Here is a 56,174-nt window from a genome sequence, read left to right on the forward strand (position 1 = left end):
ACAAGCGCACAACTACGTATGCATGGCTACGTAGAATTACGTAGACGCCAGCGGATGCGCGCTGGGCCGACGCGCGCGGCGACATCGCGCGCGCTCGGCCCGGCCCGGCACGTTGCGTACCGGGCGCGGAGGGTTAGTGCTTCTCGTCGACCTTGCGCGGCTTCGGCGGCGACGGCACCTTCGTGTACTGGAATGCCGGCGTGGCCTTCAGCGCGGCCTTCGTCGCGCCCGGCAGATAGATGTTGCCGTTGCGCACGTCGAGCGATGCGATCGGCACCGCGACGTCATGCGCGGCAACGCCGAGGAAGCCGCCGGCCGACACGATTGCCGCCGACACCGAGCCGTCCGGTGCGACGATCAGGTCGCGCACCGTGCCGACCTTCTGGTTCGCGTCGTTGTACACGGTCTTGCCGAGCACGCTTTTCTTCACGCTCCAGCCTTCGAGCAGCGCCTGCGATTGCTCGACGGTGACGCTGAGCGGCTGCGAGCCGGCGATCTGCGCGTGGGCGCTGACGCTGGACGCGAGGACGGTTGCTGCGATGAGGATTTTATAGAACTTCATGCGTATTGCACTCCGGTTCGGTTGTTGTTGATTCCGGGAGCAAAGCGACGCGGGATAACGGCCGATCGGTGAGTACCGCGCGCTTCGTCGGACGCGTGACGGCCACACTCGCCGCCGCCGCGGGTGTGCATGACGAGCCGGCATGACCGGCCCGCAGCGTGCAACACGCGTTCATGGTAGCGGCATTCGCCCGATCGTGCGTTGAGCGTGCGACGCCGATGCGCATCGCGCTCGATGAAGATCAAAAGATCGTGCGCGGCGGCGTGGCGGAATCGCTGCTGCAGCGTCGAATTTGCGCGACGCTGCCTTCGTCGATGCGCTTTCCGCGGCACGAACGGCTCGGCGTCGCTGCGGACGCCGGGCTTGCGAAACGCCGATTCCTCGTGCGCGCTGGACGTCCTCGGGCTGCGGCAGAACTTCGCCGCGAGGTCCGATACGGACAGGTCACGCGTTGCGCGACGCGCCGCGGCGCTGCCGCACGGCTTGCGCGAGCACGTCGAGCACCGGCTCCGTCTGCGTCCAGCTCAGGCACGCATCGGTGATCGACACGCCGTACTTCAGCGGCACGCCCGGCTTCAGGTCCTGCCGCCCCGCCTCGAGATGGCTCTCGACCATCACGCCGACGATCCGGTGCTCGCCCTGCGCCAGCTGCCGTGCGAGATCCTGCGCGACGTCAATCTGCCGCTCGTGCGACTTGTTCGAATTCGCATGCGAACAATCGACCATCACCTGCTCGCGCAACCCCGCCGCGCGCAGCACCGCGCAGCTCGCTTCGACATGCGCGGCGTCGTAATTCGGGCCGTTCTTGCCGCCGCGCAGGATCACGTGCGCGTCGTCGTTGCCGCGCGTCTCGAAGATCGCGGCCATGCCCATTTTCGTCATCCCCATGAACGCATGGCTCGCGCGCGCGGCGACGATCGCGTCCGACGCAACCTGCACGCCGCCGTCGGTGCCGTTCTTGAACCCGATCGGGCAGCTCAGGCCCGACGCGAGCTGCCGGTGGCTCTGGCTCTCGGTCGTGCGCGCGCCGATCGCGCCCCACGCGATCAGGTCGGCGATGTACTGCGGGCTCAGCAGGTCGAGGAATTCGGTCGCGGCCGGCAGGCCAAGCGCGTTCACGTCGAGCAGCAGCTGCCGCGCGGCGCGCAGCCCTTCGTTGATGCGGAAGCTGCCGTCGAGCCGCGGATCGTTGATGTAGCCCTTCCAGCCGACCGTCGTGCGCGGCTTCTCGAAATAGACGCGCAACGTGATCAGCAGGTCGTCCTTCAGCGCGTCGGCGGCGATCTTCAGGCGGCGCGCGTAGTCGAGCGCCTGGTCGTGGTCGTGGATCGAGCACGGGCCGACGACGAGCAGCAGCCGGTCGTCGCGGCCGTGCAGGATATCGCCGATCGCCTTGCGGGTGTCCTCGACGAGCGTCTGCGTGGCGGGCGGCACTGGCAGCTCGTCCTGCAGCAGCGCCGGGGAGATCAGCGGACGGACGGCGCCGATGCGGACGTCGTCGATGCGCGTGGTGTCCTGCGTCGCGTCGGCGGTGCCTACCTCGCGATCGTGTGAAGGATTGTCGAGGTTTTTCATGGTGATCTCCGGGGGACTTCGGGTAGAAATGGCAGGCTCGATTATCTCACCCGGCTGTCGCGGCAGCGGCCGGCGCCGGGTCGCACGCCGGCCCGATCCGGCGCGTGCCGTCCGCTTCGCTCAGGACGCGTCGGCCGCCCGATCGACTTCGATCCCCAGTTCGGCGGCCATCCGCTCGACGAGCGCCTGCAGCCGTGCCACCTCATCCGCGAGACGCTTCTGCTCGGCCTTCAGCGCCTCGAACTCGGACGGCGGAACGGAATCGGCCCCGCCTGCATCCTGCGCCGCGAAGTCGCTCACGCTCACCTCGCCGCACATCAGGTGCATCCAGCGGTTCTCCCGCGCGCCGGCCGCGCGCGGCAGCTTCACGACGAGCGGCGGCTCGCGCGTCGCCAGCTCTTCCAGGAACGCCTCGACCGACGAGATGTCCGCGAAGCCGTGCAGGCGCGCGGTGTTCAGGCGCAGCTCCGCGGCGGTCTGCGGGCCGCGCAGCAGCAGGATCGTCAGCAGCGCGATCGCCTGGCTCGGGACGCCGAGCACGCGGTTCATGTTGTGCTCGAAACGCGGCACGCGGCTGCTGCTGCCCTCCATCACGATGCTCAGGTGCTTCAGCCCGTCGATCGCGGTCGTCACCTCGGCCTCGGTGACGTTCATCACCGGCGAGCGCGCGGTCTTCTGGTTGCAGCCCGCCGTCAGCGCATTGAGCGACAGCGGGTACGTATCCGGCACCGTGTGCTGTTTCTCGACCAGCACGCCAAGAATGCGCGCTTCGAGCTGCGTCAGTTCGCGCAGGGCGCGGGGCGTGGGCAGGTCCGGCGTGGTGTTCATGATGGCGTCGCAACGTGCAGCGGGTGAAGGGAATCGGTGGCTCGCCGGTCCGGCGGCGCGGACGGGCGAGCCATATGATAGCTCGCGCGGTGACGCGCGGCGCGCGTGCGGGGCACGGCGCGCCGACTTGCCGCAGCGGGGGCGTGCGGGCGGTATGGCGGGTGGGGGATGGTGGGATGTTCGTTGCTGTGGATTCTGGCTGCGGGCGGCGCCGTGCCCTTGTGCCCTTGTGCCCTTGTGCCCTTGTGCCCTGGCGTCGCTGCGTCTCTGCACTCCGGCGTATTCGCCCTTGCGCCCTTGCGCCCTTGCGCCCTTGCGCCCTTGCGCCCTTGCGCCCTTGCGCCCTTGCGCCCTTGCGCCTTTGCGCCTTTGCGCCTTGCGCCTTGCGCCTTGCGCCTTGCGCCTTTGCGCGTTGGCGTTGGCGTTGGCGTTGGCGTTGGCGTCGGCGTCGGCGTCGGCGTTGGCGTTGGCGTTGGCGCATTGGCGCGTTCGTGCGTTCGTGCGTCGGTGCGTTTGCCCGTTTGCCCGTTTGCCCGTTTGCCCGTTTGCGCGACGCGGACGCCGGCGCTACGATACGCGTCACGCGTCGCGACGCTGCGCGATCCGCTCGCGCATTCGCGCCGGCGCATCGGCGCATCGCCTGCCGTGCCGCCGCGCCTCCGCTCCGCACGTTCGCGCCCCTGTTCGCTCCCTCATCCGCACACTCGCTCACCCCCATGAATGCAACCGCTTGCGCACCCAGCGTGCGCGCCATCGTCACCGGCCACACGCGCGGCCTCGGCGCCGCGCTCGCCGCGCAACTGCTGGCGCGCGGCATCGCCGTGCTCGGCCTGTCGCGCAGCCGCCATCCGTCGCTCGCCGCAACAGCCAGCGATCGCCTTGTCGAGACCGAGCTCGACCTGTCCGACGCCGCGGCCGTGGCGGCCTGGCTCACCGGCGGCGCGCTGCGCAGCTTCGTCGACGGCGCATCCACCGTGCTGCTGTTCAACAACGCCGGCACCGTCGAGCCGATCGGCCCGCTCGACGCGCAGGACCCGGCGGCCATCGCGCGCGCGGTCAGCCTGAACGTCGCGACGCCGCTGATGCTGTCGGCCGCGCTCGTGCAAGCCGCAGCGGCGCCGACCGAATGCCGCGTGCTGCACGTGTCGAGCGGCGCGGCGCGCAACGCGTACGCGGGCTGGAGCATCTACTGCGCGACCAAGGCCGCGCTCGACCATCACGCGCGCGCGGTCGCGCTGGATGCGACGCGCGGGCTGCGCATCTGCAGCGTCGCGCCGGGCGTCGTCGATACCGGCATGCAGGCGACGATCCGCGCGACCAGCGAAGCCGATCGCTTCCCGCAGCGCGAGAAGTTCGACCAGTTGAAAGCGAGCGGCGCGCTCGCGACGCCGGACGCGGCCGCGCGGCAACTGATCGACTACGCGCTCAGCGATGCGTTCGGCGCCGAGCCGACGGCCGACGTCCGCAACCTGCCTGCCGGCTGAGCCGATCACCGTCACGCGCCGGTGAGCGCACGGCAATGGGAGCGGCCGCCGGCCACGACGCGCATCGCCCCAAAAGCATCGCGGCCGGCGTCGCGCCGAAGAAGATGCTGCCGTTCATCGTCCGTCCGCCGCACGATTTCGCCGCGTCGACGTTCCGCGAGCATGACGGCGAGGAATTCCTGTTCGTGCACAAGGGGCGCATCGAGATCGAGTTCCCGAACGAGACGGTGCAGCTCAAGGCGGGCGACTCGGTCTACTTCAACGCGCTGATTCCGCACCGCACGCGAAGCCTCGGCACGACGCAGGCGGAGATTCTGGTCATCGTGAGTCACGAAGACTAGAATCGTCGCTTCTCCACGCCCAAGGATTCCCGATGGTCAAGAAGGCCGCCGCGCCGTTCCAGCAGATCAAGACGCTCGTGCGCCGGAACATCGAATCCGGCGACTGGCGTCCCGGGGATCGCATCCCGTCCGAGCTCGATCTCGCCGCGCAATTCGGCGTCGCGCGCATGACGGTGAACCGCGCGCTGCGCGAGCTGACCGACGAAGGCGCGCTGAAGCGCGTGGCGGGCGTCGGCACCTTCGTCGCCGAGAACAAGCCGCAATCGAACCTGCTGATGATCGCGCACATCCGCGACGAGATCCGCGCGCGCGGCCACGCATACCGCTGCCGCGTGCTCAGCCGCGCAAGCGAGCCGGCATCGTTCGACGTCGCGGCCGCGTTCGGCCTGCCGGTGAACACGCCGGTGTTTCACGTCGTCTGCGTGCACGAGGAGAACGGCCGGCCGATCCAGCTCGAGGATCGCTACGTGAATCCCGCCGCCGCGCCGGGCTTCATCGACCAGGATTTCCAGAGCGAGCCGCCGTCCGAATATCTGTACAACAACGTATCGCATCACGAACTGGAGATCGAGCACGTCGTCGATGCATCGCTGCCGACGCACGAGCAGGCGCAGCTGCTCGACATGCGCACCGGCGAGCCGTGCCTGACGCTCACGCGCCGCACGTGGACCAACGGCCTGCCCGTCACGTTCGTGCACTTCCTGCATCCGGGCAATCGCTACCGGCTCGGCTCGCGCTTCAAGCCGGGCGCCGGCCGACACCAGACCTGAAGCGGTCACCGCGCCGAGCAACTTATGCCTGGCCGCTAACGCGCGGTTTCCGGGGCGTTCAGTGTCGACCGATCCGTCGTATCCCGCTACATCGACGCACCGCGCGCTTCCGCCAGAGGCGGCCGCCGAGCGCGCCCATCCAGCGCACGCGCCAGCGCTGCGTTGAACTGCGTAATGGCGTGCAGCCTCCACATCAATCGCGGTTGCCGACACGCACCGGCCATGTTAAAAATCGCCCACCGATAGTTGAAAATGAAATGCGGCGATCCAAACAAGTGCAGAAATGAATAGACCGCTGTTCGACCTGGACCTGCTGCGCGCGCTCGTGATGGTCGCCGATTGCGGCAGCTTCACGACCGCGTCCGCGCGGCTGCATTCGACCCAGTCGACCGTCAGCCAGAAAGTGCGGCGCCTGGAGGACATCGCCGGGCACCGGCTGCTCGATCGCGGCGCGCGCGACGTGCGCCCGACCGACGCGGGCGTGACCGTGCTCAGCTATGCGCGCCGGATGCTCGCGCTCAACGACGAGATGCTCGAAGCGCTGTCGGGCGCGACCGTCGCGGTGACGATCCGGCTCGGCGTGCCCGACGATTTCGCGGCGGGCAGCACGACGCACGCGCTCGCGGCATTCAAGCGCCGGCATCCGCAGGTCAAGCTCGAAGTCACCTGCGGGCTGAGCCGCGACGTCAGCGCCGCATACGACCGCGGCGACCTCGATCTCGTGCTGATCAAGCAGCGGCGCGACAGCCGCGAAGCGGTCGTGCGCTGGCCGGAGAAGCTGAAGTGGATCGACAGCGCGAAGCATCCGTCGATCGATCTCGACCCGGTGCCGATCGTCGCGTTTCCGCCGCGGGGGCTGTACCGGGACGACATGATCAAGGCGATCGAGGAGCGCGGCCGCCGCTGGCGGATCAGCTTCACGACGTCGAGCCTGAGCGGCATCCAGGCCGCCGTCGCCGACGGGCTCGGCATCAGCGTGCTGCCCGCGCGCGCGGTCACGGCGGAGCACGTCGCGCTGAGCGCGAAGCAGGGCTTCGCGCCGATCGAGAACATGGACATCGCGATCCTGCACCGCCCCACCGCCGATCCGATGGTCAGGGAACTGACGAAAGCGCTGGCGACGATGCTCGAGCACGAGCAGCACTAAGCGCGTGCGGCGGCATTGCGCTCAGAGCAGCACGCCGCCGCGCGCGACGATCTTCCCCGACGACACCACCAGCCGGCGCACGGGCCGCGCGACTACGGCTTCCGCGAACGTCGCCACATCGACGAGCACGACGTCGGCGCGCTTGCCGGCCTCCAGGCCGTAGTCGACGAAGCCGCAGCCGCGCGCGCCGCCGTCGGTCACGCAATCGAGCGCGGTCTCGAGCGCGTCGTCGCGGCGGTAATCGTTGCGCATGGCGATCAGCATCGCGCGCTCGAGCATGTCGGGCGATCCGTACGGCGACCACGTATCGCGTATCCCGTCGTTGCCGCCGACGACGGTCACGCCCGCCGCGCGGCAGGCGGCCAGCGGCGGCACCGCGACCGACGCCGGCGCGGTCGTGACCAGCGCGACGCCGAGCGCGGCCATCCGCGCGAGCAGCGCGTCGCGCGCGCGTTCATCGATCTCGCCGAGGCAGAACCCGTGGCTGATCGTCACCTTCCCCTGCATCCCGAGCGCGGCCGTGCGCTGCAGGATCAGGTCGAGCTTCGGCTCAGCAGCCAGGCCAATGCCCTCGAGGTATGCATGCATGTACGCTTCGAGCGTGTGATGACACGACATCGTGAGCGCCTTGCCGCGTTTTTCGTACAGATGCACCTACAGCCAGCGCTGTTGCACATAGACGTCGTCGACCCGCATCGTGAGCGCTGCGCCGATCTGCGTGAACGAAAACACCATCAACGCGATCCGTGCGCGGTCACGCAGCCCGACCGGCATCCTCACATCGATACTGTCGAGCAGTTACTCCGCTTCAGTCGCGTCGAGCACTGGCATCTTGCCCTGCTTTGTGGTGTAGGTCGGGCCCTTCACCGGCGCGGCGGAATGTACGGTCCATCTTGGCCGGTGACGAGCCCGTCGAACATGTGACAGATCGCTGCCATGCGCTGCTTGACGGTTGCGATCGACGATGCTTTGTGCGCGGGCGAAATCGCACGTTGAATGGCGGATGAGCGCCTCCGATGTGACAACGTCGATCAAACATTGCGTCATATACCACCATCGCCAAATATTCTCCGATCATTTTCTGCCCGCCGATATGGATCACATCCCTTGCACGTGGCAGGTAGCCAATTATTCAAAGACAACTTATTGAGACTGCGGACATCTTTTCTGAGAGACAACACCAGCCCATCGGCCGACGACAACAACCACCCCTCCGTACCGGCATCCGTCAAACCAACTGTACCGGTACCGTACAGAAAACTGTCGCTAGACTGCCTCCATCCCCGCCTCACCGATGGAGAGTCACGCAATGGAATTCCTCACCTTGAGCGCGCTGCCCGCCGGCATGCTGTTCGCGCTCGTCACGTCGATCACGCCCGGCCCGAACAACACGATGCTGCTCGCGTCGGGCGTCAATTTCGGCTTCCGCCGCACGATGCCGCATCTGTTCGGCATCAGTATCGGCGTCGCGATCCTGATGCTGTGCGTCGGCTTCGGTCTCGGCGAGGCGTTCAAGCGCGTCCCCGCGCTGTACACGATCCTCGAGATCGCGAGCGTCGCGTACCTGCTGTATCTCGCGTGGCGGATCGGCACGTCCGGCGAAGTCAGCGCGCACGGCGGCAAGGCGCGGCCGATGACGTTCGTCGAAGCCGCCGCGTTCCAGTGGGTCAATCCGAAGGCATGGATGATGGTGCTAACAGCCGCGACGACGGTCCGGCTGTCAGCCGACTACGGGATGAACGCCGCGTGGATGGCCGTCGTGTTCATCCTGATCGGCTTTCCGTGCATCTGCCTGTGGGCGGCGTTCGGCCAGGGCTTGCGACATTTCCTGTCGAACCCGCGCGCGCTGCGCGTCTTCAACGTCACGATGGCCGTGTTGTTGATTCTGTCCCTGTATCCGCTCGTCGCGCACCTGCTGCCGCAATAAGCGGCAACGAGCGCGCTCGTTGAGATTCACGGCTCGCTGGCGTACGCTTGGATTCCGGGCGTGCAAAACCGCTGCGCCGGTAGAGCCGCTGCTGTCGGGAGACAACGGATGAAACCAACGCTGAGAGCAGGCGAGCACATCGAAGGAATGCACTGGGTCGCCGAATATCACCAGGAGACCCATCACATCCGGATTCTGCGCGAGGACATCGAGGTCGGCACGTATAGCGCGCCGCCGAGCCTGTTCGGCGAGGAGGACGACGTGGGCGCCCCCAACCTCGCCGATCATCGCAGCCGGGATGCCGCGCTGCTCGCGTATCTGCGCAACTTCGTCAAGGAACACGACGCGGAAGAATAGCGGCGCTGCCCGGCGCTACCACCGCTACCACCCGGCAGTGCCCCGGCTTCCTCGATCAATGTCCGAGCGGCTCCGCGTTGCCCGACGACGGCGCAGCCTCATACGGCCGCGCGGTCTGCTTGATCAGCAGCGCGACGCAGGACAGCACGCCTGCAACGGCGATCGTCGCGAACACGCCTGCGAACGTGAAGTGGCGGCGCGTCAGCTCGGCGACGAGAAACGAGCCGGCAATCCCGCCGAAGCGCCCGACGCCGAGCATCCACGCGACGCCGGTGCCGCGCCCCTCGGTCGGATAGAACGCCGCCGCCAGCGCGGGCATCGACGATTGCGCGGTGTTCATCAGCACGCCGGCGACGAACACGATCAGCACGAGCAGCCCGACGTTGCCGACCGCCTGCCCGATCGCATACACGCTGACGGCCGTCAGCGCATAGCACACGGCAATCACGCGGTTCGCATTGAAGCGGTCCATCAGCACGCCGCACAACACGGCGCCGACGCCGCCCAGCGGGAACAGCGCCGAGATCAGCGTTGCGCTTTTCGGGGTCAGGCCGGCCTCCTTCAGCAGGATCGGCATCCAGTTGATCGACGCGTAGAAGATCACGAGGCCCATGAAGTAGGCCAGCCACAGCATCACGGAGCCGACGACGTACGAGCGCGACAGCACGACGCCGATGCCCTTGCTGCCCGTCTGCGGCGCCGTCTCCGTCATCACGAACGAGGCGGCGTTCAGCGCGTCGCGCGAAATGCGCGCCAGCGTCGCGCGGATGCGGTCGACGGGCTGGCTGTTCGCGACCATGAAGCGGACCGATTCCGGCATCTTGACGAGCAGCAGGACGCCGAGCAGCAACGGCGTCACGCCGCCCAGCATCAGCACGCTGCGCCAGCCGAAATGCGGAATCATCCACGCGGCGAGGAAACCGCCGAACGCGGCGCCGAGCGGAAAGCCGCAGAACATCAGGTTGATCACGGTCGCGCGGCGCTTGTCCGGGCAGAACTCGCCCATCATCGTGACGGCGTTCGGCATCGCCGCGCCCAGGCCGACGCCGGTCACGAAACGCAGGACCGTCAGCTGTTCGATGCCCGACGAGAACGCGGAAACGAGACACGCCGCGCCGAACAGGAACACCGAGCCGAGCAGCAGCGCGCGGCGCCCGAGACGGTCGGACAGCGGGCCCGACACGAGCGCGCCGCACGCGAGGCCGAACAGCGCGGCGCTGAGCACGGGCGCGAGATCGGGCTTGGTGAGATGCCATTCGGTCAGCAGCGACGGCGCAATGAAGCCGATCGCGGCGGTGTCGAAACCGTCCAGCAGGACGATCACGAAACACATGAGGAAGACGAGCCACTGAAAGCCGCCGAACGGCTGCTCGTTGATGAAGGTCTGTACGTTGACGACCGGGGTGCGATTCATCGCCTGTCTCCTGATATATAAGCGGCGCGGCTCATCGGCCGCGCCCTCCTTTGTTTGCGCACCGGATTCGATGCGCTGCGTGCCGATGCACTGTCGGCACGTTTGTTGTCAGCCCGTTCATGCGGGCTTCGTCGTCGGCGTCCGGCAGGCCGTCAACCCGCCCCGTCCTGCTCCTTGAAGATCCTGTCCGCGAGATGGAACGCCGAGTTCGCCGCCGGCACGCCGCAGTAGATCGCGGTCTGCAGCAGCACTTCCTTGATCTCGTCGCGCGTCACGCCGTTGTTGCGCGCCGCGCGCAGATGCAGCGCAAGTTCCTCGCCGCGGTTCAGCGCGACCATCATCGCGATCGTCAGCAGGCTGCGCGTGTGGCGCGGCAGCCCGTCGCGCGTCCAGATCTCACCCCATGCATAGCGCGTGATCAGGTTCTGGAATTCCTCGGTTACCTCGGTGCGGCTCTCGATCGAACGGTCGACGTGCGCGTCGCCGAGCACCGCGCGGCGCACCGTCATCCCCGCTTCGTAACGTTGCTGGTCATCCATCGCGGGCTCCTCAGGCAGTCAGGAAATCGAGCAGCGCGCGGTTGAAGCCGTCCGTGCACTCGATGTTCGAGATGTGCGCGGCGTCGAATTCGACGTGCTTCGCGCCGGGAATCGCGGCCGCGAGCGCGCGGCCCTGGTCGGGCGGCGTCGACAGGTCATGCGTGCCCGTCACGACGAGCACCGGCAGCGCGATGCCCTTCACTTCGTCGCGCAGGTCGGCTGCGTTCAGCGCGTCGCAGTTCGCCGCATAGCCGTCCTTGTCGGTATGCACGAACGTGTCGCGGATCGCGTCGATCAGGCGCGGCTCGCGCTCGACGAACGCATTCGTGAACCAGCGCGGCAGCACCGCGTCGGCAAGCGCGGCCATCCCTTCGGTGCGCGCCTTCTGCGCGCGCGGCGCCCACACTTCCGGCGAGCCGATCTTCGCGGCGGTGTTCGCGAGCACCGCGCGGCCGATTCGCGACGGGAAGCGCGCGGCGAGCGCCGCGCCCGTCAGGCCGCCCATCGAGATCCCGCAGAAGTGCGCGCGGGCGATGCCGACGTGATCGAGCAGGCCGATCACGTCGCCCGCGAGCTGGTCGATCGTGTACGAGCCGGCCGGGGCGGCCGAATGGCCGTGGCCGCGCGTGTCGTAGCGCAGGATGTTGAAGTGCTGCGCGAGCGGGCGGATCTGCGGCGCCCACATCTGCAGGTCGGCGCCGAGCGAGTTCGAGAAGACGAGCCACGGCGCGTCGTCGCGCGCGGCGCGATCGATCCGGTAATGCAGTTGCACGCCGTTGACAGTGGCGAAAGGCAAGGGTTCTCCTTGAGGGTTCGGGCCCGCATACGCGGCGAGCACGGCATCGACATAGGCATGCGCCTCGCCGACGTAATGGGCGGGATCGAGCAGGCTTTTGCGAGCGCGTCGCGCGACAGATGGGCGGACACGGCAGGATCGGCGGCGAGCACGTCGAACAGCGTCGCGCCGGTGCGCACCGCTTCCTTCGACGCGTGCTCGACGAGATGGTGCGCATCGAGCCGGCCGATCCGGTCGCCGAGCGCGAGCATCACCGCCTCGCCGAGAATCAGGCCGCGCGTCAGGTCGAGGTTGGCGGCGAGGCGTTCGGTATTGACGTCGAGACCCGCGACGATCTGTGCGATCTGCGCGAGCGCGCCGCCGGTCAGGCGCGCGAGGTCGGGCAGCGCGTCCCATTCGGCCTGCCAGCCGCCGAGCGCGCGCTCGTGCTCCTGGACCATCCCCGCGAACACCGTCGCGACGAGGCCCGGCGCGCGCACCGCGGCGGTCAGCACCGCCGCGCAGCCGACCGGGTTGCGCTTGTGCGGCATCGTCGACGAGCCGCCCTTGCCGGCCGCGGCCGGTTCGCCGAGCTCGCCGACTTCGGTCTGCATCTGCAACGACACGTCGCGCGCGATCTTGCCGAGCGTGCCGATGAGCATGCCGAAGCATGCGGCCGCCTCGGCGATGCGGTCGCGCTGCGTGTGCCACGGCACGGCCGGCAACGCGAGGTCCAGATCATCTGCAAGGGCCGCCGTTACGCCGCGCGCATGCTCGCGCAAGCTCGCGAGCGTGCCCGCCGCGCCGCCGAACTGCAGCACCAGCGCACGCGCGCGCAATTCGGCGAAGCGCGCGCGATGGCGCAGCAGCGCGTCGAGCCATTGCGCGAATTTCAGGCCGAGCGTGATCGGCAGCGCCTGCTGCAGCCACGTGCGGCCGATCATCGGCGTCGCGCGATGCCGGTGCGCGTGTTCCGCCAGCGACGCACAAGCCGCGTCGAGCATCGGTTCGAGCATGTCGAGCGTGTCGCGCAATTGCAAGACGGTCGCGGTATCGATGATGTCCTGGCTCGTCGCGCCCCAATGCACGAACTTCGCGGCTTCGGGATCGTCGGCCTTCACGCGCGCGGTCAGTTGCTTGACGAGCGGAATCGCGAGGTTGCCGCCGAGCGCGGCGTCGCGCGCGAGCGCGTCGGCGTCGAGCTGGTCGGCTTGGCATGCGCGCTCGATCGGCGCGACGGCGGCGGCGGGAATCACCTGGCGCACGGCGAGCGCGCGCGCGAGCGCCGCCTCGACGTCGAGCATGCGCTGGACGGTCGCACGGGGCGACCAGATCCGGTTGAGCGGCTCGGTGCCGCAGATGAGGGAGGTCAGGCGGGCGCTGTCTTCGAGCATGGCGTCAGGGATGGGAAGCGGCGTGCGCCTATTGTCCACCGAAGCACGCCGGCGTGCGCTTGAGTGCACATGCCGGCTGCTTCGGGTTCAGGCCGCAGCCTTCTGCGTCGCGTCGATCAGCGGCACGCCGGTCAGCTTCTGCAGCTCGTCGAACGACAGATCGGTGAAGATCTCCGTCACCGCGAGGCCGTCGCGCGTCACGTCGAGCACGGCGAGGTCCGTATAGACGCGGCTCACGCAGTTGATGCCCGTGACCGGATACGAGCATTGCGCGACGATCTTGCTCTCGCCCTGCTTCGTCAGGTGCTCCATCATCACGAACACCTGCTTCGCGCCGATCGCGAGGTCCATCGCTCCGCCGACGGCCGGAATCGCATCGGGCGCGCCGGTGTGCCAGTTCGCGAGGTCGCCCGTCGCGGACACCTGGAACGCGCCGAGCACGCAATAGTCGAGATGGCCGCCGCGCATCATCGCGAACGAATCGGCGTGGTGGAAATACGCGCCGCCCGTGAGCAGCGTCACGTGCTGCTTGCCCGCGTTGATCAGCTCGTCGTCTTCGTCGCCGGGCGCGGGCGCCGGGCCCATGCCGAGCAGGCCGTTCTCGCTGTGCAGGAAGATTTCCTTGTTCGGATCGAGGTGGTTGCCCACCAGCGTCGGCACGCCGATGCCGAGGTTCACGTACGCGCCTTCGGGAATGTCCTGGGCGACGCGCTTGGCCATTTCATCGCGGGTCAGTCGTTTCATGTCGGTTTTCCTCGAGTCAGGCAGCTTGGGACACCACGGCGCGTTCGGCAGCCAGCTCGGCCGCATGCGCGGCCTGCGGCACCTCGACGATTCGCTGCACGAAAATGCCCGGCGTCACGATGTGCTCCGGGTTCAGCCCGCCGAGCTGCACGACTTCCGACACCTGGACGATCGACACCTTCGCCGCGCTGGCCATGATCGGCCCGAAGTTGCGCGCGGTCTTGCGGTATACGAGGTTGCCCCAGCGGTCGCCCTTGTACGCCTTCACGAGCGCGAAATCCGCGTGGATCGGCTTCTCGAGCACGTAGAGCCTGCCGTCGATCTCGCGCGTTTCCTTGCCTTCGGCAAGCTTCGTGCCGTAGCCGGTCGGCGTGAAGAAGCCGCCGATGCCCGCGCCCGCCGCGCGGATGCGCTCGGCGAGGTTGCCCTGCGGCACCAGCTCGAGCTCGATCTCGCCCGCGCGGTACAGCGCGTCGAACACCTGCGAATCGCTCTGGCGCGGGAACGAGCAGATGATCTTGCGCACCCGCTTCGCCTTCAGCAGCGCCGCGAGGCCGGTTTCGCCGTTGCCCGCGTTGTTGTTGACGATCGTCAGATCGCGCGCGCCTTGCTCGATCAGCGCGTCGATCAGCTCGGACGGCATGCCGGCCGTGCCGAAGCCGCCGATCATGATCGTCGCGCCGTCGTGAACGTCGGCGACCGCCGACTGAAGCGATTCGAAAATCTTGTTGACCATGTCTCTTCCTGATACGTACCCGCGGCACGAGGCGCGGCCTGTCGAGGGGACACGCGCGTCTCGCGTGCCGCGCCGGGCCCGTGTCCGGGCCCGACTTTGTTCGCTAATCGAACCATGATTCGATTAGCGAACCACGGCCGATCATAGGGTCGTGCACAGCGCGTTGTCAAGGCGGGATGCCTCGGGGGTCTCGTCGTCGAACGGCAGCCCGACGTAGTTCTCCGCGAGCGCCTGGGCGGCGGCCCGGGAACGCGTCACGTACTTGAGTTCGGCGAGCTTCAGGCGATTGACGAACGGCGTGTCGTCCTCGGACGGGTGCAGCATGTTCGTCATGAAGTAGGAGAAATGCTCGGCGCGCCAAATGCGGTCGAGGCAGGTTGCCGAATACGCGTCGAGCAGCGCCGCGCCGCCATCCCGGTAGCGCGCGCCGAGCGCGCGGGCCAGCGCGCGGACGTCGGCGACCGCGAGGTTCATCCCCTTCGCTCCGGTCGGCGGCACGATGTGCGCGGCGTCGCCGGCGAGGAAGAGGCGGCCGTACTGCATCGTCTCCGACACGAAGCTGCGCATCGGCGTCACGCTTTTCTGCGTGATCCGGCCCTCGGACGGCGTCCAGCCCGTGTCGTTCGAGAAGCGCGTGTGCAGCTCGTCCCAGATCCGCGCGTCGGACCATTCGTCGACGTTCTCGTCCGGCCGGCATTGCAGGTAGAGGCGCGTGACGGCGGGCGAGCGCATCGAGAACAGCGCGAAGCCGCGCTCGTGATGCGCATAGACGAGCTCGTCGAGCGACGGCGCCGCGTCCGCGAGAATGCCGAGCCACGCATACGGGTACACGCGCTCGAACGTACGCTGCCGTTCGGCGGGAATGGCCTGCCGCGCGATGCCGTGGAAGCCGTCGCAGCCGGCGATGTAGTCGCAGTCGATGCGGTCCGCGCGGCCGTCCGCATGCTTGAAGGTGACGTACGGCTTGTCGCCGTCGACGTCGTGCAGCGCGACGTCGCTCACCTCGAAGTGCATTGCATGGCCGTGCTCGACGCCGGCCGCGATCAGGTCGCGCACCACTTCGTGCTGGCTGTAGACGGTGATCGCGCGCCCGCCGGTCAGCCCGGTCAGGTCGATGCGGTGACGCTGGCCGCCGAACAGCAGCTCGATGCCGTGATGCTCGAGCCCTTCGCGGCGCATCCGGCTGCCGAGGCCGGCCGCATTCAGCGTGTCGACCGTGCCCTGCTCGAGCACGCCGGCGCGGATCCGGTTCTCGCAGTATTCGCGCGACCGCGCCTCGACGAGCACGGAATCGACGCCTTGCAGGCGCAGCAGATGGGAAAGCAGAAGGCCGGACGGGCCGGCGCCGATGATTGCGACCTGGGTGCGCATTGTTCGTCTCCTGTGTCGACCCGAGTTGGCGCTTCAGCGCTTACTCGGGTCTCATGCAAAGCAACATTGATTCGAATAGTGAAACGAATTTCAGCGCTTTCCCGACTATGCGGCAACGCGATTAAGGAGATAACTTGTATACGCCTCGCAAATAGTGGTGCTCTGATGGATGCGCTCGATCTGAACCTGATTCCCTACCTCGTCGCGCTCGACGACACCCGCAACGTGAGCCGCGCCGGCGACCAGCTCGGCGTCAGCCAGCCGCGCGTGAGCGCGGCGCTCGGCCGCCTGCGCGAATATTTCGGCGATCCGCTGTTCGTGCGCACGTCGCGCGGCATGGAGCCGACGCCGCGCGCGCTGGCGCTGCTGCCCGCCGCGCGCGACGCGCTCGCGCAGATCGAGCGCGGCCTCGTCGCGCCGCACGACTTCGATCCGGCGACGAGCACGCATACGTTCTCGATCGCGCTGTCGGACGTCGGCGAGATCGTGTTCCTGCCGAAGCTGCTGCAGGCGTTCGCAACGCGCGCGCCGCATGCGAACCTGCGCTCGGCGTCGCTGTCGCATGACGAAGTCGGGCGCGGCCTCGAAGCCGGTTCGCTCGATCTCGCGGTCGGCTACTTCCCCGATCTGGACGGCAACAACTTCTTCCAGCAGCGGCTCTTCACGCACCGCTTCGTGTGCCTGATGCGGCGCGGCCATCCGCTCGAACAGGCGCGGCCGTTCACGGTCGAGCAGTACCTCGCGTGCGGGCATGCGGTGGTGCGAGCGGAGGGACGCAGCCAGGAAGTGCTCGAGAAATATCTCGCGAAACAGCGGATGCATCGGCGCGCGGTGCTCGAGACGCCGCACTTCATGAGCCTGCCGTTCATCCTGAGCCGCACCGACCTGATCGCGACGGTGCCGCACGCGATCGGCTACGCATATGCGGCCGAGCACGCGTTCATCACGCCCGTCGAGCCGCCGCTCGCGCTGCCGCACTTCGACCTGAAGCAGCACTGGCATCGCAAGTTTCACAACGACCCGCGCACCGCGTGGCTGCGCGGCATCGTCGCGTCGCTGTTCAACGACGAGCAGGACGAGTGGCCGAAGTGAGCCGGCCGCGCGGTTGCCGCGCGACACACGACCGTCGAAAGCATGAAACAATGCTCCCCATCTCGCCGCCGCCGCAGGCGGCCATACTCGATGGAGCGAATACATGGGTAAGAAATCCTCGCGGCCCGAACCGGCCGCGTCCCGGCCGAGCCGTTCGGAGGCCGAGGCAGCCGTCCGCGTGCTGCTGCGCTGGGCCGGCGACGATCCGGCGCGCGAAGGCCTCGTCGACACGCCGGCGCGCGTCGTGCGCGCGTACGAGGAGTTCTTCTCCGGCTATGCGATCGAACCGCGCGACATCCTCGCGCGCACGTTCAGCGAGGTCGACGGCTACGACGAGATGATCGTGCTGAAGGACATCCGCTTCGAAAGCTACTGCGAGCATCACATGGTGCCGATCATCGGCCGCGCGCACGTCGCGTACCTGCCGAATCACCGCGTCGTCGGCATCTCGAAGCTCGCGCGGCTCGTCGACGCATTCGCGAAGCGTCTGCAGATCCAGGAAAAGATGACCGTGCAGATCGCCGACACGCTGTTCGACGTGCTGCAGCCGAAAGGCGTCGGCGTGATTCTCGAAGCCGCGCACCAGTGCATCTCGACGCGCGGCATCCACAAGCCGGGCGTCGAGATGGTCACGTCGCGCATGCTCGGCACGTTCCGCACCGATCCGTCGACGCGGCGCGAATTCCTGTCGATCGTCGCGAATCCTTCTTCCGTGAACCTGACGAATACGTAAATGGAGCCTACGAAGCAGACGGCGGATGCGCCGGTGGTGCTCGTGACCGGCGCGGCGCGCCGGGCGGGGCGCGCATTCGCCGAGTATTTCGCCGCGCAAGGCTACCGCACCGCGATCCACTTCGACCGCTCGGCCGACGCCGCGCACGCGGCTGCCGACGCGATCGCCGAACGCGGGACGGACGCCGTGGCGCTGCAGGCGGACCTGTCGGACGCCGCGCAGGTGGCCGCGCTGATCGACGCGGTCTATGCGCGCTTCGGCCGCCTCGACGTGCTGGTCAACAACGCGTCGGTGTTCTGGCAGGACCACTTCCCGAGCTTCGACCTCGCCGCGCTCGACCAGGCGTGGGCCGTCAATTGCCGCGCGCCGATCCTGCTCACGCGCGCGTTCTACGAGCGGGCGCGCGCGGCGGGCGCGCAGGGCGTCGTCGTGAACGTGGTCGACCAGAAGATCAAGGAGAACTTTCATCGCGACCACTTCAGCTACACGGTCGCGAAGGCGGCGCTCGGCAACCTGACGCAGATGCTCGCGCTGTCGGCCGCGCCGGTGCTGCGCGTGAACGCGGTGTTTCCGGGCCTGATGCTGCCGAGCGACGACCAGACCCAGGCGGACTTCGAACACGCGAGCCGCGCGTCGACGCCGCTCGCGCGCATCGCGGGGCCGGGCGACGTCGCGCGCGCGATCCTGCTGCTGACCGGAGCCGCATACAACGGCGTGGATTTCGTCGTCGACGCGGGACAGAACCTGATCCGCGTCGATCAGGATGTGCTGTACAAGCACCGTTCGCCGTCAGGCAAGCGCTGACGCGCGCGCCGCCGTTACGGCTTCTCCGTGCGGTCGCCCTCGCGCGCCTTGCTCTGCGCGACGCTCGTGCCGGGCGGCACGCTGTGCGTGAGCCACACGTTGCCGCCGATCACCGAGCCGCGGCCGATCGTCACGCGGCCGAGAATCGTCGCGCCCGCGTAGATCACCACGTCGTCCTCGACGATCGGGTGCCGGGCATTGCCCTTGACGAGCGTGCCGTCGCCGTCGGCCGGGAAGCTCTTCGCGCCGAGCGTGACGGCCTGGTACACGCGCACGCGCTCGCCGATGATCGCCGTCTCGCCGATCACAACGCCGGTGCCGTGGTCGATGAAGAAGCTCGGCCCGATCTGCGCGCCCGGGTGGATGTCGATGCCGGTGGCCGAATGCGCGATTTCATTGATGAAACGGGCGAGCAGCGGCACGCCGAGGCGATGCAGCGCATGCGCGAGCCGGTGATGCATCATCGCCAGCACGCCCGGGTAGCACAGCAGGATTTCCGTGATGTGCTGCGCGGCCGGATCGCCCGCATACGCGGCCTGGATGTCGCTGACGAGCAGCGCGCGAATCGCCGGCAGCTGCTTGCCGAACTTGCGCGCGATGTCGAACGCGCGTTCGTCGAGTTCCGCGGCCGGCGTATCCGCATGCTCGGGCAGGAACGGCAGCGCGCGGCGGATCTGCTCGGACAGCACGCGCAGCGTGCTCTCCAGCGTATGGCCGACGTAATAGTCGACGGTCTCGTCGGTCAGGTCCGGCGCGCCGTAATGCGTCGGGAACATCGACGCGCGCAGGCCGGTCACGATCTTGCAGATCGCATCGCGGGACGGGAGTTCACGGATGCCGCGCGGATGGCGCGTGCGATGCAGTTCCTCGCGCGACTCGCGCAAACCGGCGACGATCTCTTCGAGGCCCCACTGACGGGCAGGCGATTTCGACATATGCAAAAAGCAGGCAGCCGGCGCTGCGCGCGCGGCCGCAAATAAAAGTGACGGGTCTGCCAAGATTACCGCGTTTTTCAGCCGGGGGCCGGTGTCAGATCGTGACGCTGCTCGCGTCGATCCAGCGCACCGCCCAGTCGCGCGCGTGCGCGATCGCGGCGTCTGCGTCGTTGAACTGGAGCTCCGAAGGAAAGAATCGATTGGCGACGAGCTCCCCGTCGCTCGATCGCGAGATCACGACATAGGGTTTGAACGAACCGTCGCCTGCGCGCGCGGGCGCGCAGTTCAACAGGTAACCGCGATGCGTGAAGGCAGTAGTCGCTTGCATGAGTCCGCCACCTCAAGTCCCTTGCATTCTTTTGTTCACGATCCGTCCGTAAGGGTGTTGCGGCGCCCTGGTCGGGGCGGAAGCGGCCATCCTGCGCCCCTGTCGCCGCTTCATCGGAAAAGAATCATACTCTGTAGAGGAGGCATCTTCTAGCTGAAATAAATCATGACAAATCAGCGCGCGCCGCACGGCTGCGGCGACCGCACGCGCGCCTTTTCCCGTCGCGTCCGGAACGGGACTTGCTTCGATTCGACACACTTCGCCGCGAGAAAAGCGTCGGCGCGAGCGCCCTTCCCGCACCGTCCGGCATCGAATTCAACGACGTCGACACGCCCGGCGGCGCCATCGGCAAGCCCCTCGCGTTTCAATCGAACGTTCGAAACGCTGCCTGTCGCCGCACACGCCCATCCAGCGCCGTGCCGACACATCCGGCAATATCGGCATCGTCCGTGAAGGACACCCCGCCCGCGCCGGTTTCGATGCACCGGAATTGATCGACGTCATATCCGCGCGAGATTATTGCGATTCAATGAACGCTGCGTACTCATGGGCGCGCGCCGCCCGGCACGACGCTGCAGAATCACGGCCGTTGGTTTACGCTGCCCCGCAGCCGTGCACGGTCGGCTCGGCCATCCGGCCGGCTTTCGTCGTTCAACCCGCATCTCGGAGAAACCATGTACAAGCGTATTCTGGTTGCCGTCGACGGCAGCGATACCTCCCGCCACGCGTTCGATGCCGCGCTTGCGCTCGCGCAAGCACACGGCGCGCAGCTGCAGCCGTATTACGTCGTCGAGAACGCCGCGATCTACTACAACGTGCCCGGCTACGATCCTTCCGTGCTGCGCGACCAGTTGCTCGCCCAGGGCAACGCGCTCGCGGCGGAGTTCTCGAAGCAGATGGAGGCGGCCGGCGTGAAGGGCGCCACGCGGATCAACGAGGCATCGTCGCTGAACGACGTGTCGGCGCTGATCCTCGAAGGCGCGACCGCATTCGGCGCCGACCTGCTGGTGCTCGGCACGCATGGCCGTCGCGGCTTCCGCCGGCTCGTGCTCGGCAGCATCGCCGAGCAATGCGTGCGGCACGCGTCGCTGCCCGTGCTGCTGATTCCCGCCGCCGCGCACGCGGACGAACAGCACAGCTGAACGATGCGCGCCCACCGCGTGCGACGTCCGTGGCAGGTGCGCGCCATCGCGACGTTTTGTCACCCGACCGCCACCAACTTGCGGTGGGACAATGATTCCGTCGATTCAACGCCGGAGAAACCGATCATGTTGACGCCCGTCGCCACACGCCACGCCGCCACGACTCACACCGCCAGCTGGGCACCGCGCCAGGCTGCGCACTGCTCGTCGTGCGCGATGCGGCACCTGTGCATGCCGCAGGGCCTGGCGCCCGAAGCGCTCAGCCGCCTCGAGACGGTCATCTGCGCCGCGCGCGCGGTCAAGCGCGGCGAAGCGCTGTTCCGCGAAGGCGACGCCTTCGACAATCTGTACGCGGTGCGCTCGGGTTCGCTGAAGACCGTCGCGACGCGTCACGACGGCCGCGAGCAAGTCACCGGCCTGCATCTCGCGGGCGAGGCGCTCGGCCTCGACGGCATCTGCGACGACACGCACCCGCGCACCGCGGTCGCGCTCGAAGACAGCTCCGTCTGCGTGATTCCGTACAGCGCGCTCAAGTCGCTGTGCTCCGAAGCCGGCTCGATGCAGCTGCGCATGCACAAGCTGATGAGCGAGCAGATCGTGCGCGAAACGTCGCAGACGATGCTGCTCGGTTCGCTGAACGCCGAGGAGCGGGTCGCCGCGTTCCTGCTCGACGTGTCGTCGCGCTACCTGAAGCGCGGCTATTCGCCGACGGAATTCAACCTGCGGATGACCCGCGAGGACATCGGCAGCTACCTCGGCATGACGCTCGAAACGGTCAGCCGCACGCTGTCGAAATTCCAGAAGCGCGGCCTGATCGAAATGCACGGCCGCCTCGTGCACATCGTCGACTTCGACGGCCTGCGCCACGTGTGACCCGGAACCCGGCCGCGCGCACCGCGTGCGGCCGACCGCAACGCGCGACGCGTCACCGCTCGCGCATCAATCGAGAAACAGCGCGGCCCGCGCCTTGAGCGCCGCGCTGAAATCGTCGAGCCAGCCGATCGACAGGCGCCAGCTCTGCCAGTACAGCTCGATGTCGACGGTGCGCCCCGCCGACATCTCGACGAGCTCCCCCGCCGCCAGCTGGCGCTCGATCATCCGGTCCGGACACATCCCCCATCCCAGCCCCGTTTCGCACGCGCGCAGATAGCCCGCGACGTGCGGTATCCAGTGCTGCGGCGGATCGAGGTCCGCGCGCGTCACGCGCCGGATGAAGCGCGCCTGCAACCCGTCCTTCGGATTGAACATCACGCACGGCGCGCGGCGCAGCGCGTCGCGATTGATCCCCGCGCCGAAATAGCGCGCATGGAACGCCGGCGAACACACGGCGTGATAGCGGATGCGCCCGAGCCGCGTCGAGCGGCAGCCCTGGATCGGCTCGGCCTGCGCGGTCACCGCGCCCTGCACGCTGCCGTCGCGGATGCGCGCCGCGGTGTGGTCCTGATCGTCGATCACGAGATCGAGCAGCGTCTCGCGCTGCGCGCAGAACGGCGCCACCGCGTCGATGAACCACGTCGCGACGCTGTCGTCGTTGACCGCGACGCGCAACGTCGGCCAGTCGGCCGCGAGCGCGCCCGGCAGCGCGGGCATCCGCCCGGACAGCTCCGCCTCGAGCAGCTGCACGCGCTCGGTATGGCGGCACAGCAGCGCGCCGGAGGTGGTCGCGACGCACGGCTGCCCGCGCTTCACGAGCACGCTGCCGACGCGCTCCTCGAGCAGTTTCACGCGCTGCGACACCGCCGACGGCGTGACGTTCAGCTCCTTCGCCGCCCGTTCGAACGAACCGTGCCGGATCACCGCTGCGAGCGCGTCGAGCAATGCATAGTCGAGCATCAGATTTCCTTAATCACCATTAGCTGATTTAGCTTTTCTTAGCCGGTCAGCCCTCGCAGACTAGCGTCACCCGATTCTTTCGTCTACTGCTGCCCCCATCATGAACTGGCTCGCTTTTTCCCATGGCGCGGCGCTGTGCGCGTCGCTCATCGTCACCATCGGCGCGCAGAACGCGTTCGTGCTCCGTCAGGGCATCATGCGCTCGCACATCGGCAAGATCGTGCTGCTGTGCGCGCTGTCCGACATGATCCTGATCGGCGCGGGCGTCGGCGGCGCGTCGGTGCTCGTCGAACGCTATCCGACGTTCGTCCATGCGGTGCTGTACGTCGGCCTCGCCTATCTCGCGTGGTTCGGCCTCAACGCGTTGCGGCGCGCGTTCAAGCCGGGGCACGCGACGCTCGACGTGCGCGGCGACGGCGTCGCGCCGCCGCAGCAGAGCGGGCTCGCGGTCGTGCTGATGACGCTCGCGTTCACGTGGCTCAACCCGCACGTCTATCTCGACACGTTCCTGCTGATCGGCACGGCCGGCGCGCGCGAGCCGGAAGGCGCGCGGCTCGCGTTCGCGGTCGGCGCGATGGCGACCAGCGTCGTGTGGTTCCTCGGCCTGGGGTACGGTGCGCGGCTGCTCGCGCCGTGGTTCCGCAAGGCGGTTGCGTGGCGCGTGCTCGACGGCGCGATCGGCAGCATGGTGCTGTTTCTGGCGGCCGTGCAACTGCGATAGCGAATGCTCGATCGGCCGCTGCGCGCCGGTGGCGGCTTGCCGGTTTTCGTATCGCCTCGGCCGGGCGCGGCGGCTGGCGTATCTGCCGCAGCAGCAAGTATTGCGTCCATCGTGGACGGATCCTCCGCCATTCACCGCCATTTCTCCGTGTCGACGGCGCTGCACGCGCTGCACGTTCCGAGCCGATCAGCGAGAATGTTCGTGCGCCCCGCGACACCGACGCAGGCAGTTCGATCGTTCGCCATCGCGTCGGATTCGGTCCGGGCCCATCCCGCAGATTCCGGAGAACAGCATGGCACTACGCACCCTCGGCACGTCTGACATTCAGGTTTCCCCGCTCGCCTTCGGCGGCAACGTATTCGGCTGGACCGTCGACGAGAACGCATCGTTTGCGCTGCTCGATGCACTCGCCGACACCGGCATCACCTTCATCGACACCGCCGACGTCTATTCGGCCTGGGCGCCCTGCAACCGCGGCGGCGAATCGGAGACGATCATCGGCAAGTGGCTGAGGCGCCGCGGCCGTCGCGACGACGTCGTGATCTCGACCAAGGTCGGCCTGCTCGAAGCGCGCGCGGGCCTGTCGCGCGACAACATCCTGAAGGCCGTCGACGAGTCGCTGCGCCGTTTGCAGACCGACTACATCGATCTTTATTTCTCGCACGCGGACCTCCCGGATTCCGCGCCGCTCGACGAAACGCTCGGCGCGTACCGGACGCTCGTCGATGCAGGCAAGGTGCGGATCATCGGCGCATCGAACTACAGCGGCGCGCGCCTGCGCGAAGCGGCCGAGATCAGCCGCCGCGACGGCCTGCCCGCGTATCAGGTCGTGCAGCCCGAATACAACCTCTACGATCGCGCCGAGTACGAACGCGACATCGAGCCGGTCGCAACGGAGCTGAAGCTCGGTGTCGTCAATTACTACGCGCTCGCGAGCGGCTTCCTGTCCGGCAAGTATCGCAGCGAGGCGGATCTGAAGAAGAGCGTGCGCGGCGATCGCGTCGCCGGTTATCTCGATGCGCGCGGCCTGCGCATCCTCGCGGCGCTCGACGAGGTGTCGGCGAAGCACAGCACCGAGCCGGCCGCGATCGCGCTCGCGTGGCAGATCGCGCGGCCGGGCATCACCGCGCCGATCGCGAGCGCGACGTCGCTCGCGCAACTCGCGCTGCTCGGCGAAGCGATGCGCGTGACGCTCGACGACGACGATATCCGCAAGATCGACGAGGCCAGCGCGGTTTGATATCGCGCGCCGCATGCCCGCGTACCGGAACGCATCCGCCATGCGCTACGGCAGGCGCGCGCCGCCCCGGCTGAATCCGTAAAACGGCGCGGCCAGATCCTCCACAAACTGCGAGCGGCGTTCGACGCCGCTCCTGTCACGCACCGCATCGGTATCGAACCGGCCGCCGCCTTTTCGTCGCAAGCCTGCATTTTTCCGCTCGGCTCGGTCGCCACCCGCGCCGGTTGTGCGGCTTCGCGCCCTCGCCTCGCCCGCCATCGTGCAAATCGACCGCACGCCGGGCGAATTCGAAAGCCCTCGCGCACGCGAACGGGCAACATCGGCTCATGCATTCACCGCTCGCCCACGCCGGCTCGCATCGGCGTCCGTTCTGCCCGGAGAGTTGACATGAAGCCGATCGACATCAGGTCCATGAAGCCTTGGCGCGCGGTCGCGCTGGCCGCCGTGGCGGCCGTGGCCGCCGCGCTCACCCACGTCGCCGGATTGCCGACGTTCGACGACGCCGTGCTTTCCGTCGGCGCCGACATGCAGTTGCCGCTGGAACGCATCGCAAGCGATGCGCCGGACGCATCCGCACCGGCCGAAAGCGCAGCGTATCGCCCGGCAGCGCGCTCCGCCGCGGCGCATGCGGCGCAGCTGACCGGTTCGAGCGATGCGCTGCCCCCGCGCGCGACACATCGCGCGTCGCATTCCGCGCCGGCCGACCGGCCCGCGGCCGGCGCTTCGAAAAACTGGATCTGAACCCGCACCGCACGACGCACGCCGACGCACGCCGACACGCACCGCAACGTGCGAATCCGCAACGCGCAAGGCAACGACTCAATCGCGCCGAACGCGAAGCGACGACGATCGAAGCTACCGAAACGAGGAATCTGACATGGCTCGCAACAAAGTCGTACGCATCTACAGCGAACCCGCCGGCGGATGGGGTGCGCTCAAGGCAACCGGCGAAGCGCTCGCGGTGCAGGGCATCGCCGTGTCGGGCGCGAAGACGCTGCTGCAGATGAACCAGCCCGACGGCTTCGACTGCCCGGGCTGCGCGTGGCCCGACAAGGAGCACAAGTCCACGTTCCAGTTCTGCGAGAACGGCGCGAAGGCCGTGGCCTGGGAAGCCACGGCGAAGCGCTGCACGCCGGCGTTCTTCGCCGCGCACAGCGTGGCGGAACTCGAAACCTGGGACGACTACGACCTCGAAATGGCCGGGCGCCTCACGCACCCGATGGTCTACGAGCGCGCATCGGACCGCTACGTGCCCATCGAGTGGGACGCGGCGTTCGCGCTGATCGGCAAGCACCTGAATGCGCTCGACCATCCCGACCAGGCCGACTTCTACACGTCGGGCCGCGCTTCCAACGAAGCGGCATTCCTCTATCAGCTGTTCGCGCGCGAGCTCGGCACCAACAACTTCCCCGACTGCTCGAACATGTGCCACGAGCCGACCAGCGTCGGCCTGCCGCAATCGATCGGCGTCGGCAAAGGCACCGTGCTGCTCGAAGACTTCGAGCACGCGGACGCCATCTTCATCTTCGGACAAAACCCCGGCACGAACAGCCCGCGCATGATGAGCGACCTGCATGCGGCGTCGCGGCGCGGCGCGAAGATCGTCTCGTTCAATCCGCTGCGCGAGCGCGCGCTCGAACGCTTCGCCGCGCCGCAAGACCCGCTCGAAATGGCGACGCTCGGCTCCACGCCCATCAGCACGTTCCTCTATCAGGTGCGCGTGGGCGGCGACGTGGCCGTGCTCAAGGGCATGATGAAAGCGCTCGTCGAAGCGGACGATGCCGCGCTCGCCGCAGGCGCGCCGCGCATCCTCGACACCACCTTCATCGCCGGCCACACCGTCGGCATCGACGCGTTGCTGGCCGACCTGCGCGCCACGTCGTGGGACGCGATAGAACGCCACGCCGGGCTCTCGCACGCCGACATCGCGAACGCCGCGCAGGTCTACATGCAGGCGCGCAACGTGATTCTGGTCTACGGCATGGGGCTCACGCAGCATCGGCGCGGCACGGAGAACGTGCAGCAGATCGCGAATCTGGCGCTGTTGCGCGGCAATATCGGCCGTCCGGGCGCGGGCATCTGCCCGCTGCGCGGCCACTCGAACGTACAGGGCAACCGCACCGTCGGCATCACCGAAAAGCCCACGCCCGCGCTGATGGACGGCATCGAGCGCGCCTTCGGCTTTCGCCCGCCCGCCGCGCACGGCCACGACGTGCTGGCCGCCATCGATTCGATGATGCGCGGCTACGCGCGCGTCTTCATCGCGCTGGGCGGCAACTTCGCGGCGGCCGTGCCCGACTGGGTCCGCGTGCAGGCCGCGATGCGCACGCTCGACCTGACCGTGCACGTGGCGACCAAGCTCAACCGCAGCCATCTCGTGCATGGCAAGGACGCGCTGATCCTGCCGTGTCTCGGCCGCACCGAAATCGACCTGCAGGCCGACGGGCCGCAATCGATCACCGTCGAGGATTCGATGTCGATGGTCCACGCGTCCGCCGGGCGCAATGCGCCGGCCTCGGCCCACCTCCGCAGCGAGCCGGCGATCGTCGCCGGCATCGCCCGCGCGACGCTCGGTCATGCGTCGCGCGTGCCCTGGGAGCAGCTGGTCGCGAACTACGACCGCATTCGCGACGCCATCGAAACCGTGTTGCCGATCTTCCAGGCCTACAACGAACGCATTCGTGTGCCGGGCGGTTTCCATCTGGCTTCCACGGCGCGCGAGCGCGTGTGGGCCACACCGAGCGGACGCGCGAATTTCTTCGTGTTCAGCGGCCTCGATGAAGACCTTCATCACGACGATCCCGATGCGCTGCGGCTCACGACCATGCGCAGCCACGACCAGTACAACACCACGCTCTACTCGCACTCGGACCGCTATCGCGGCGTGTTCGGGCGTCGCGACGTGCTGTTCATGAATCCGCGCGAGCTCGGCAGACGCAACCTGCATCCCGGCGAGCGAGTGGACATCGTGGCGCTCGCGGCCGACGGCATCGAACGCATCGTGCGCGGCTTCAAGGTGGTCGAATACTCGCTGCCCGACGGCTGCTGCGGCGCCTACTATCCGGAAGCGAACCCGCTCGTGCCGCTCGACGCCTTCGATCCGCAAAGCGGCACGCCGTCGTACAAGTCGGTGCCGGTCAAAGTGGTGCGCGCGGCCGCGGTCGGGCCGGACTCCGCCGCGTTCGCCGTGGCGCTCAACGCCGGGGAGCACGATCATGCTCAGTGATGTCGTCAGCCTGTCGCGGGCGCAGTTCGCCATGACCGCGATCTTCCACATCCTGTGGCCGATCCTGACCATCAGCCTCTCGGCGTTTCTGCTGCTGGTCGAAGCGCTGTGGATTCGCACCGGCGACGCGCTGTATTACCGCCACGCGCGCTTCTGGAGCCGCCTGCTCGTGCTGAACTTCGCCGTGGGCGTGGTGAGCGGCATTCCGATGGAGTTCCAGTTCGGCACCAACTGGGCCGGGTTCGCGCAGTTCAGCGGGTCGTTCTTCGGCAACATCCTCGGCTTCGAAGGCGCGATGGCGTTCATGCTCGAAGCGGGGTTCGTCGGCGTGATGATGCTCGGCTGGAACCGCGTGTCGCCGAAGGTCCACCTGTTCGCCACGTCGATGGTCGCGCTGGGGTCCACGCTCTCCGCGTTCTGGATCATGGTGGCGAATTCGTGGATGCAAACCCCCGCGGGCGTGAAGCTGGTGGACGGCAAGCTGGTGGTGACGGACTACGTGGCCGCCATCTTCAATCCGGACATGGCATGGGGCGTGTCGCACATGTGGGTGGCCGCGATCGAGACGGGGATGGTCGTGATCGCCGGCATCTCCGCATGGCAGATGCTTCGCCGCCGCGAACCCGCGTTCTTTGCGCGCTCGTTCAAGCTCGCGCTCGTCATGCTCGCCGTGGTGGCACCGCTGCAGATCTGGCTCGGCGATTCGAGCGGCGTCAGCGTATTCGCGACGCAACCGGCGAAAGGCGCGGCCATCGAGGGCCACTGGACCACCAACGCACCCGGCACCGGCGCGCCGTGGTCGCTGCTGGCGTGGCCCGATCGGCAACGACAGCGCAACGACTGGTCGATCGAAATCCCGGGGCTGTTGAGCGTCATCGGCACGCATTCGCTGCACGGGCAGGTGAAAGGCCTCGCCGACTTCCCGCGCGCCGACCAGCCGCCGATGATCCCGCTGATCTACTACGCGTTCCGCGCGATGGCCGGCATCGGCTTCGTGCTGGCGCTGCTCGCCGGGTGGACGGCGTACGCGGTGTATCAGGCGCGCGGCGACCTGGCCCGGCTGCTCGCGAGGCGCAGGCTCCTCATCGCGTGGGTGCTCTGCATTCCGCTGCCGTACGTCGCCGTGGAAGCCGGCTGGATCGTGCGCGAGGTGGGGCGGCAACCGTGGGTGATCTACGGGCTGCTGCGCACGAGCGACGCCGCGTCGGCCGTGGCGGCCGCCCCGGTGGCGGGCAGCCTCGCGATGTTCGCCGCGTTCTACGTGGTGCTGATCGTCACGTTCTTCGCGCTCGCGCGGCGCTGGTTGAAGCGCGGCCCCGACCTCGCCGCGCCGCTGCCCGGCGCCGTCGCGGTCCGCGAGCAGGCGACCGCCGTGACCTATTGATTTCTTATCGACCTCTTTGCGCGCCCCTGCGGGCGAAATGACGATGAACACTTCCGCTCATTCGATGCTGGCCTTCACGTGGTTCGCGCTGATCGGCCTGATGCTCGTCTTCTATGTCGTCACCGACGGCTTCGATCTCGGCGTCGGCATGCTCACGTTGCTCAAACGTACGCGCGACGAACGCGACGTGATGGTCGAGACGATCGGCCACGTGTGGGATGCGAACGAGACCTGGCTCGTCGTGGTGGGCGGCGCACTGTTCGGCGCCTTTCCGGCCGCCTACGCGCTGTTGATGCAGAGCCTCTACGTGCCCGTGATGACGATGATCGCCGGACTCATCATGCGCGGCGCGGCGATCGAATTTCGTCACGGCGACCGGCACGGGCCGGCGTGGGATACGGTATTCGGCGCGGGCAGCCTGGTGGCCGCGATTTCGCAGGGCGTCATGCTCGGCCGCATCGTCACGGGGCTCGCGCCCGGCGCGTTCGGCGTCGCGTTTTCCGGCGTCGCGGCGCTCGGCGTGGTGACGGGTTATGCGTTGCTCGGCGCCACCTACGTCGCGAAGAAGACGGTGGGCGCCCTCGAACAGTGGGCTCGTCGTATCGCGTTGCTGTGCGCCGTGCTCACCGTGGCGGCGGCGGCCGTGCTGACGGCGGCCACCTGGGCCGGCAGCGCGGTGGGACGCGAGCGGTGGCTCGAGCCCGGCGTGTTCCCGGTGCTCGCGGCACTGGCCCTGTGCGCCGCACTGTCGTTCGCGTGGCTGGTCGCTTCGCTCTATCTGGGCAGCGTGCGCGGGCCGTTTCGCGCCGCCGTGGCGCTCTTCGTGGTCTCGTTCACGGGGCTCGCGGTCAGCGTCTATCCCGACTTCGTGCCCGGCAGGCTCGCCATTCTCGCGGCTTCGTCGGATACGGCGACGCTGGTGTTCATGCTGATCGGCATCGGCTTCATCTTTCCGGTGATGATCGGCTACAACCTTTATCAGTACTCGGTCTTTCGCGGCAAGGTGACGGGGACGGCCCGAGCGGGCGACTGACCCGCTCCGCGCGGCACGACGATCGTTCGGCGGGTCTCGACGTCGCCCCACGCGGGGAGGCAGGGATCGTTGCGGCGTACTCAACCGAACCGAAGGAGTCTCATCATGAAAACGCTCGCATGCATCGCGCTCGTCCTCGGCACCCTCGCCGCTCCTGCGTCGGGCTTCGCGCAAAGCAACACGCCGCTCACGCGCGCACAAGTCCGCGCCGATCTGGTCCGCGTCGAACGCGCTGGCTATAATCCGGCACCCGGAAACGATCCTCGGTATCCGTCGGACATCCAGGCAGCCGAAGCGACGGTCGCCGCGCAGCAGCAGGCGGCGAGCGGCTTCGGCAGCGCGCCGGCGGACGGCACCTCGGCAAGCGGCAAGCGCATTCACGCGGCTACGCGCGCAGGCGCGTCGTGCGTCGGCCCGGCGAGCTTCTGCAATTCCTATTTCGGCAGCTGACCGCACGTGCCGTACACCGTCCAGCCGAGGCCGCCCGCCGGGCAGCCCGGCCCGGATACGTGGCGCGCGGGGCAGCCGGCCTCTGTCCCGCACTCTATGAACTTCACTCACCTTCTCGCCTTTTACGAAGTCGCGCGCGCCGGCAGTATCAGCGCAGGTGCGGAACGACTGCACGTCAGTCAGCCGGCTGTCACCCGCGAGGTCCGCGAACTCGAGGATCGCATCGGCGTCGTGCTGTTCGACCGGCTGCCGCGCGGCGTCGCGCTGACCGAAGGCGGCAAGCTGCTCTACGAGTATGCGAGCCGCATCTTCACGCTCGCCGATACGGCCGAGAAAGAGCTCGCGGAGCTGGCGGGCCTCGGGTCGGGCCACATGAAGATCGGCGCCAGCGGCACGCTCGGCGTGTTTTTCGTCCCCGAAGCGATTGCGCGGTTCAATGCGCTGCATCCCCGTGTCGCGATCGATCTGACCGTCACGAACACCGAACGCGTGGAAGCGGGCCTGCACGACCTGACCTTCACGATCGGTTTCATCGAAGGGCCGTTCGACGAGTCCATTCTCCATGCCCGCCGTATCGGCTCCGACGAAATTGCCGTCATCGCAGCGGCCGGTCACCCGCTTGCGGGCAAGAAAGTACGGGCGCGCGATCTGGCCGAACGCGCCGTCATCATGCGTGAGCCGGGGTCCGGCACGCGCGCGATCGTCGAAGAATCCTATCGTCGCGCCGGCCTCGAAATCGAGCCGCTGATGTCGGTGAGCCATACGGAGGCGATCAAGCGGATGCTGCTGTCCCAGCACGCGCTCGGCTACATTTCGACGCTCAGCGTAACGGACGAATTGCGACGCGGCGAGCTGACCGTCATCGAAGTCGACGACATGAAGATCGTCAGGCCGCTGCACATGGTCTGGGCGAAAGGGCGCTCGCTGTCCCCCAGCGGCCAGGCATTGTTCGACCTCGTGGCGAGCGGCACGCTGAACACCGCGATCGCTGCGGGCGCCGAGTAGCCTGCTGCTTGCCGCCGCGTTGCGTGCTCAGCGCCGCGCGGGGCTCGCACGGCGTTGCGCGCGGCGAGCGGGCACGCGAGTGTTGCGTTTGTTGGGTGCTTGCCGCGTCGCCGCCGACGTCAGCGATCGGTTTCGGTTTCGGCTTCGGCTTCGTGCAGCACCGACTCCAGAATCATCGCCCCGGCATTGAGCGGCTTCGGACGCGCACGCGGTTGATAGACGGCGTCGCCGATGCGAACGGGTTCGCCGCTGAGCGCACACACTCCGCTGGCGCGGGCGCGTGTCACGTGCCAGGTCTGGTCGCCATACGAGCAGTGCGTGGAATCGCGCCATGCGATCGTAACCACGGTCGAGCTGACACGATCGACGAAACTCACCGAAACGGCTCGGCGCTCGGCATCGCTCGCTCGCACGTTTGCACGATGCGCCATCCCGCGCGCGCGCAGCGGCTCGCGCGCCGGCGCGCGCAATCGCAGATCGTCACGGCACAGTTGGGACAGCAGACTCAGCGTTTGCTGCCACGGATCCAGCGCGATCACATCGGTCGAGACGTTCATCGTCGTCCTCATTGCGTCATGGGTTGAACCGTTGCGGCGAGCGTGCTGCGCGATCGCGCGGGCGTCGCTCGATGCGCCGCGAAGAAATCCATCGCTGACGGCCAGGAAGGCCGTGACCCGTTCATTGATCGACATTCGTCTTCGCCCTCCAGCAAAACGGCGTCTCTCCGACGAAGCGTTTGAACACCGTCGTGAAATGGGCTTGCGAGCGGAAGCCGCAGCCCAGTGCGACGTCGAGCAGCCCGTCGCGTGATTCGAGCAGCAGCTGCTGCGCGCGCTCGATGCGCCGCCGCATCAGATACTCGTGCGGCCGCAACCCGGTGGCTCGACGAAACTGCGCGGCAAAGTGCATCCGCGTCAGCCCGACACTGTCTGCCATGTCGGCAAGGCCGATCGGCTCCGCGAGGTTCGCTTCGACGAACTCGACCACGCGACGCATGCGCCACGACGGCAGCGCGGCCGCAACGCGCACCTCGCTCCGGTTGGTCGAGAAGTGGCGAAGGACCACGCGCGACACGATCGCGAGGCTGATGCTGTCGGCGAACACCTTGCCCAATGCCGCGTGCTCCTTGTGCGACACGGCAAGCGCCTGACCGAGCCGCTCGAGCGCCGGATCGCGGATCAGCCGCGGATCGTCGATGACGATGTCGCCCGCATGGGGGCGGCCGAAGAGGTCGGCGTAGCACTCGGCCAATACCGTCTGGGACGCGAACAAGTGCAGCACGTCGCTCGGCGCGCCGAACACGGCGCGACACGCGACGCCGGGCGCCGTTATCTGCGCGGTACCGGCCGTCAACCGGCCTTCGACGAGCGTGCGGCCCGCGTGCGAAAAAGTCAACGACGTGCATTTGAGGTTGATGCCGATGCAGTGCCAGTTCTCGCCGCAGTCGTTCGCCACTTCGAGCGTCTGCGCGCCATTGCGTGTCCAGCGCGAAAGGGCGATATCGATATCGCGGCCGACGCCCGGCTCGCGCCACGCGTGCTCCGCAGCAATAGGGCTGGACGCGCGCGCACCGGCAAGCACGTTGAAACCGGCGGCTGTCTTGCAAGGACTCGACGACGAAAGAATCATGGCTGGCTACCTGACGGGAACATGAAGCGTTACGCACGAGCGGTGCAGTGAATCCACGGTATCGAAACGACACGCGCTGCACCAGTTATACGAAGGGTTGCTCGAACCGCATCGATGGATGAGGCCGGTCATATCGACGTTCAATTCACGATTCGGCACGGCGGCAACCGAACGCCATCGCGTGCGCGGCCGGAACGCCGGCGGCCGATCTCCCGTCGCGGCAGACACCTGCCGCTCGCGGCAACGGCATCGCTCGCGCGTCGTCGCGCCACGAACCGGCGGCCCGAGCCGTGCGGACGTATCGGCAAGCGCGCGAAGCCGGTGCGCTCCTCGCTCCATCGCCGGATGATTCCGCGCGCCGTAGCGTGGCCGTTGGTTCGTGGATCAGGTCGTTCATCGCTGACACCTTGCATAAGCGGTGAGGTGCGCATCCTTGGCGATCACGAGGCACGTCGCCGGATACGGTCGTTGTTCAGTGCTCCCATTGTGATGATCCGACTTGACCTCAGTCGAACACGCGGATGACAAAACTGAAATCTGCGCCGCAGCCACACGCGCGGATGAACCGGGGCTGCTTGTCGGCTACCGGCGTATCCCGGCGTGCGATGGTGCGTACGTAACCGTCCCGAGATGAGGTGAGGTAGTCATCGCGTGTGTTGAAAACGGGCAGTGGCTGCGCGGCCGCCATGCATATCGACTGCGGCAAGACATACGTGTCGCGGGCCGTTCGCCTGGGAACGCACGTTCCGCCGTCGCGCTCCGTCATCCGCTCAACGCACCCAGCCCTCGGTCTTCATGATGGCGGCGCCGCGATCGCTGTTCAGGAAATCGAGGAATTGCTTCGCTTCAGGATCGGCATCCGGGGCGAGCGCAACGTTGACGTCTCGCCAGATCGCCCGGTTCGCGGACAAGCTCACGTAATCGGCTTGGTCGGGATGCGTGATCGGCCAGTCCGGCCAGGTGATCCAGGCATCCGCGTCCTTGTCGACGAACATCCTGAAGCTCGGCCCGCTGCCCTTGCCGAATCCGACGATGTTCCGCCGGAACCGCCTGACGTCGTCGAGACGTCCCATGCGGCCGGCGATGTCCTCCCACGTGCCGGTGCCGGACGTATTCGCCACGCCCGCGCCTTCGGTGACGACGATGCGCATGCCGTCCGCGAGCAGATCGTCGAAGCCGTGGATGTGTTTCGGATTGCCCTTCTTCACGGCGATGACGGCCGGGCGAACATAGATCGGCGTCACGTCGCCCCATCGAAACACCGTGTAGGTTTCGAGCAGCCCGGCCATATCCTCTTCGGAGGTGCCCCACAGAATGTCGGCATCGGCCTGCGCCTTGCGGCTCCACGTGGGCTCCGGTCCGCCGGTCACTGCCACCTTGATGCCCGTTTCGTCGGTGAAGACCTTCGCGACTTTCGCGAATGCGGTATCGGGGCCGCCTGCGCCGTACAGGCGCACGACGCCGTCGCGCGCATCGCGCCGTATCGTCGGATCGGCCGTTTCGTGGGCGGACGCACCGCACGCGAACAGCAGTAACGCCAATGACATGGCCATGTTCTTTTTCAATGCGTTCAGCACGATGGATTCCTTTAGGTGGGTCGTTCGAGCGGGAGTCGGCTTCGATGCGCTTCGGATCGCGCTACAGCGCCAGAATCGCGCGCACGGCCTGCATCTCGTCCACGAGTTCCGCAACCGACGCATCGATGCGCGCGCGCGCCAGCGCGTCGATCTCGAGATCCGGGACGACGCGATAGCGGCCTTCGCTGCAGATCGTCGGCATCCCGAACATCAGGCCGCGCGGAATGCCATACTCGCCGCCGGACACGATGCTCATCGACACCCAGCGCCCGCCGCTGCCGCGAATCCAGTCGCGCATCTGGTCGATCGCCGCATTGGCGGCCGACGCCGCCGACGAGGCGCCGCGCGCTTCGATGATCGCCGTGCCGCGGCGCGCGACTTCGGGGATGAACGTGTCGAGATACCAGCGCTCGTCGCCGACACGCATCGGCGCAGGCTGCTGGTCGATCAGCGCGTGACGGTAGTCGGGGAACATGGTCGGCGAATGATTGCCCCACACCGCCATGCGGCTGACGGCATCGACCGTTACGCCGCATCGGGCGGCCAGCTTCGACACGGCGCGATTGTGGTCGAGACGGATCATCGCGGTAATCGCATCCGCCGGCAGGTCGGGCGCGTAGTGGCGGGCCACCCACGCGTTGGTATTGGCCGGGTTGCCGACGACGAGCACCTTCACCTGCCGGTTCGCCACTTCGTTGAGCGCCTCGCCCTGGGAGCGGAAGATGGCGGCGTTCGCGGCCAGCAGATCGCGCCGTTCCATGCCTTTGCCACGCGGGCGCGATCCGACGAGCATCGCGTAATCGGCATCGCGGAACGCGACGCGCGGATCGTCGCTGATTTCGACCGACTGCAGCAGCGGGAAGGCGCAGTCTTCCAGTTCCATCACCACGCCGCGCAGCGCGTCCAGCGCGTGCGGCAATTCCAGGAGCTGAAGGATGACGGGCTGATCGTCGCCGAGCAGATCGCCGCGGGCGATTCGAAACAGCAATGAGTAGGCGATTTGACCGGCGGCTCCGGTCACGGCGACACGGCGGGCAGGTTTGGACATGCTGGATCTCCTTCGAGGTTGGGTTCGGTGACGCGGATGGAAAGCTGCGCTGCGGCCGGCCGCGTGTTGCACGTGCCGCCGGCGGCAGCGGTTCGACGACGGGTTCAACCGAGCGCGGGCTGCGCACGGACGACGAGACACGGAGCGTGAAACAGTTCGCCGCGGGCGAGGCCGCGCAGCGTGCGGGACAGCACGATCAACCAGAGGCTGCCGAGCAGCGCCGCCAGCGCCATCCCGAGCACGGCGAACGCGGCAAAGCCCGTGGTCCGATAGAGACTGAACGTCACGACGGTGTAGACGCCGAGCGGGAACGTGAAGCCCCACCATCCGAGATTGAACGGCAGCCCGTCGCGGGAATACCGCAGCGTGAACAGCATCGCCGTGGCGAGCCACCACAGGCCGGTGCCCCAGAGCAGCAAGCCGCCGATCACGCCGATCTCGCGCGCGACGAGCGCGGTCGCCTCGAACGCCGTGCCGGCGAACGCGTCGGGCGCGACGTGGCCGAGAGCGAGCAGGCCCAGCGCGCCCGTTCCGATCGGCCCGAGCGTCAGCCAGCTCGACGGACCGAGATCGCGATGCGGCAGCTTGTGGATCACCAGCCGGAAGAACACGACCGTCAGCACGGAAAACGCGAGCGGCACCGACACGGCCCACAGCACGTACCCGGCGGCCACCAGAAAGCGCGCGGTGTATGCGTCGACATGCGGCGCGAGGACGGCGGCGCTCGACGCCGCCACTTCCGGCGCGACGATCGGCAGCAACAACACGGCCGTGATGCGCTCGAACGCATGGTCCTGCGCGGTGAACATCATGTACGGCACGCCGACTGCGACGGCGAGCGCCAGTACCGCATCGACGCACCACAAGCCGTAGGCCAGTTGGCTCGCCGCTTCGCCCGCATGCGAGCCGGCGAACATGACCAGCCCGTTGATGATCGGCGCGAGCCCCATCGGCACGGCGCCGAGGAACATCGACTGCAGCGGGTGATGCAGCATCGGGCGGATCGTTTCCGGATAGAAGATCCAGCGTGCCAACAGCATGCCGGCAAACACCATGTAGAGCGCGCTGTCGGCCACCCACAGCGTGTGGGCCAACGCCATCTGCCCTGCGAAGTGCCACGGCAATCCGGCAAGGACGAGGAATACGATTCCGTTGCCCATCGTCATCGCGAACCAGTTCGGGGTGAACTGCCGAATCTTGTCAGCGAGATTTTGTCGGCTATGGGCCGCCGTCGTGCCAGGCCTTGTCGGATTCATCGCTGTTCTCTCGAAAGGGATCGAATATCGACAATGTAGGTGCGTGCGAAGCATAGGGAAAATACATACTTCGCATGCTTGGCATGCTTTGTATTTATGGATCGCGGCGGGCTGGGCGAAATAGGCTGGGGCGGCCCGATGTGTATCGGCAGAGTTTTGATTGGCTGCCGGGCAGCCGGTAGCCGAGCGGCGACTGGGATTTGCTGCGGTAGACGTCGACGTAGTCGAAAGAAAGCCGGCGTCGGAACGTCGCAAACACGATGGATGCGCGTACCGTCCTCAGTTGCCACGTGCGGAAGTGCGTCGCCGACGTGGGAGGCAAGCCGGCGCTCGCGCTGCGGATAACGAAGAGACCGCTTTCGTCGTCTTCACCACCCGCAGCGCGAGCGACGCGTTCCGCGGTGTCCGGCGACCTCAATCGTAGAGAATCTGCACCGTCGCCGTCACGGTGAACGGACCGATCTTCGGTGTCCCCAACGACCTTAGCACCGCGCTCATCGGCACGTCGATACGCGCTTGTGTCGCCGAGAAGTTCGCAAGATCGAACGGCTCGCGCAGCGGCACCTGGCGCCCGTTGCGGTCGAGAATCTCGACGCCGAAGCCGCTGTCGGCTGACGGCAGGACGACGTTGCCCTGCACCGGATTCGGCGTGTCGAAGTACCCCTGAATCTTCACGGGCGTGTCGCATTGCCGCTTGTCCAGCGCAAGCGAGAACGGTTGAGTCGGCGTCTCCGGAGAAAAACCCGTCGGGGTCGCCTTCACTTTCCCGAAATCGACGATGCCCGGCTCGGGCGTCACGGTCACGTCGACGACGCAGGGTGACGGCTTCAGGTTTTGCATTCCGCTCAGGGTGTACCGGAAGCTCGTGTTGCGCGCATTGATCCCCTTCACGCCGTCGAACTGGAACGCCGCATAGCTGTCCTGCGGAATCCCCACCCACGTCCCCGCCTTCCTGATGACGACCTGATACGTGATGCTGAGCGGAATCCTCGGGCATCCCCCCAACTTATTAAAATCCCGACGGCTACAGGGCGGCACGACGATTCCGGTCGGCACCCCCGTGCCCGGCTGGTTGCCCGCCCCGAAATAGTCGACGCCGCGATAGCGGATGCCAATCTCGAGCCCCCACGCCAGCGGGCTCTCGCCGTTCGGGTTCGCGTAGAACGAAATCGGATCGTCGAACGTCAGCGACTCGCCGCCGAGATCCTTGTAGCAATAGCCGGTCGTCGTGCGCGGCGGCGACACCCAGATCACGTAGCCGTCGGGTGCGTTGATCGGATAGGTCTGCACGGAGCCGATCGGCTGGACGAACCGGTCGACTCCGTCGCTCGTCACGCACCGGACGGCCCACGCGGATTGCGCGACGACCAGGCAGCCGAGCAGCAACATTACGCGCGAGAACAGCCCGATGAGACGGGCACGCACGCCGCGGCGCGAAATCGCCGCGCTCATTTCGGTTGGCTCCGGCATGCGGATGCATCGCACGCGTACCTGACGGCGGTTTCGCCGCCGGAGTCGTTGATGTGCACGACCGACAGCGTTGCCGGCAGCGGGCCTGCCACGTCGGTGGTCGCGGCCGACATCGGCGCCACCATCAGGCCGCCGAACTTCAGCGGTGTCTTGCTCTCCCCGGCGAACAGCTTGACCACCGTGACGTGATACGGCGTGGGGTTGTCCAGCACGAGCCTGTGCGTCGACGGATCGAGACGCAGCGTCATCGGCAGCGTCGGGTCCTCGTCGCGCGACGGCTGCACGCCCTTCGGCCGGTAGAACAGCTTCATCTGCGTGTGCAGCGCGATCTGCAGCGCATTGACGGCATCCGTTTTCGGCGGCACCTCGCGGATGTTCAGGTAGAACACCGTCTCGCGATCGCTCGGCAGTGCATCGCCCGGCAACCGGACGATTCGCAACACGTTGCGCTCCGTCGGCTCGATCCGCTGCAGCGGCGGCAGCACCATGAACGGCGACGTGATCTTCTTGCCGTGCTCGTCTTCGATCCACGACTGGACGACGTACGGGTACTTCTCGCTCTTGTTTGCCACGGTCACGCTCTGCCACTGCGCATCGCCGTCGTAGATCACGCGCGTACGGTCGGGCACGACGGCCGCATGCACGGTCGCAGCCGCGATCAGCATCGTCACGCCGACGGCGGCCGCGAGCCGCATCAACGGGTTCGAATTCATCATTTATCTCCGGGAAAGTGTGTCGGGCTCGGCGCAATCGAGTGGAACCGGATCGGCGCCGAGCGTCATCGATTCAGGAAGGACGGGAAGCCGGCAGATGTCGCGGTCGACCACGCGCACCACCAGCTCGGCGTCCTTGCGTACACCGGTCAGATAGGTCACGCCGTGTTCGCCGACGATGCCGACTTCCTTGCCGGTGCGACGGTCGACCACCGATGCGCCGAACGGCGCGTCCTTGCCTGACGGCAAGCGCAGCACGACGAGCGCGTTCCGGCCGTGCGTCGTATCGAAATGCACGTAGCCGATCGCGCCGTCGGTCAGGACGACGCGCTGCACCGGGTTCGACACGGTCGTCTGCAACGACGCGCGATTGGTGTTGACCCGCGCGTCGAACGTGCTGAACGGCGATACCGCGCCGATCACCGCGTAGCCGCGCGCGTCGGAACTCGCCTGCGTGCCCGAGAACGGCACGTCCGGCACGCCGTCGGTCGACACGAGCAGGCGCGTATCGCCGTTGTAGCTGTTCGCATGCGCGGTCACGCCGTGCTGCGTCGCGACGAACGAGCCATCGAGTTCGATCGACGCGGACGTGTTCGAGCGCGTATTGGCTGCCGCCTGCACGTTCGCGATGATCGAGCTGAACTGCTTGCGCAGATTGCCGCTCGCCGATGCGGCGCCGTTGGTCGTCCCCGCGTACAGCGAATAGGAGAGCCCCTTGTCGGTGCCGCCGAGATAGCCGGCCGTCACGTTCGTGCCGCCGCCGCTGGTCGATGCGACGCTGGTCGTCACCGTCTGGCGCGAACCGAACGGAATCGTCGCCGACACGAACAGCTGGTTGCCGCTGCCGCCGCCACCGCGAGTGCGGTACGCCGACAGGTTCAGCGAGACGTTGCGCAGCGAACCGATCCGCACGGCCGTCGCGGCCGTCACGCCGATCCGCTCGTCCGACGGGCGATTCCAGTAGCTCGTATGGTCGTAGGACACGAACGTCGACACGTCCATCACGCGCTTCGCGAGGCTGATCGAGTAGCGCTGCTTGCCGGGCGCGAGGCCAGCGGCAGTCGGATCGCCGAAATACTGCGGAAACGACGTGTAGGTGCGATCGGAGAAGCGGTAGCCGAAGAAGCGCACGTCCGCGTCGAGCGAATCGAAGTGCTTCGAATAGTTGAAGCGGTACGAGCGGCCGACGCGCGTTTCACCGCTCCACCACAGCCGGGCGCGCACCGTCGTCACGTCGGCCGACACCGCGCCGAACGCGCCGAGATTCTTGCCGACGCCGAACGCGAGCGCCGCATAACCCGACGCACCGAGCGCCCCGCCGTAGATCGTGATCTCGTGCGGCAAGCCATATGCGGCTTCCACGAAACCGAATGCGGGATCGATACCCGCGCCGCCGAACAGGCGCGGCTTGCCGACCGCCGTGCGGTAACGCAATTCACCTGCGCGCGCGAGGAACGGCACGGCCGCGCTCTGCACCGTGAAGCGCTGCTCGCTGCCGTCTTCTTCCTGCACGGTCACGTCGAGCGTGCCCTGCACGCTCGTGTTGATGTTCTGCAGCGCGAACGCGCCCGGCGACACGCGCGTCACGTACAGCACGCGGCCCTGCTGCGACACCGTCACGGTCGCGTTGGTGCGCGCGACGCCCGAGATCAGCGGCGCATAGCCGCGCATCGACGGCGGCAGCATGCGGTCGTCGCTGCGGATCGTCGCGCCCGTCAGCGCGAACGTGTCGAAGATGTCGGAATTCAGATAGCTCTGTCCGAGCGATACCGTCGAGCGAATCTGCGGAAACGCCCGGAACGCGTATAGCCGGTTGAACTGGAACGTCTTGGAGCTGCCGCCGAAGTTTGCGTTGCCGCCGGACGCGAGCTGCGCTTGATAGTCGCCGCGCAAGCGCCATGCGCCGGCATTGGCGCCGATCGTTCCATAGCTTTGCACCGTGCTCGAATGCGTGCCGTGACCGTGCGACGTGTTGCCGATCACGCGATAGTCGAGCAACGCGCCGGGGATCCCGTCGCTCCATGCGGCGGGCGGTATGTAGTCGGGGTCGCTGTATTCGAACGCAATCTGCGGAATCGCGATCCGCAGGCGCGCGGATGCGCGGTCGTGCCGCACCGATGCGCCGTCGATCGCGAGCAGGTCGATGCAGCGGCCGTCGTACGTGCGCGGCAGCGTGGCGAGCAACGTCTGCTTGAGGCCGATCTGCGCGACGAGGTCGGCCGGCACGCAAGCGACGCTGGTGCCGGGCTGGTTGCCCTGGACATAGTCGATGGCACGCGCCGCCAGCAGCCTGCCGTTGACGACCACGTCCAGCAAATAGGTGCCGGGCACCGTGTAGTCGGCGTGCGTGAACTGCGCGAGGTCGACGTCCTTCGCACCGTCGACATCCAGAAAGTCGGCGTTGAATTCGGTGGCGTGCGCGGTTTTGGCGGTCAGCAGGCAGGTGACGAGGATGCCGAGAAGGCGACGGGGGGTGTTCACATTGATCAGCCGGACGAATGCGTGGAACGGGGGGAGCCGAGCTCCCCCCAGGAGCTCCCGGCGATTACTGGTAGCGCACGGTGAAGTTGGCGACCGCGTTCGCGATACCCGGCGTGACCGCTGCGGCCGTCGCCTCATACATCGCGCCGAACGTCACGGTGTTGCCGCTCTTCGACAGCACAACCGGGGACGACTGCTCGGTGCCGTTCTTCAGGTAATCGTTCGCGCCCGCCTGCAGGCGAATGCCGACGTTGCTCGCGCTGCCGGTCGTGGCGATCAAGTCTGCGTTGGTGGCGTCGGACGCGCCCGTGAACGTGAAGAACGCGTTGGTCTGCGTCGACGTATCGCAGTCGGTGAGCACGATGTTGAAATTCTTCGCCTCCGAACGATCGCCGACCTTCTTGAACACGTGCGACGGAACCTGACCGAGCGACACGGTCTGGTCGAGCGTTTCCTGGCTGATGCCGCATGCGCCCGCGACGATCTCGCCCTGGAACCGGATCGTGCCCGGGGTCGCCGCCGCAAACGTCGATGCCGAAACTGCGGCGAGCGCCGCTGCTGCCAAAATCTTTTTCATTTTCCTATCCGTAACTTTTGTCGAATTGAATGCACGCAAAATTGCGTACGGAGCGGATTGTCTCGACCACGGATCGGCGGCGGAATCTTAGTAGTGAGAAATGCGATGGGAGGTATCGCGAACGGTCTGGTGCTCGCGAAATGCGTGCGCTGAGGGCTGCGTTTGGCCGCGTTTTGGACCGTGGCCAACGAGACATCGAATTTGGTCGATCACATCGCGGCCGAGAGAGCCGCACTCGTGTTCGGCGCATGGATTCGTATGGGTCAGACGGGATGAGTATCGGATGCGTCGAACAGTTGGCGACGGCAGTCGGCGAATTATCGACAACCATCGGTATGGCAGTACGGCGGTCAATGCGAACGCCACGATCGCGGCCGAGCGGCTTCGGCGCGATCGCGTCCGGACGATGCGCAATCGCGGTCGGCCAGCACGCGAGCGACACGGCAAGCGACCTCCCTGCACTCGGCACGAATGCGAGGGCAACCGGCACGCGTAAAGTCGCGCGCCGCGGCGCTGCAATTCCTTACATCAATAGGCGAGGAGCAGCCCCATTCGTGGAGCCCCACCCTTCAAACCCATCCAACCCCAAATCCCACCCTTGACACCCTATCTTTCGATATATATCTTTAGATATGTTTTTCGACATATAGGACTCGATGATGCGACACACCCCTTTCGATGGCGACGCCCGCTGCCGCGGCCACGGCCATCATCCCGGCCTCGAGTGGTTCGCCAGCCTGCGGCACGCGATCGGCCGCCATCGCCGCGGCCGCGATCCGTTCGGCGGCGGCCCGTTCGGCGGCCGTGGCGGACGCGGCGGCTTTGGCGATTTCGGTGACGACGGCATGCCGCGCGGCCGGCAGTTCAGCGCCGATGACCTGCAATTGATGCTGCTGGCGCTCCTCGCCGACCAGCCGAGCCACGGCTACGAGCTGATCAAGGCGCTCGACACGCGCTCGAACGGCTTCTACAGCCCGAGCCCCGGCATGGTCTACCCGGCACTGACCTATCTGGAGGAAGTCGGCTTCGTCGCGTCGCAGGCGGAGGGCAACCGCAAGCGCTACGCGCTCACCGACGCCGGCCGCGCACACCTCGACGCGCAGCGCGAACGCGTCGACACGCTGTTCGCACGCCTCACCCATCTCGCGCGCAAGATGGAATTCATGCGCCGCGCGTTCGCCGGCGAAACGGCTGGCGAAACCGCGGACGAGTCGCACGGCGGCTGGCTGCCGGAATTCGTCGAAGCGCGCGTCGCGCTGAAGCATGCGCTGCTGCACAGGAGCGGCGCGTCCGCCGACGAGCAGCGCCGCATCGCCGCGATCCTGCGGCGCGCGACCGCCGAAATCGAAGGCCGCAGCGGCGCGTAACCCATGCCGCACCACCACAAACCATCAGGAGCACGGATTGATACAGAACACACCGGAGCGCACCGTGACCCGCGTGCGCCATCCGCTCAAATTCCGCTTGCTGCAAGTCGTGCGCGTGCGTGCGATCACGCCGCACCTGCTGCGTGTCACGCTGAGCGGCCCCGATCTCGCGGATTTCGAATCGGCGTCGTTCGACGATCACGTGAAGGTGTTCCTGCCGCCGCCCGGCGCGGAGCGACCGGCGCTGCCGACGCTCGGCGCGAACGGCCCGGAATTCCCGGCAGGCGAGCCGAAGCCCGTCGCGCGCGACTTCACGCCGCGGCGCTTCGATCGTACGAAGTGCGAACTGGATCTGGAATTCGTGCTGAACCACCCGGGCCCGGCGTCGCAGTGGGCCGCGCAGGCGCGCGTCGGCCAATGGCTCGGCATCGGCGGCCCGCGCGGTTCGTTCGTCGTGCCGACCGGTTTCGACTGGCATCTGCTGATCGGCGACGACACCGCGCTGCCGGCCGTCGCCCGACGCCTGGAAGAGCTGCCCGCGGGCTCGCGCGCGGCGGTCGTGCTGGAAGTCGCGGACCGCCGCGCGCAAATCGCGTTCGACACGCGCGCGGAAGTGCATGAAATCTGGCGCTTTCGCGCCGAAGCCGACACAAGCGACGGCGATGCGCTGCTGAATGCGGTGCGCGAGCTGCCGCTGCCGTCCTCCGGCGACGGATACGTGTGGGCGGCCGGCGAAGCGCTCGCGATGCGCGCGGTGCGGCAGCATCTGACCGGCGAGCGGGGCGTCGACAAAGCGCGGATTCGCGCGGCGGCCTACTGGAAGCGCGGCGCAGCGGCCGTGCATGAAACGCTGGAAGACTGACGCAACGGGCGCTTTCGCGCGGCGGGCTTGGCATCGGCGCCGCGGCTGGTATATATGTATGTCTGCGACGCCGCTGTCGCGCGACAGCCGCCGCAGTCCGCACCAGGAGCGCCCGGTCATGACAAATGAAAACCACGCTGCGCCTTTCCTTCGCCACCTGAAGATTGCCGGCTACTGCGGCCTCGCGGCCGTCGCGCTTGCGCTGTTCGTCGCGATGTGCGCGATCCTCAAGGAAAGCGCGCTCGAGCGCGACGCCGCGCGGCATACGGGCGAAACGCCCGAACTGCACGAAGCGGGCGGCGGCACGTCGGCGTCGGCCGACGCGGCCAAGACAGCCGGTTGACGTCGGCAACCGGCGCTTCACGCGCGCCGCAGCCCGCTCACGGCGTGCGCTCGCGCCCCATCATGACCGCGTGCACAGCGTCGCCGATGCGTTCGAGCAGATCGACGGCCCGGTAACCGTACAGGTGCGCGGCCAGCGCGCCGGCGGTGCCGACCAGCACGCCGCCCGCCATGTCGAACGGCCAATGGACGCCGACATAGATCCGCCCCCACGCGATCGCGGCGGCCATCGCCGCCATCACGAGACCCGTCATGCGCGTCGCGCCGCCGAGCAGCATGCCGACCGCCACGCTCCAGACGAACGTCATGTGATCGCTCGGAAACGAGCCGTCCGGCGCATGCGGGATCAGCTGCGCGCCGACGCCGGCCATGAACGGCCTCGGCGAGAACCAGAAATGCGACAGCACCTGTGCAAGCGCGAGCGCCACGCACGCGCCGACGCCGGCTTCGATGGCCTGGCGCCGCGTCGTGCGCACGCCGAACAGCCAGGTCAACAGCACCATCGCCGGAATCGCATAGACGAGCCAGTCGGCGGCGAAAAAAGCGACGCGGGCCACCGCGGGGTGCGGCGCGGCGCCGGCATTGACGGCGTCGAACAGGGTGAGATTGAGGTTCTGCATGAATCCGGTCAGGTGTGGGCCGATGGGGAGACCGGGCGCGCCGGTCGGATGCGAACGATGCTAGTGCTCACTCGCTTATGTGATCGTTAACGCGCGACGACGGCAGCCGAAGCGGTCCGCGCGCGAACGCACTTAGAACGTGCACCGCAGCAAGAGTTCACACAATTGACATATTCCCGCGCCACCTTCGCCCGCGAAGGCTCACCTACCTTCCCGTAAATACTCACCTTTTTCATATCGCGGCATCGCTGCGTGCCCCGGAAATGCGGCCATCGCGGGCGATCGCCGTGGTTCAACTCACTCGTCTCAACATTTACGCCGCAACGGATCCGAAATCGGCAACAATTTATTCCAGTTGCGGCATCGCACAACGACGGCGCGCAGGCATACGATTTAGACCCACTCACCCCCGTAGCGCTCGACAACAAGGAGTCCGCATGAAACCCAGCGATGTCCGATCGAAAGCGTTTGCGATGCCGTTGACCAGCCCTGCCTTCCCGATGGGCCCTTACCGTTTCGTCGATCGTGAGTTTCTGATCATCACGTATCGCACCGATCCGGACCGTCTGCGCGAAATCGTGCCTGAACCCCTGCAGGTCACCGAGCCGCTCGTGCATTACGAATTCATTCGCATGGCCGACTCCACCGGCTTCGGCGATTACACCGAAAGCGGCCAGGTGATCCCCGTCGAGTACAACGGCCAGCCGGGCAGCTACACGCTCGCGATGTACCTCGACGACCATCCGCCGATCGCCGGCGGCCGCGAGCTGTGGGGCTTCCCGAAGAAGCTCGCGTCGCCCACGCTGCAAGTGAACACCGATCACATCCTCGGCACGCTCGACTACGGCAAGGTGCGCGTCGCGACGGGCACGATGGGCTACAAGCACCGCGAGCTCGACATTGCCGAGCAGGCCAGGCGCCTTGCCAGCCCCAATTTCCTGCTGAAAATCATTCCTCATGTCGACGGCACGGCGCGCGTCTGCGAGCTGGTGCGCTACTACATGGAGGATATCCAGATGAAAGGCGCATGGACCGGCCCGGCCTCGCTCGAGCTGTCGCCGCATGCGCTCGCGCCGGTCGCCGACCTGCCGGTGCTCGAGATCGTCGAGGCCCGGCATATCGTCGCGGATCTGACGCTCGGGCTCGGCGAAGTCGTCTACGATTACCTGGCGCAGTAACCAGCACGTCCCAGGGGCCTCCCCTGTCCATCCTTCACCACGGGAAATTCGAAATGAGCAATCTGAATGGCAAGACCGCAGTCGTCACCGGCGCCGCAAGCGGCATCGGCAAGGAAATCGCGCTGGAGCTGGCGAAAGCGGGCGCGGCGGTGGCGATCGCCGACCTGAACCAGGACGGCGCGAACGCCGTGGCCGAGGAAATCAAGCAGGCGGGCGGCAAGGCGATCGGCGTCGCGATGGACGTGACCAACGAGGACGCCGTCAACAGCGGCATCGACAAGGTGGCCGAAACGTTCGGCTCGATCGACATCCTCGTGTCGAACGCGGGCATCCAGATCGTCAACCCGATCGAGAACTATTCGTTCGCCGACTGGAAGAAGATGCAGGCGATCCACGTCGACGGCGCGTTCCTGACCACCAAGGCGGCGCTCAAGCACATGTACAAGGACGATCGCGGCGGCGTCGTGATCTACATGGGCTCGGTGCACTCGCACGAGGCGTCGCCGCTGAAGTCGGCGTACGTGACCGCGAAGCACGGGCTGCTGGGGCTTGCGCGCGTGCTGGCGAAGGAAGGCGCGAAGCACAACGTGCGCTCGCACGTCGTGTGCCCGGGCTTCGTGCGCACGCCGCTCGTCGACAAGCAGATTCCGGAGCAGGCGAAGGAGCTCGGGATCAGCGAGGACGAAGTGGTGAAGAAGGTGATGCTCGGCAACACGGTGGACGGCGTGTTCACGACGGTGCAGGACGTCGCGCAGACGGTGCTGTTCCTGTCGGCGTTCCCGAGCGCCGCGCTGACCGGCCAGTCGTTCGTCGTCAGCCACGGGTGGTTCATGCAATAACGTCGCGCGCCTTGCGCGCCTCCGGAACGGAGGCGCATCGCGAACCACGGCTTATTCTCGCAACGGAGCGCGTCGGTCGACGTCGCTCCGTTCATCCCCGCCGTCGACGGCGGATTTCCCGGAGCAACTGATGAAACCGCACGCCCGCACCGAAAGGCAGGCCGTCGATGCGACGGACCTGCGACACGAGGCCGGTGCACCGGCAACGGCGCGGTCGCTGCCATACGAGACGATCGCACTCGTGCTGCAGGGCGGCGGCGCGCTCGGCGCCTATCAGGCCGGCGTGTTCGAAGGCTTGCACGAAGCGGGCATTCCGCTCGACTGGATCGCGGGCATCTCGATCGGCGCGCTCAACACCGCGCTGATCGCGGGCAATGCGCCCGAGCATCGCGTCGAGCGGCTGCGTCAGTTCTGGGAAACGATCTGCCAGCCGGCGTTCTTTCCGGCGGTCCCCGCGGCATTCGAGTTCGCGCTGTTCAACAGCATCGATCAGGTCCGCACGTTCTTCACCGCATCGCAGGCCGCGAGCGCGATGATGCAGGGCCAGCGGGGTTTTTTCGCGCCGCGCTTCCCGCCGCCGCTGCCGGGCGTGTCCGATCATCCGGACAAGGTCAGCTGGTACGACACGTCCGCGTTGCGCTCGACGCTGCTCAAGCTGTGCGATTTCGATCGCATCAACTCGGGTGAGACCCGTGTATCGGTCGGCGCGGTCAACGTCGGCACCGGCAATTTCGTCTACTTCGACAACGCGCGCATCCGCCTCGAGCCGGAACACTTCATGGCGTCCGGCGCGCTGCCGCCCGCGTTCCCGCCGGTCGAGATCGAAGGCGAGTACTACTGGGACGGCGGCGTCGTGTCGAACACGCCGCTAATGGAAGTGCTGCGCGCGCGCCCGCGCCGCGACACGCTCGCGTTCCAGGTCGACCTGTGGAGTGCGCGCGGGCCGCTGCCGCGCTCGCTGGCCGACGTCGCCGAGCGCACGAAGGACGTCCAGTACTCGAGCCGCACGCGTTTCGTCACCGATACGCTGCAGCGCGAGCAGCGCTATCGCAACGTGCTGCGCCAGGTGCTCGACATGGTGCCGGAGGAGCAGCGCAAGACCGATCCGTGGTGCATCGAGGCGGACGCGATGTCGTGCGGGAAGAAATACAACATCCAGCACCTGATCTATCAGCAGAAGGCGTACGAGCATCACTACAAGGACTACCAGTTCGGTCTGTCGACGATGCGCGACCACTGGGCCGCGGGTCTCGACGACATCCGCAAGACGCTCGCCGTCAAGGACGGCCTCGCGTTGCCCGTCAACGACGCGGGCTTCGTGACGCACGACATTCACCGCAAGCGGTGACGTCGTGCCCGGGCGGACCGGCGCGCTGCCTGCGCCGGTCCGTTCCTCCTTCCGAATCCGACATGCCAATTTTCATTGCTCTGTTCGCGCTCATCGCTCTCGCGTGGGGCGCGGTTCATACTTTTCACGTGATCGCCACGCAGTTCGGCGAGCCGGCCGCGGTGGCCGCCGCGGTGCTTGCCGCCGCGCTGCTGACGGCGCTGGTCGCGTGGTGGATCAAGCGCCGCCGCGACATCGCGCCGAACACGAAGGAAGAGGGCTGGACCCACATCGTGCATCGCGCGTGGGGCGAACTGCGCGTGTCCGCGACGCAGGGGCTGCTGTGGCTGTCGCACGATGGCGCGGACGGCCGCTATACGCTGTCGCAGCTCAACGGCTGCCAGGCCGCAACGATCGGCGGCCGCTGGCATCTCGTCGTGCAGGTTCGCGATGCCGCGCGCGGCGAATGGAAGCTGCCGATGACGGACAAGCGCGATGCACAGCGCTGGGCGCGCGTGCTCATGCTGGCGAAGGACCAGCGGCTGTGACGCGGTGCGGGCCGGCACTGAATCACGATCCCGCAAAAGCTCACCTTTGGCGCGCATCACGCGACACCGTCGCCCTCCGCGTCGTTCAGATGCGCGAGCTCATCCGCGAGAAAGTCGACGCACACGCGCACTTTCGCCGACGTCGCGACCCGTTCCGGATAGACGGCCCAGACGTTCGCGGGCTGGGTCGCGTCCGGCAGCACGCGACATAGCGCGCCGCGCGCGATCAGCGGCCCCGCTTCCCAGATCGACCGCAGCACGATCCCGCGCCCTGCGAGCGCCCATTGCACGGCAACTTCGCCGTGATTCGTCGACAGCGCGCCGCCGACCTTCACGGTCTGCGTCTCGCCGCGCACGTTCATGCGCCACACGCCGAGCGGATGATCGCGCTCCTTGATCGCGAGGCATTCGTGCGACGAAAGGTCCGCGAGCGTGCGCGGCGTGCCGCGTCGTGCGAGATAGTCGGGCGACGCGCAAAGCACGCGATAGTTCGCGGCAAGGCGGCGCGCGATCAGGTGATCGGCGATCTCGTCGCCGATCCGGATGTCGAGGTCGAACCCTTCGCCCGCGACGTCGACGAGCCGGTCGAACAGATCGAGCCGCACGTTCAGCTGCGGATAGCGCTCGGTGAACGCGAGCAGCGCCGGCGCGACGACGTGCCGGCCGAAGCCGAAGCTGCTCGAGATGCGCAGCGTGCCGCGCGGCACCGTGCGTGTGGTCGACACGTCCTCGACGAGATGATCGACGTCCTCGAGAATCTTCTCGGCGTGCGCGAGCACGCGTTCGCCGGCTTCCGTCACCGCGACGCGACGCGTCGAGCGGTGCAGCAGCCGCGTACCGAGCTGCGCTTCCAGTTGCGCAATGCGCTTGCTGACATACGCGGGCGACACGCCGAGCTGCTCGGCCGCCGCACTGAAGCTCGTCAGGCGGACGACGATGCTGAACACGCGCAGGTCGTCCAGGTTCGGCGATTTGTTCACGATTCGTGGAAAGTCGGTTAACCTTTTCGGCGATTTTAATCCGAATGGAAATAAATAGAATGAGGTCGTCTACCGCTGCGCGCGTTGTCCGCGGCGGCCCGAATCGATCTGGAGGAGCATTCGCATGAGCGACAGGATTTACAGAATCGCCGTCATCCCCGGCGACGGCATCGGCCGTGAAGTGATGCCCGAAGGCTTGCGCGCGCTCGACGCGGTGACGGCCCGCTTCGGCATCCGCTTCGACTTCACGCACATCGAATGGGCAAGCTGCGACTACTACGCGCAGCACGGCCGGATGATGCCGGAGGACTGGAAAGCGCAGCTGTCGGGCATGGACGCGATCCTGTTCGGCGCGGTCGGCTGGCCCGCGACCGTGCCCGATCACATCTCGCTGTGGGGTTCGCTGCTGAAGTTCCGCCGCGAATTCGACCAGTACATCAACCTGCGTCCCGCGCGCCTGTTCGACGGCGTGCCGTCGCCGCTCGCCGGCCGCCGCGCCGGCGACATCGACTTCATGATCGTGCGCGAGAACACCGAAGGCGAATACTCGTCGGTCGGCGGCACGATGTTCGAAGGCACCGACCGCGAGGTGGTCGTGCAGCAATCGATCTTCACGCGGCACGGCACCGAGCGCGTGCTGAAGTTCGCGTTCGAGCTCGCGCAGCGGCGCGCGAAACGCCTGACGGTTGCGACGAAGAGCAACGGCATCGCGATCAGCATGCCGTGGTGGGACGCGCGCGCGGCCGAGATGGCCGAACGCTATCCGGACATCGTCTGGGACAAGCAGCACATCGACATCCTGTGCGCGCGCTTCGTGCTGCAGCCGGACCGCTTCGACGTCGTCGTCGCATCGAACCTGTTCGGCGACATCCTGTCGGATCTCGGCCCCGCATGCACGGGCACGATCGGCATCGCGCCGTCCGCGAACCTCAACCCCGACCGCACGTTTCCGTCGCTGTTCGAGCCCGTGCACGGTTCGGCGCCCGACATCGCGGGGCAATTCATCGCGAACCCGATCGCGATGATCTGGTCGGCGGCAATGATGCTCGACTTCCTCGGCAACGGCGCCGGCCGCGAGCGCGACGCACACGACGCGATCGTCGCCGCGATCGAGGACGTGCTGCGCAACGGGCCGCGCACGCGCGATCTCGGCGGCCAGGCGGCAACGCAGGAAGTCGGCGAGGCGATCGCCGCGCGGATCGCCGGCTGATCGGACTCCGTGGAAGGCGCGCGGCGCGGACGATCGTCGGCGGTGAGATGCACGATCGGTCGTCGCGCACCTTGGGCGCAAGGCACGGTGTCGATGTCTGGTCGATACGCGTGCTTTGCGCGTCCGCGCAATCGCACCGTTGGCTGCGAAGATCGATCGGTGAGTCGCCGCGCTCGAGTCGTCACACCGTCGCGCGCTAAAGCCATGTTCTCCCGAAAACGCTCACCTCAGCGCGGCTCCCGTATTCCCTCACCGTTGAACACGAACGCCGCGCGTCTTCCTGCGTGTTGCGTTACAACCCGAGATCGGACAGGCCCGGATGATCGTCGGGACGGCGGCCGAGCGGCCAGTGAAAGAGCCGGTCCGCTTCGCGGATCGGCATGTCGTTGATGCTCGCGTGGCGATGCGCCATCAGGCCGTTCTCGTCGAACTCCCAGTTCTCGTTGCCGTACGAGCGGAACCAGTTGCCCGCATCGTCATGCCATTCATAGGCAAACCGCACCGCGATGCGGTTGCCGTCGAACGCCCACAACTCCTTGATCAGCCGGTAGTCGAGCTCGCGCGTCCATTTCCGCTGCAACAGTCCGACGATTGCGTCGCGGCCGGTCACGAACTCCGCGCGGTTGCGCCAGCGGCTCTGCGGCGTATAAGCGAGCGACACGCGTTGCGGGTCGCGGGTGTTCCACCCGTCCTCGGCGGCGCGGACCTTCTGTCGCGCCGTCTCCAGCGAAAAGGGTGGAACGGGCGGACGGACTTCGGGGGAAACGGACATGGGATGCTCCTGTGGAGGGTTCAGGCTGCATGCGGTCGCGCGCAGCCGGTCGGGAAACGCTAATTCGCTGCTCGCGACACGGCGTCGAGCAACAGTTCGGCGGTGGCGCGCGCATCCCGGGCGGCCGTCGCGTCGCCGCTCACGAGCGCCACGCCGATCGCGCCGTCGATCAGCACGAGCCACTGGCGCGCAACGCGCGCGAGCGTGCGGCGCTCGATTCCCGCGTCGTCGGCCAGCGCGTCGAGCCGTTCGCGCACGAACGCCAGCAATCGCGCCTTGTGCGCCCGCGCGACGATCCGCACCGGATCGTCGGCGTCCGCGATCTCGCCCGACGCGTTCAGGAACGCGCATCCGTGGAAATCGGGCTGCAAGAACCAGTCGCGCAATACGTCGAACATGCCGAGCAGCTGCGTGCGCGGCGTCTTGCCGCGCGCGAGCGTCGCATCGACGAACCAGCGCATCCAGCGTTCGTCGCGGCGTTCGAGCGCCGCAACGACCAGCGCTTCCTTCGATTCGAAGTGCGAATAAAAGCTCTTGCGCGCCGCGCCCGACCGTTTCACGATCGCGTCGACGCCGGTTGCATGGATACCGCCCGAATAGATCAGCGCTTCGGCCGCATCGAGCAGACGGTCGCGCACGGGTGGTTCTGGGGTGAGGTCTTGGGGCGTGTTCATGCGTTTACGGTAGAACGATCGTTCTACCTCGTCAAGCTCGGGAGCGAGTACCCCTGCGGCTGGCAGGGCGTTGCTTCGGTCGTGGGATGAGGGGTGGATGCGCGCGAGCGTATTTTTGTAGTGGTCGGTTTCCGGCTCGAGGCAGAGGCGTCGCTTGCGTATCGGCATGCGATGCGATGGGGACTCTTCGAGGTATATCCGGCGTGGATAGTGAACGACCGGACATCGCACTCTGCGATGCCCGAAACGCTGGCTCGTCGTGCCGAGCCTGTCGCTGGAACCGAGGGGGTTGAGCGGTGAGTGGACCGAATCGCAGCCGGCTCACCGCTCGCCGTTCGATGCGGGCCGGCGTGCCTTATGGTGAGCTCGCATACGGTCGCTCTGCTCGCGCTCGACGTGGCGTGGCGAATCGACGGCATGCCGGCGTGATGACGCGGAAAGCATGCGCCCTTCGAGCACCGCAAGTTGAATAGAGGAGTGACGCGTAAGCGCGGCGGCGCGCGAAGCGTTGCCGCCTAGCCGTGACGCATGCATCACGGCCACGGATCAACCACTCGTACATGACGCACGCGCACGGTGATTACAGCGTCATACGAGATGCCATTGCGGCTCCCGAATATCCTCACCTCAAGCGTCTGTCGGCGCGGCAGGCTTCGACAAACGCTCGAGACGAAACGGCGCGGCGGCCGTCAAACGCGCCGCTCGTGCCGCTGCAGACGCTCACGCGGTCCAGTCGAGAATCACCTTGCCGCTTTCGCCGGACAGCATCGCCGCGAAGCCCTTCTCGTAATCGTCGACGGCGTAGCGGTGCGTGATGATCGGCGACAGGTCGAGACCACTTTGCAGCATTGCGACCATCTTGTACCAGGTCTCGAACATTTCGCGGCCGTAGATGCCCTTGATCTCCAGCCCCTTGAAGATCACCTGGTTCCAGTCGATCGCGGTCTGCGCGGGCGGAATGCCGAGCAGCGCGACCTTGCCGCCGTGGTTCATCGCCTCGAGCATGCCCGTGAACGCGCTCGGCACGCCGGACATCTCGAGCCCGACGTCGAACCCTTCAGTCATGTGCAGGTCGGTCATCACGTCGCGCAGCGACTCGCGCGCGACGTTGACCGCGCGCGTCGCGCCCATCTTGCGCGCGAGTTCGAGCCGGTAGTCGTTGATGTCGGTGATCACGACGTTGCGCGCGCCGACGTGCTTCGCGATCGCGACGGCCATGACGCCGATCGGGCCGGCGCCGGTGATCAGCACGTCCTCACCGACGAGGTTGAACGACAGCGCCGTGTGCGTCGCGTTGCCGAACGGGTCGAAGATCGACGCGAGATCGTCGGAAATCTCCGGCGGGATCTTGAACGCGTTGAACGCGGGAATCGCCAGGTATTCGGCGAACGCGCCCTCGCGATTGACGCCGACGCCGATCGTGTTGCGGCACAGGTGCCGGCGCCCCGCGCGGCAGTTCCGGCAGAAGCCGCAGGTAATGTGGCCTTCTCCGGACACGCGATCGCCGATCGCGAAGCCGCGCACTTCCTGCCCCATCTCGACGATCTCGCCGACATATTCGTGACCGACGTGCATCGGCACGGGAATCGTCTTCTGCGCCCAGTCGTCCCACTTCCAGATGTGGATGTCGGTGCCGCAGATCGCCGTGCGGCGGATCTTGATCAGCACGTCGTTGTGCCCGACCTCGGGGCGCTTCACGCGCGTGAGCGACAGGCCGGGACCGCGTTCGAGCTTTGCCAGTGCTTTCATGGGCGGTCTCCGTCAGACGATGCCGAGCGACTTGCCGACGCGCACGAACGCGGCGACCGCCTGATCGATCTGTTCGGGCGTATGCGCGGCGCTCATCTGCGTGCGAATGCGCGCGCGCCCGCGCGGTACGACCGGGAACGAGAAGCCGATCACGTAGACGCCTTCGGCAAGCAGCGCATCGGCCATGTTCGTCGCGAGCTGCGCATCGCCGAGCATCACCGGGATGATCGGATGCGCGCCCGGCACCAGCGTGAAGCCGGCCTCGGTCATCTGCTGGCGGAAGCGCGCGCCGTTCTCGCGCACGCGCTCGCGCAGTTTCGCGCCTTCGTCGCTGCCGAGCAGCTCGAGCACCTCGAGCGACGCCGCGGCGATGCTCGGCGTGAGCGTATTCGAGAACAGATAAGGGCGCGAACGCTGGCGCAGCAGCTCGACGATCTCCCGCCGCGCGGCGACGTAGCCGCCCGACGCGCCGCCCAGCGCCTTGCCGAGCGTGCCGGTGATGATGTCGATGCGCCCCTCGACGCCGCAGTATTCGGGCGTGCCGCGCCCATGCTTGCCGATGAAGCCGACCGCATGCGAATCGTCGACCATCACGAGTGCGCCGTAGCGGTCGGCGAGATCGCAGATGCCCTTCAGGTCGGCGATGATGCCGTCCATCGAGAACACGCCATCGGTCGCGATCAGCTTGTGCCGCACGCCCGCCGCGTCGGCTTCCTTGAGCTTCGCTTCGAGATCCGCGAGATCGTTGTTCTTGTAGCGATACCGCTGCGCCTTGCAGAGGCGGATGCCGTCGATGATGCTCGCGTGATTCAGCTCGTCGCTGATCACGGCGTCCTTCTCGTCGAGCAGCGTTTCGAACAGCCCGCCGTTCGCGTCGAAGCAGCTCGAATAGAGGATGCTGTCGTCGGTGCCGAGGAATGCGGCGAGCGCGCTTTCCAGCTGCTTGTGCACGGTCTGCGTGCCGCAGATGAAGCGCACCGATGCCATCCCGAACCCGTCCTGGTCGAGACCGGCCTTGGCCGCGGCGATCAGGCGCGGATCGTTGGCCAGACCGAGATAGTTGTT

At 67.2% G+C, this 56,174-nt stretch carries 54 protein-coding genes and 3 pseudogenes (1 of these 57 cut by a window edge); 28 read left to right on the forward strand and 29 right to left on the reverse strand.

The window, feature by feature from the left end; all coding sequences use genetic code 11:
• Positions 1–133: 133 nt before the first annotated feature.
• The 3 genes from WJ35_RS28965 to WJ35_RS28975 all read right to left on the reverse strand — a co-directional run bounded on the left by WJ35_RS28965 (position 134) and on the right by WJ35_RS28975 (position 2,965).
• Positions 134–562 (reverse strand): PRC-barrel domain-containing protein, encoded by a 429-nt coding sequence (locus WJ35_RS28965; RefSeq protein WP_069240561.1) that lies wholly within the window; start codon positions 560–562, stop codon positions 134–136.
• A 444-nt stretch (positions 563–1,006) separates the two neighbouring features.
• Positions 1,007–2,137 (reverse strand): 3-deoxy-7-phosphoheptulonate synthase, encoded by a 1,131-nt coding sequence (locus tag WJ35_RS28970; RefSeq protein WP_069240562.1) that lies wholly within the window; start codon positions 2,135–2,137, stop codon positions 1,007–1,009.
• Positions 2,138–2,257: 120 nt separating this feature from the next.
• A complete protein-coding gene (locus WJ35_RS28975) occupies positions 2,258–2,965 on the reverse strand; it encodes a YceH family protein (RefSeq protein WP_069240563.1) in 708 nt (235 codons plus the stop codon).
• Positions 2,966–3,681: 716 nt separating this feature from the next.
• Here WJ35_RS28975 and WJ35_RS28980 point away from each other — a divergent pair.
• The 4 genes and pseudogenes from WJ35_RS28980 to WJ35_RS28995 all read left to right on the forward strand — a co-directional run bounded on the left by WJ35_RS28980 (position 3,682) and on the right by WJ35_RS28995 (position 6,707).
• Positions 3,682–4,449 (forward strand): SDR family oxidoreductase, encoded by a 768-nt coding sequence (locus WJ35_RS28980; protein WP_069240564.1) that lies wholly within the window; start codon positions 3,682–3,684, stop codon positions 4,447–4,449.
• Positions 4,450–4,460: 11 nt separating this feature from the next.
• Positions 4,461–4,790, forward strand: a pseudogene (locus WJ35_RS28985) (cupin domain-containing protein); the annotation flags it as partial.
• 32 nt (positions 4,791–4,822) lie between these two features.
• Complete coding sequence (gene hutC, locus WJ35_RS28990; protein ID WP_069240566.1) at positions 4,823–5,560, forward strand: histidine utilization repressor; 738 nt, start codon at positions 4,823–4,825, stop codon at positions 5,558–5,560.
• 283 nt (positions 5,561–5,843) lie between these two features.
• Complete coding sequence (locus WJ35_RS28995) at positions 5,844–6,707, forward strand: LysR family transcriptional regulator (protein WP_069240567.1); 864 nt, start codon at positions 5,844–5,846, stop codon at positions 6,705–6,707.
• Positions 6,708–6,728: 21 nt separating this feature from the next.
• On the opposite strand, the pseudogene WJ35_RS29000 reads toward WJ35_RS28995, so the two are convergent.
• A pseudogene (locus tag WJ35_RS29000) lies at positions 6,729–7,349 on the reverse strand (amidohydrolase family protein); the annotation flags it as partial.
• Positions 7,350–8,016: 667 nt separating this feature from the next.
• Between WJ35_RS29000 and WJ35_RS29005 the strand changes: the two are divergent.
• Positions 8,017–8,634, forward strand: coding sequence for a LysE family translocator (locus tag WJ35_RS29005; protein ID WP_060232953.1), 618 nt, complete (start codon positions 8,017–8,019; stop codon positions 8,632–8,634).
• A 108-nt stretch (positions 8,635–8,742) separates the two neighbouring features.
• Entirely contained in the window at positions 8,743–8,991 is a 249-nt protein-coding gene (locus WJ35_RS29010; RefSeq protein WP_010093371.1) for a hypothetical protein, read from the forward strand.
• Positions 8,992–9,046: 55 nt separating this feature from the next.
• Here the strand turns inward: WJ35_RS29010 and WJ35_RS29015 are convergent, their stop codons facing one another.
• The 7 genes and pseudogenes from WJ35_RS29015 to pobA form a co-directional block, all read right to left on the reverse strand.
• Positions 9,047–10,405 carry an MFS transporter gene (locus WJ35_RS29015; RefSeq protein WP_059613626.1) on the reverse strand — a complete coding sequence of 453 codons (1,359 nt, stop codon included), beginning with the start codon at positions 10,403–10,405 and terminating at the stop codon, positions 9,047–9,049.
• A 152-nt stretch (positions 10,406–10,557) separates the two neighbouring features.
• Entirely contained in the window at positions 10,558–10,944 is a 387-nt protein-coding gene (gene pcaC / locus WJ35_RS29020; RefSeq protein ID WP_060232954.1) for a 4-carboxymuconolactone decarboxylase, read from the reverse strand.
• Positions 10,945–10,954: 10 nt separating this feature from the next.
• Positions 10,955–11,740: a 3-oxoadipate enol-lactonase gene (gene pcaD, locus WJ35_RS29025; RefSeq protein ID WP_060232956.1), complete on the reverse strand. Its 786-nt coding sequence runs from the start codon at positions 11,738–11,740 to the stop codon at positions 10,955–10,957.
• Between the two features lie 21 nt (positions 11,741–11,761).
• Positions 11,762–13,113 (reverse strand): annotated as a pseudogene (locus WJ35_RS29030) (3-carboxy-cis,cis-muconate cycloisomerase); the annotation flags it as partial.
• An 87-nt stretch (positions 13,114–13,200) separates the two neighbouring features.
• On the reverse strand, positions 13,201–13,857 hold the full coding sequence (locus tag WJ35_RS29035; protein WP_010093360.1) for a 3-oxoacid CoA-transferase subunit B: 657 nt from the start codon (positions 13,855–13,857) through the stop codon (positions 13,201–13,203).
• A 16-nt stretch (positions 13,858–13,873) separates the two neighbouring features.
• Positions 13,874–14,593, reverse strand: a complete 720-nt coding sequence (locus WJ35_RS29040) for a 3-oxoacid CoA-transferase subunit A (protein WP_069240568.1) — start codon at positions 14,591–14,593, stop codon at positions 13,874–13,876.
• Between the two features lie 141 nt (positions 14,594–14,734).
• A complete protein-coding gene (gene pobA / locus WJ35_RS29045) occupies positions 14,735–15,964 on the reverse strand; it encodes a 4-hydroxybenzoate 3-monooxygenase (protein ID WP_059988387.1) in 1,230 nt (409 codons plus the stop codon).
• A 165-nt stretch (positions 15,965–16,129) separates the two neighbouring features.
• Between pobA and WJ35_RS29050 the strand changes: the two genes are divergently transcribed.
• The 3 genes from WJ35_RS29050 (at position 16,130) to WJ35_RS29060 (ending at position 18,593) form a co-directional block, all read left to right on the forward strand.
• A complete protein-coding gene (locus tag WJ35_RS29050) occupies positions 16,130–17,056 on the forward strand; it encodes a LysR family transcriptional regulator (RefSeq protein ID WP_060232961.1) in 927 nt (308 codons plus the stop codon).
• 103 nt (positions 17,057–17,159) lie between these two features.
• Entirely contained in the window at positions 17,160–17,789 is a 630-nt protein-coding gene (gene folE / locus WJ35_RS29055) for a GTP cyclohydrolase I FolE (protein WP_010093352.1), read from the forward strand.
• Positions 17,790–18,593, forward strand: a complete 804-nt coding sequence (locus tag WJ35_RS29060) for an SDR family NAD(P)-dependent oxidoreductase (RefSeq protein WP_060232964.1) — start codon at positions 17,790–17,792, stop codon at positions 18,591–18,593.
• A gap of 14 nt (positions 18,594–18,607) precedes the next feature.
• Here the strand turns inward: WJ35_RS29060 and epsC are convergent, their stop codons facing one another.
• Positions 18,608–19,528, reverse strand: a complete 921-nt coding sequence (gene epsC / locus WJ35_RS29065) for a serine O-acetyltransferase EpsC (protein WP_060232966.1) — start codon at positions 19,526–19,528, stop codon at positions 18,608–18,610.
• A 94-nt stretch (positions 19,529–19,622) separates the two neighbouring features.
• Entirely contained in the window at positions 19,623–19,856 is a 234-nt protein-coding gene (locus WJ35_RS29070) for a hypothetical protein (protein WP_010093347.1), read from the reverse strand.
• Positions 19,857–20,095: 239 nt separating this feature from the next.
• Here WJ35_RS29070 and WJ35_RS31710 point away from each other — a divergent pair, with 239 nt between their 5' ends.
• The 3 genes from WJ35_RS31710 to fnr all read left to right on the forward strand — a co-directional run bounded on the left by WJ35_RS31710 (position 20,096) and on the right by fnr (position 21,871).
• Entirely contained in the window at positions 20,096–20,350 is a 255-nt protein-coding gene (locus WJ35_RS31710; protein ID WP_124259652.1) for a hypothetical protein, read from the forward strand.
• Positions 20,351–20,530: 180 nt separating this feature from the next.
• Positions 20,531–20,998, forward strand: coding sequence for a universal stress protein (locus tag WJ35_RS29075; RefSeq protein WP_069240569.1), 468 nt, complete (start codon positions 20,531–20,533; stop codon positions 20,996–20,998).
• A 126-nt stretch (positions 20,999–21,124) separates the two neighbouring features.
• The gene (gene fnr / locus WJ35_RS29080) at positions 21,125–21,871 is read left to right on the forward strand and encodes a fumarate/nitrate reduction transcriptional regulator Fnr (RefSeq protein WP_010093341.1); all 747 of its coding nucleotides are present in this window, start codon (positions 21,125–21,127) and stop codon (positions 21,869–21,871) included.
• Positions 21,872–21,937: 66 nt separating this feature from the next.
• Here the strand turns inward: fnr and WJ35_RS29085 are convergent, their stop codons facing one another.
• Positions 21,938–22,831 carry a LysR family transcriptional regulator ArgP gene (locus WJ35_RS29085; protein WP_060232971.1) on the reverse strand — a complete coding sequence of 298 codons (894 nt, stop codon included), beginning with the start codon at positions 22,829–22,831 and terminating at the stop codon, positions 21,938–21,940.
• A gap of 100 nt (positions 22,832–22,931) precedes the next feature.
• Here WJ35_RS29085 and WJ35_RS29090 point away from each other — a divergent pair, with 100 nt between their 5' ends.
• The 8 genes from WJ35_RS29090 to WJ35_RS29125 all read left to right on the forward strand — a co-directional run bounded on the left by WJ35_RS29090 (position 22,932) and on the right by WJ35_RS29125 (position 31,890).
• Complete coding sequence (locus tag WJ35_RS29090; RefSeq protein ID WP_060232973.1) at positions 22,932–23,552, forward strand: LysE/ArgO family amino acid transporter; 621 nt, start codon at positions 22,932–22,934, stop codon at positions 23,550–23,552.
• Between the two features lie 292 nt (positions 23,553–23,844).
• Complete coding sequence (locus WJ35_RS29095) at positions 23,845–24,792, forward strand: aldo/keto reductase (protein ID WP_069240570.1); 948 nt, start codon at positions 23,845–23,847, stop codon at positions 24,790–24,792.
• A gap of 387 nt (positions 24,793–25,179) precedes the next feature.
• Positions 25,180–25,533 (forward strand): hypothetical protein, encoded by a 354-nt coding sequence (locus WJ35_RS29100; RefSeq protein ID WP_069240571.1) that lies wholly within the window; start codon positions 25,180–25,182, stop codon positions 25,531–25,533.
• Positions 25,534–25,669: 136 nt separating this feature from the next.
• Positions 25,670–28,018 carry an FdhF/YdeP family oxidoreductase gene (locus WJ35_RS29105; protein ID WP_069240572.1) on the forward strand — a complete coding sequence of 783 codons (2,349 nt, stop codon included), beginning with the start codon at positions 25,670–25,672 and terminating at the stop codon, positions 28,016–28,018.
• On the forward strand, positions 28,008–29,402 hold the full coding sequence (locus tag WJ35_RS29110; RefSeq protein WP_034193427.1) for a cytochrome ubiquinol oxidase subunit I: 1,395 nt from the start codon (positions 28,008–28,010) through the stop codon (positions 29,400–29,402). Before WJ35_RS29105 ends, WJ35_RS29110 begins: the two co-directional genes overlap by 11 nt.
• Positions 29,403–29,445: 43 nt before the next feature.
• Positions 29,446–30,435, forward strand: coding sequence for a cytochrome d ubiquinol oxidase subunit II (locus WJ35_RS29115; RefSeq protein WP_011881102.1), 990 nt, complete (start codon positions 29,446–29,448; stop codon positions 30,433–30,435).
• A gap of 105 nt (positions 30,436–30,540) precedes the next feature.
• The gene (locus tag WJ35_RS29120; protein ID WP_011881103.1) at positions 30,541–30,885 is read left to right on the forward strand and encodes a DUF4148 domain-containing protein; all 345 of its coding nucleotides are present in this window, start codon (positions 30,541–30,543) and stop codon (positions 30,883–30,885) included.
• Positions 30,886–30,981: 96 nt separating this feature from the next.
• Positions 30,982–31,890: a LysR family transcriptional regulator gene (locus WJ35_RS29125; protein ID WP_011881104.1), complete on the forward strand. Its 909-nt coding sequence runs from the start codon at positions 30,982–30,984 to the stop codon at positions 31,888–31,890.
• Positions 31,891–32,009: 119 nt separating this feature from the next.
• Here WJ35_RS29125 and WJ35_RS29130 read toward each other — a convergent pair whose 3' ends face one another.
• The 9 genes from WJ35_RS29130 to WJ35_RS29175 all read right to left on the reverse strand — a co-directional run bounded on the left by WJ35_RS29130 (position 32,010) and on the right by WJ35_RS29175 (position 42,641).
• The gene (locus WJ35_RS29130; RefSeq protein ID WP_014724234.1) at positions 32,010–32,582 is read right to left on the reverse strand and encodes a DUF3331 domain-containing protein; all 573 of its coding nucleotides are present in this window, start codon (positions 32,580–32,582) and stop codon (positions 32,010–32,012) included.
• Entirely contained in the window at positions 32,569–33,519 is a 951-nt protein-coding gene (locus WJ35_RS29135; RefSeq protein ID WP_080484442.1) for a helix-turn-helix domain-containing protein, read from the reverse strand. Before WJ35_RS29135 ends, WJ35_RS29130 begins: the two co-directional genes overlap by 14 nt.
• Before the next feature lie 770 nt (positions 33,520–34,289).
• On the reverse strand, positions 34,290–35,096 hold the full coding sequence (locus WJ35_RS29145) for a substrate-binding domain-containing protein (protein ID WP_196480895.1): 807 nt from the start codon (positions 35,094–35,096) through the stop codon (positions 34,290–34,292).
• A 61-nt stretch (positions 35,097–35,157) separates the two neighbouring features.
• Positions 35,158–36,144 (reverse strand): malate dehydrogenase, encoded by a 987-nt coding sequence (locus tag WJ35_RS29150; RefSeq protein WP_011881108.1) that lies wholly within the window; start codon positions 36,142–36,144, stop codon positions 35,158–35,160.
• Between the two features lie 104 nt (positions 36,145–36,248).
• Complete coding sequence (locus tag WJ35_RS29155) at positions 36,249–37,400, reverse strand: TDT family transporter (protein ID WP_069240573.1); 1,152 nt, start codon at positions 37,398–37,400, stop codon at positions 36,249–36,251.
• Positions 37,401–37,814: 414 nt separating this feature from the next.
• Entirely contained in the window at positions 37,815–38,852 is a 1,038-nt protein-coding gene (locus tag WJ35_RS29160; protein WP_069240574.1) for a fimbrial protein, read from the reverse strand.
• The gene (locus WJ35_RS29165) at positions 38,849–39,586 is read right to left on the reverse strand and encodes a molecular chaperone (RefSeq protein ID WP_069240575.1); all 738 of its coding nucleotides are present in this window, start codon (positions 39,584–39,586) and stop codon (positions 38,849–38,851) included. Before WJ35_RS29165 ends, WJ35_RS29160 begins: the two co-directional genes overlap by 4 nt.
• Complete coding sequence (locus WJ35_RS29170; protein WP_069240576.1) at positions 39,587–42,064, reverse strand: fimbria/pilus outer membrane usher protein; 2,478 nt, start codon at positions 42,062–42,064, stop codon at positions 39,587–39,589.
• Positions 42,065–42,128: 64 nt separating this feature from the next.
• Positions 42,129–42,641: a fimbrial protein gene (locus tag WJ35_RS29175; RefSeq protein WP_011881114.1), complete on the reverse strand. Its 513-nt coding sequence runs from the start codon at positions 42,639–42,641 to the stop codon at positions 42,129–42,131.
• Between the two features lie 659 nt (positions 42,642–43,300).
• Here WJ35_RS29175 and WJ35_RS29180 point away from each other — a divergent pair.
• The 3 genes from WJ35_RS29180 to WJ35_RS29190 all read left to right on the forward strand — a co-directional run bounded on the left by WJ35_RS29180 (position 43,301) and on the right by WJ35_RS29190 (position 45,213).
• Entirely contained in the window at positions 43,301–44,008 is a 708-nt protein-coding gene (locus WJ35_RS29180) for a PadR family transcriptional regulator (protein WP_069240673.1), read from the forward strand.
• Between the two features lie 37 nt (positions 44,009–44,045).
• Complete coding sequence (locus WJ35_RS29185) at positions 44,046–44,870, forward strand: siderophore-interacting protein (RefSeq protein ID WP_196222109.1); 825 nt, start codon at positions 44,046–44,048, stop codon at positions 44,868–44,870.
• A gap of 118 nt (positions 44,871–44,988) precedes the next feature.
• Positions 44,989–45,213, forward strand: a complete 225-nt coding sequence (locus WJ35_RS29190; RefSeq protein ID WP_069240675.1) for a hypothetical protein — start codon at positions 44,989–44,991, stop codon at positions 45,211–45,213.
• A 37-nt stretch (positions 45,214–45,250) separates the two neighbouring features.
• Here WJ35_RS29190 and WJ35_RS29195 read toward each other — a convergent pair whose 3' ends face one another.
• A complete protein-coding gene (locus tag WJ35_RS29195) occupies positions 45,251–45,832 on the reverse strand; it encodes an undecaprenyl-diphosphatase (protein ID WP_069240577.1) in 582 nt (193 codons plus the stop codon).
• 437 nt (positions 45,833–46,269) lie between these two features.
• On the opposite strand from WJ35_RS29195, the gene WJ35_RS29200 reads away from it, so the two are divergent.
• From WJ35_RS29200 to WJ35_RS29215, 4 genes are all read left to right on the forward strand, one after another.
• Positions 46,270–47,010 (forward strand): acetoacetate decarboxylase, encoded by a 741-nt coding sequence (locus tag WJ35_RS29200; protein ID WP_010088960.1) that lies wholly within the window; start codon positions 46,270–46,272, stop codon positions 47,008–47,010.
• Positions 47,011–47,063: 53 nt separating this feature from the next.
• Positions 47,064–47,849 carry a 3-hydroxybutyrate dehydrogenase gene (locus WJ35_RS29205; protein ID WP_069240578.1) on the forward strand — a complete coding sequence of 262 codons (786 nt, stop codon included), beginning with the start codon at positions 47,064–47,066 and terminating at the stop codon, positions 47,847–47,849.
• Positions 47,850–47,979: 130 nt separating this feature from the next.
• Positions 47,980–49,197 (forward strand): DUF3734 domain-containing protein, encoded by a 1,218-nt coding sequence (locus tag WJ35_RS29210; protein WP_069240579.1) that lies wholly within the window; start codon positions 47,980–47,982, stop codon positions 49,195–49,197.
• 62 nt (positions 49,198–49,259) lie between these two features.
• The gene (locus WJ35_RS29215; RefSeq protein WP_060231270.1) at positions 49,260–49,724 is read left to right on the forward strand and encodes a hypothetical protein; all 465 of its coding nucleotides are present in this window, start codon (positions 49,260–49,262) and stop codon (positions 49,722–49,724) included.
• Between the two features lie 56 nt (positions 49,725–49,780).
• On the opposite strand, the gene WJ35_RS29220 is transcribed toward WJ35_RS29215, so the two are convergent.
• Complete coding sequence (locus WJ35_RS29220; RefSeq protein WP_060231271.1) at positions 49,781–50,704, reverse strand: LysR substrate-binding domain-containing protein; 924 nt, start codon at positions 50,702–50,704, stop codon at positions 49,781–49,783.
• Between the two features lie 124 nt (positions 50,705–50,828).
• Between WJ35_RS29220 and WJ35_RS29225 the strand changes: the two genes are divergently transcribed.
• Entirely contained in the window at positions 50,829–51,914 is a 1,086-nt protein-coding gene (locus WJ35_RS29225) for a tartrate dehydrogenase (protein WP_069240580.1), read from the forward strand.
• Between the two features lie 292 nt (positions 51,915–52,206).
• On the opposite strand, the gene WJ35_RS29230 is transcribed toward WJ35_RS29225, so the two are convergent.
• The 4 genes from WJ35_RS29230 to WJ35_RS29245 all read right to left on the reverse strand — a co-directional run.
• Positions 52,207–52,686, reverse strand: coding sequence for a DUF1348 family protein (locus WJ35_RS29230; protein WP_069240581.1), 480 nt, complete (start codon positions 52,684–52,686; stop codon positions 52,207–52,209).
• 59 nt (positions 52,687–52,745) lie between these two features.
• A complete protein-coding gene (locus tag WJ35_RS29235; protein ID WP_069240582.1) occupies positions 52,746–53,360 on the reverse strand; it encodes a TetR/AcrR family transcriptional regulator in 615 nt (204 codons plus the stop codon).
• 720 nt (positions 53,361–54,080) lie between these two features.
• A complete protein-coding gene (tdh, locus tag WJ35_RS29240; RefSeq protein WP_060231278.1) occupies positions 54,081–55,109 on the reverse strand; it encodes an L-threonine 3-dehydrogenase in 1,029 nt (342 codons plus the stop codon).
• 12 nt (positions 55,110–55,121) lie between these two features.
• Positions 55,122–56,174 carry the 3' portion of a glycine C-acetyltransferase gene (locus WJ35_RS29245; RefSeq protein ID WP_029226079.1) on the reverse strand. 147 nt of this gene lie beyond the right edge of the window, so the window shows 1,053 of its 1,200 coding nt (coding positions 148–1,200); its start codon lies beyond the right edge, outside the window; it ends in the stop codon at positions 55,122–55,124.

Origin of the sequence: Burkholderia ubonensis (genome assembly GCF_001718695.1) — a bacterium.
GTDB classification, from domain to species: Bacteria; Pseudomonadota; Gammaproteobacteria; order Burkholderiales; family Burkholderiaceae; genus Burkholderia; species Burkholderia ubonensis_B.

Bases quoted from the DNA above. Each gene is read 5' to 3' on its own strand.
- WJ35_RS29235 (WP_069240582.1), bottom strand. From the start codon at position 53,360: ATGAACACGCCCCAAGACCTCACCCCAGAACCACCCGTGCGCGACCGT.
- WJ35_RS29205 (WP_069240578.1), top strand. From the start codon at position 47,064: ATGAGCAATCTGAATGGCAAGACCGCAGTCGTCACCGGCGCCGCAAGC.
- WJ35_RS29230 (WP_069240581.1), bottom strand. From the start codon at position 52,686: ATGTCCGTTTCCCCCGAAGTCCGTCCGCCCGTTCCACCCTTTTCGCTG.
- WJ35_RS29070 (WP_010093347.1), bottom strand. From the start codon at position 19,856: ATGCAAGCGACTACTGCCTTCACGCATCGCGGTTACCTGTTGAACTGC.
- WJ35_RS29200 (WP_010088960.1), top strand. From the start codon at position 46,270: ATGAAACCCAGCGATGTCCGATCGAAAGCGTTTGCGATGCCGTTGACC.
- pobA (WP_059988387.1), bottom strand. From the start codon at position 15,964: ATGCGCACCCAGGTCGCAATCATCGGCGCCGGCCCGTCCGGCCTTCTG.
- fnr (WP_010093341.1), top strand. From the start codon at position 21,125: ATGTTGACGCCCGTCGCCACACGCCACGCCGCCACGACTCACACCGCC.
- WJ35_RS28970 (WP_069240562.1), bottom strand. From the start codon at position 2,137: ATGAAAAACCTCGACAATCCTTCACACGATCGCGAGGTAGGCACCGCC.
- WJ35_RS29110 (WP_034193427.1), top strand. From the start codon at position 28,008: ATGCTCAGTGATGTCGTCAGCCTGTCGCGGGCGCAGTTCGCCATGACC.
- WJ35_RS29060 (WP_060232964.1), top strand. From the start codon at position 17,790: ATGGAGCCTACGAAGCAGACGGCGGATGCGCCGGTGGTGCTCGTGACC.
- WJ35_RS29105 (WP_069240572.1), top strand. From the start codon at position 25,670: ATGGCTCGCAACAAAGTCGTACGCATCTACAGCGAACCCGCCGGCGGA.
- WJ35_RS29165 (WP_069240575.1), bottom strand. From the start codon at position 39,586: ATGATGAATTCGAACCCGTTGATGCGGCTCGCGGCCGCCGTCGGCGTG.
- WJ35_RS28965 (WP_069240561.1), bottom strand. From the start codon at position 562: ATGAAGTTCTATAAAATCCTCATCGCAGCAACCGTCCTCGCGTCCAGC.
- WJ35_RS29155 (WP_069240573.1), bottom strand. From the start codon at position 37,400: ATGAATCCGACAAGGCCTGGCACGACGGCGGCCCATAGCCGACAAAAT.
- WJ35_RS29135 (WP_080484442.1), bottom strand. From the start codon at position 33,519: ATGATTCTTTCGTCGTCGAGTCCTTGCAAGACAGCCGCCGGTTTCAAC.
- pcaC (WP_060232954.1), bottom strand. From the start codon at position 10,944: ATGGATGACCAGCAACGTTACGAAGCGGGGATGACGGTGCGCCGCGCG.
- WJ35_RS29130 (WP_014724234.1), bottom strand. From the start codon at position 32,582: ATGTCGATCAATGAACGGGTCACGGCCTTCCTGGCCGTCAGCGATGGA.
- WJ35_RS29180 (WP_069240673.1), top strand. From the start codon at position 43,301: ATGCGACACACCCCTTTCGATGGCGACGCCCGCTGCCGCGGCCACGGC.
- WJ35_RS29225 (WP_069240580.1), top strand. From the start codon at position 50,829: ATGAGCGACAGGATTTACAGAATCGCCGTCATCCCCGGCGACGGCATC.
- hutC (WP_069240566.1), top strand. From the start codon at position 4,823: ATGGTCAAGAAGGCCGCCGCGCCGTTCCAGCAGATCAAGACGCTCGTG.
- WJ35_RS29095 (WP_069240570.1), top strand. From the start codon at position 23,845: ATGGCACTACGCACCCTCGGCACGTCTGACATTCAGGTTTCCCCGCTC.
- WJ35_RS29010 (WP_010093371.1), top strand. From the start codon at position 8,743: ATGAAACCAACGCTGAGAGCAGGCGAGCACATCGAAGGAATGCACTGG.
- WJ35_RS29120 (WP_011881103.1), top strand. From the start codon at position 30,541: ATGAAAACGCTCGCATGCATCGCGCTCGTCCTCGGCACCCTCGCCGCT.
- WJ35_RS29075 (WP_069240569.1), top strand. From the start codon at position 20,531: ATGTACAAGCGTATTCTGGTTGCCGTCGACGGCAGCGATACCTCCCGC.
- WJ35_RS29215 (WP_060231270.1), top strand. From the start codon at position 49,260: ATGCCAATTTTCATTGCTCTGTTCGCGCTCATCGCTCTCGCGTGGGGC.
- WJ35_RS29150 (WP_011881108.1), bottom strand. From the start codon at position 36,144: ATGTCCAAACCTGCCCGCCGTGTCGCCGTGACCGGAGCCGCCGGTCAA.
- WJ35_RS29160 (WP_069240574.1), bottom strand. From the start codon at position 38,852: ATGAGCGCGGCGATTTCGCGCCGCGGCGTGCGTGCCCGTCTCATCGGG.
- epsC (WP_060232966.1), bottom strand. From the start codon at position 19,528: ATGTCGAAATCGCCTGCCCGTCAGTGGGGCCTCGAAGAGATCGTCGCC.
- tdh (WP_060231278.1), bottom strand. From the start codon at position 55,109: ATGAAAGCACTGGCAAAGCTCGAACGCGGTCCCGGCCTGTCGCTCACG.
- WJ35_RS28980 (WP_069240564.1), top strand. From the start codon at position 3,682: ATGAATGCAACCGCTTGCGCACCCAGCGTGCGCGCCATCGTCACCGGC.
- folE (WP_010093352.1), top strand. From the start codon at position 17,160: ATGGGTAAGAAATCCTCGCGGCCCGAACCGGCCGCGTCCCGGCCGAGC.
- WJ35_RS28975 (WP_069240563.1), bottom strand. From the start codon at position 2,965: ATGAACACCACGCCGGACCTGCCCACGCCCCGCGCCCTGCGCGAACTG.
- WJ35_RS29195 (WP_069240577.1), bottom strand. From the start codon at position 45,832: ATGCAGAACCTCAATCTCACCCTGTTCGACGCCGTCAATGCCGGCGCC.
- WJ35_RS29175 (WP_011881114.1), bottom strand. From the start codon at position 42,641: ATGAAAAAGATTTTGGCAGCAGCGGCGCTCGCCGCAGTTTCGGCATCG.
- WJ35_RS29015 (WP_059613626.1), bottom strand. From the start codon at position 10,405: ATGAATCGCACCCCGGTCGTCAACGTACAGACCTTCATCAACGAGCAG.
- WJ35_RS29035 (WP_010093360.1), bottom strand. From the start codon at position 13,857: ATGAAACGACTGACCCGCGATGAAATGGCCAAGCGCGTCGCCCAGGAC.
- WJ35_RS28995 (WP_069240567.1), top strand. From the start codon at position 5,844: ATGAATAGACCGCTGTTCGACCTGGACCTGCTGCGCGCGCTCGTGATG.
- WJ35_RS29050 (WP_060232961.1), top strand. From the start codon at position 16,130: ATGGATGCGCTCGATCTGAACCTGATTCCCTACCTCGTCGCGCTCGAC.
- WJ35_RS29125 (WP_011881104.1), top strand. From the start codon at position 30,982: ATGAACTTCACTCACCTTCTCGCCTTTTACGAAGTCGCGCGCGCCGGC.
- WJ35_RS29210 (WP_069240579.1), top strand. From the start codon at position 47,980: ATGAAACCGCACGCCCGCACCGAAAGGCAGGCCGTCGATGCGACGGAC.
- WJ35_RS29005 (WP_060232953.1), top strand. From the start codon at position 8,017: ATGGAATTCCTCACCTTGAGCGCGCTGCCCGCCGGCATGCTGTTCGCG.
- WJ35_RS29040 (WP_069240568.1), bottom strand. From the start codon at position 14,593: ATGGTCAACAAGATTTTCGAATCGCTTCAGTCGGCGGTCGCCGACGTT.
- WJ35_RS29085 (WP_060232971.1), bottom strand. From the start codon at position 22,831: ATGCTCGACTATGCATTGCTCGACGCGCTCGCAGCGGTGATCCGGCAC.
- WJ35_RS29100 (WP_069240571.1), top strand. From the start codon at position 25,180: ATGAAGCCGATCGACATCAGGTCCATGAAGCCTTGGCGCGCGGTCGCG.
- WJ35_RS29090 (WP_060232973.1), top strand. From the start codon at position 22,932: ATGAACTGGCTCGCTTTTTCCCATGGCGCGGCGCTGTGCGCGTCGCTC.
- WJ35_RS29190 (WP_069240675.1), top strand. From the start codon at position 44,989: ATGACAAATGAAAACCACGCTGCGCCTTTCCTTCGCCACCTGAAGATT.
- WJ35_RS29115 (WP_011881102.1), top strand. From the start codon at position 29,446: ATGAACACTTCCGCTCATTCGATGCTGGCCTTCACGTGGTTCGCGCTG.